A 44,265-nucleotide genomic window follows, 5' to 3' on the forward strand; every position below is an offset into this window, starting at 1 on the left:
TGGGACGTTTCCTTGGTCGGAGTCGTCCAGTTGAATCCATTCTGTCGCCCTCAGCCACCCCTGTGTCGTGTAGTGTGTTACGCTACGTCATGCGCGTGTCGTTTCGACGCATCGGCCGGCCGCAGGCAGCATCAAAGGAGCATATTAAGATGGCGTCCACCAGAATCTCGAACATCCTGCAATCCACGACCGTTCTCGTGGCCGCAACGCTGGCCACGGGGGCCTCGGCGCAGTCGACCGCAAACCTCATCTTCGCAGTGGACGAGTCGGGGTCGATGCCCAACGAGCAGACATACCTCGGCAATTTCGCATCGGAGATCGACACGGCCCTGACCGGCGCGGGCTTCGGCACCATAAATTTCGGGCTGACCGGGTTTGGCAACGGTATCGGCGGCAACCAGTCGCCCGACGATCTGGGCCGTGTGATCAATGTCGGTGGAGCCTTGTTTGGCAATGCCGCGGACTTTGCCACGGCAACCGACGATCTCGTGACGGACGGCGGGTTCGAGGACGGGTACTCGGCGATCGACTTCATCCTCAAAACCTATCCCATTACCGCGGGCACGAGCACGACGCTGGTCCTCGTGACGGATGAGGATCGCGACGACGGCAACAGCGCCCTGACGTTCAGCAGCATCTCCAGCGAGCTCAACGCGCGGGGCATCAACCTGATCTCTGTCGTCGAGGCCGACCTTGTCGATGACCAGGGCAACACGGCCATCGCGAGCGACGGGACCACGGCCTTCATTCAGGATGGCAACGGGTTCACCACGGCGCCCTTCGGCTCTGTCACCGGTGACGCCGGATCGACCGAGGAGGATTATATCCAGCTCGCCTTCTCGACGCCCAATGGCTGCACGGCCAGCCTGAACGAGCTGCGCAAGGGTGGACAGACCGCAACAGCCTTTTCGGCGGTTCTTCTGGAATGTCTCACGACAGCGGCCGTCGGCGGCGGCGGCGGGATGGCGGTCCCGCTGAACCAGTATCGCAGCAGCACCAAGGTCGTGATGGAACACCACCGCGCGCAAACCCGCCGGATCGCGTTCGGGCCCGGCGCCTCTTTCGATCCCGACGCGCCCGAGGTGACGCAGAACGCACAGGTCGCCGAAGACATGTTCACGATGGACGGGCTGCGCGGATACGCCATGGTCTCGGCCTATAGCGGCGATTTCGATGCCTATCGCAACAATGTCGGGCTGGATTACGACGGCTACGGCATCATCGTGGGCGCCGATCACACGCGCGAGGTCGGCACCGGCACGGCGCGTTTCGGGGCGTCGCTGGGATATGGCGAGATCGACGCGGATGAGGACAACTCGCTGTCGTCGCTTTCGACGGATTCGACGACCCTGCAGTTTTATGCGGCCTACAGCCGGCCCGACGGGCTTTACACGCAGGGCAATGTGCAACTGGCCTGGCACGACTTTACCAACCGTCGGGTCGCCGGGGGCACCACCTTCGTCGGCACGCCGGACGGCGAAACCTACGGGGCCGAGGTCGAGGTCGGATATCGCAATGAGCCGATGCCGTTGGGCAAGGACCCCGCCAGCACAGCGCTGTTTCACCTGACCCCGTTCGGCGCGCTCGGATACGAATATCATTCGGTGGACGGCTACACCGAAACCAACGGCGGCGTGACGGTCGCCAGTTTCGACGAGGACACGCTCTACGGTCGCCTCGGGGTGCGCGCGATGATCGAGCGGTTCCACGAAGGCAACCGCTTTTACAGCGCGATCGAGGTGGCCGGCACCGGTTTCTTCAGCGGCACCAACCAGGGGGTCCGGATCAATAACGGGGCCGCGATCGCGCCGATCTCGTCACGCGACGACGTGCGCCTCGACATCAGGCTGGAAGCCGGCGCAGAGCTGAACGAGACCAGCAAGATCTTCGTGCATGTCGATGGCGGATTCGCCGATCACTCGACCCAGTACGCGGCGACCGCGGGGCTGGAACTGAAGTTCTGAACCGCCAGTGACCTAAACGCCCCGGCCCTGACGCGCAGGGCCGGGGCCCGTATTTCACAGACCATCGCGGCCCCCACCGGCCGCACAAGGCCGGGATCCACTCCGCATTTCAGGACACGCGTCCTTGCAGCCTGCCAACCGAAAGGTCGGCAGGCCTTTGTTTTTCTGGTCCAATCTCTTTTGATATCTCCGCCATCTGGGACGGATTTGCGGGACATTCGAACTTCGCGCGACGAAGGAAAGGCGGTGTCCGCAAATCGTATCGGCAATACTTGCCACCGACGTTCCGGATGTCGGCGGGTTGCCCAATGCTGATTGGCTCTCGGGTCAACGCGCTGGTAAAAGGAAAAAGAAGTGTGCATGATCCGGACGGATATGGGCCGAAGGACGCGTGTATGGCAGACATCAAGGCACTGATCGGTTCGTGGCGTATGGACACGTGGACCCGCACATCTGTGGCAACCGGAGAGACCACTGACGCGTTGGGGCCCTCTCCGATAGGCTATATCGCATACCATCCCTGTGGGCGGATGATGGCATCCGTTTTCCGTCGCGATCGTTTCCCGCCGAAGGCGCGGGCATGGACGGTGGAGGAGAAAGCGACGCTGTTCGATGACATGCTCGCGTATGTCGCCTCTTACCGTCTCGAAGAAAATAGAGTCATTCACGAGGTTGATGGCTCTTGGAACCCGAATTGGCAGGGGGTGCTGGATCGCCCGTTCAACCTCGATGGAAATCGACTGTTCATCAATGGGGCTCCAGGGATCGACCCAGCGACTGGAGAGGAAGTGATCTACAGCATGGAGTTCACCAAGGACTGCGCTGAAGAAGCGCCATAGACGTCCATTCTGATGGAAACGATGCAATCCAACAGAGCTTGCGGACACCTTAAAAGAAAAACGGGCGACGTTGGCCTGCCGCCACGTGTCCTGAAACTCGGAATGTCTCCACAAGGCCGCGCGCCCTTTTCCGAGCAAAAGTCATGTTGCCTCTGTCGTGTCACGCGTTACTCTGCCCGATGGTACACGGACCGCCATCGACACGAGGACACCGCCCGAATGGTCAAATGGATCGACATGCCGCCCGTCTGGCTGGCCGGGTGCCTGATCCTTGCATGGATGCAGGCCGTGTATTTGCCGATGGGTCTGGTGTTCGGCGACACGTGGGCCGACCTGCTGGGCGGGCTGCTGGTGGGCGGCGGGCTGGTGCTGATCGCCATGGCCGCGATGGAATTTCGCCGTTACCGTACCACCATCGTGCCGCATGAGACGCCCGAGCGGCTGATACAGACGGGGATCTTCCGCCGCTCGCGCAACCCGATCTATCTGGGCGACGCGCTGATCCTTGCCGGGCTGATCCTGCGATGGGATGCCGTGCTGGCGCTGCCCTTGATTCCCGTCTTCATCTGGATCATCGAGACGCGCTTCATCATCCCCGAAGAGAACCGCATGCGCCGCACGTTCCGCATGGAATTTGCCCGGTATTGTGAAAAGACCCGGCGATGGATATGACGTCGCAACAATCTTGCTGGTGTCATACGGAAAATAGTGTGAAATAACGACGCCCAGACCATGAAAACCGGCCGTCGCACGACCGCGGCCCAGAGACCAATTGATCTGCCAGAGGGGGAGACCGCATTGAAGATCGGAACGCCAAAGGAAGTCCGCGAGGGCGAGAACCGGGTGGCCATGACGCCCGACTCGGCCCGGCAATTGCAGAAACTGGGCTATGACTGCGCCATAGAGGCCGGCGCCGGCAGCGCCGCCGGGTTCACCGATGCCGCCTACGAAGAGGCCGGAGTCGAGGTGATCAAGAGCGCGGCACAGCTTTACAAGGCCGCCGATATCGTCGCCAAGGTGCGCCCGCCCACCGATACCGAGGCCAAGCGCCTGCGCGAAGAGCAGATCCTGATCTCGTTCTTCTGGCCCGCGCAGAACGAAGACCAGATGAAGACCATCGCCGGCAAGGGCGCGACGGTCATCGCGATGGATATGGTGCCACGGATTTCACGGGCACAGAAGATGGACGCGCTGTCGTCGATGGCCAATATCGCGGGCTACCGCGCGGTGATCGAGGCGGGCAACAATTTCGGCCGTTTCTTCACCGGGCAGATCACCGCCGCCGGCAAGGTGCCGCCCGCCAAGGTTCTGGTCGTGGGCGCGGGCGTGGCCGGGCTGGCCGCGATCGGCACGTCCACCTCGCTCGGGGCGATCACCTACGCCTTCGACGTGCGCCCCGAAGTGGCCGAGCAGGTCGAGAGCATGGGCGCCGAATTCGTCTATCTCGATTTCGAGGAGCAACAGACCGACGGCGCCAAGACCGGCGGCTATGCCGCACCGTCCAGCCCCGAGTTCCGCGAGGCGCAACTGGCCAAGTTCCGCGAGTTGGCGCCGGACGTGGATATCGTCATTACCACCGCGCTGATCCCCAACCGCGAGGCACCGGAGCTCTGGACCGAGGACATGGTCAAGGCGATGAAGCCGGGCTCGGTCATCATCGACCTCGCCGCCGAGAAGGGCGGCAACTGCAAGTTGACCGTGATGGACGACAAGGTCGTCACCGATAACGGCGTGACGATCATCGGCTATACCGATTTCCCCAGCCGCATGGCGACACAGGCCTCGACCCTGTACGCCACGAACATCCGCCACCTGATGACCGATCTGACGCCCGAAAAGGACGGCGTCGTCAACCACAACATGGAAGACGACGTGATCCGCGGGGTCACCGTAACCCACAAGGGCGAGGTGACGTTCCCGCCGCCGGCCCCCAAGGTCAATGCGATCGCGGCGCAAAAGCCCAAGGAAAAGGTCAAGGAACTGACCGCGGAAGAAAAACGCGCGCAGGAAGTCGCCGCGTTCAAGGCGCAGACCAAGAACCAGGTCACCCTTCTCGGGATCGGGGGCGCCCTCGTGCTGGCGGTCGGCCTGGTGGCGCCGGCCAGCTTCATGCAGCATTTCATCGTCTTCCTGCTGGCGGTGTTTGTCGGCTTCCAGGTGATCTGGGGTGTCGCGCACAGCCTGCACACGCCTCTAATGGCGATCACGAACGCGATCTCGTCGATCATCATCCTCGGCGCGCTGATGCAGATCGGATCGGGATCCTCGCTGATCATGATCATGTCCGCGCTTGCGGTGTTCATGGCAGGGATCAACATTTTCGGCGGCTTCCTCGTCACCCGGCGCATGCTTGCCATGTTCCAGAAATCATAAGGAGATAGAGGATAATGGATTTCGGTTTCACGATTGCGGCCTATGCGGTCGCGGCGGTTCTTTTCATCCTCAGCCTTGGGGGTCTGAGCGGACAGGAAAGTGCCAAGCGCGCCATCTGGTACGGCATTGCGGGCATGACGATCGCCATCGTCGCGACGATGGTCGGACCGGGGGCCGGGCTCTGGCTGCTGTCGCTGGTCCTGATCGGGGCAGGCGGCCTCGTGGGCTGGCAACTGGCCACGCGGGTGCAGATGACGCAGATGCCCGAACTGGTCGCGGTGATGCACAGCCTTGTCGGTCTTGCCGCGGTGTTCGTGGGCATGAACGCCCATCTGGAGATGGTCCGCGTCGCGGAGATCTTCGCGCAGGCCGGGCTGCTGTTTCCGCAACCAGAGGTGACCTCGCCCGAGGCGGCGGTGCTGAAGGACGCGTTCTCGGGCTTTGCGGCCATCGTCGCCAAGAAGACCCCGGTCGAGATCACGATCCTCAAGGTCGAACTGATGCTCGGGATCTGGATCGGCGCCGTGACCTTCACCGGGTCGGTCATCGCCTATGGCAAACTTGCGGGCAAGGTCGATAGCGCGGCCAAGAAACTGCCTGGCGGGCATTACCTGAACGCCACGGCGGCGGGCCTGTCGGTGCTTCTTGCCGCGATGTATCTTGGGGGTGCGGGGATCTGGACACTGATCCTTCTGACCGTTCTGGCCCTGTTCATCGGCTATCACCTGATCATGGGGATCGGCGGCGCCGACATGCCGGTGGTTGTCTCGATGCTCAACAGCTATTCGGGCTGGGCGGCCGCCGCGATCGGCTTTTCGCTGAGCAACGATCTGCTGATTGTCGTGGGCGCGCTGGTCGGCGCGTCGGGTGCGATCCTGAGCTACATCATGTGCAAGGCGATGAACCGGCAGTTCGTCAGCGTCATCCTGGGCGGGTTCGGTGGCCCGCAGGGCCCCGCCGCCGAGATGGAGGGCGAACAGGTCGCCATCGATGTCGATGGCGTGGCCACTGCGCTCAACGAGGCCGACAGCGTGATCATCGTGCCGGGCTACGGCATGGCCGTGGCGCAGGCGCAGCAGGCCGTCAGCGAGTTGACGCAAAAGCTGCGCGCCAAGGGCAAGAACGTGCGCTTTGCCATCCACCCGGTCGCGGGGCGTCTGCCGGGGCACATGAACGTGCTTCTGGCCGAGGCCAAGGTGCCCTACGACATCGTTCTGGAAATGGACGAGATCAACGAGGATTTCCCCGACACGGATGTCGTCATCGTCATCGGCTCGAACGACATCGTCAATCCGGCCGCGCAGGACGATCCCAACAGCCCCATCGCCGGCATGCCGGTGCTGGAGGTCTGGAAGGCCAAGCAGGTGTTCGTGTCGAAACGCGGCCAGGGCACGGGATATTCGGGCATCGAGAACCCGCTGTTCTACAAGGACAACACGCGGATGTTCTACGGCGACGCCAAGTCGAGCATTTCCGGCCTGTTGCCCAAGATCGAGTGATCGCGGAGCACATGTCGGATGACGGGGGCGTGGCGGATCGGCACGCCCCCTTTTTCATGGCGCGATCTGCCTTGGCGTGTGACAGATTCGGGGTATTTCCGCCAAGAAGAAGCCCAAAGCCTGTGCAGTATACGGTCGTGTGCCTCTAAATCATTGGCAAGGATGGAAAAAACGGTTCCATCCGCAGTCGGCGCACAGTAGGCATCCACAGAGATCAGGAGACCCGAGCATGTCGCGGATCGAAGACCATCCCCTGCGCTACGAGTTGGCCAACGAGCTGCACGCGCGGCCCTTCCCGACGCTGGAGGCCCCGTGCACGGCGGTCTTCATGGCGATCAAGGCCCCGCATGACGCGGCCAAGCGGGACCGCGCGGCGGATCTGGCGCATCTGACGGCGCTGCTGGACCGCTACGGCGCGGCGCATCCGCAGCCCGGCGCGACGCATTACTCGGGCCAGATCGGCAAGCACATGCTGAAATGGGAAAGCCATACCGAGATGGTGACCTACACCATCTTCACCGAAGCGGTGAGCGCGCGCCCCTTCGATCCCGCGGATTTCGAGGTGTTTCCCGCCGACTGGCTGGCGCAGGCGCCGGGCCAGCGGATCACTTCGGCGCTGATCCGGGTGGTCCCGCGGGAAAGTTGCGAGAACACATGCGCCGATATCGAGCACTGGTTCGTCTCGGAAAGCGTGGCGGTGGCGCGCGTGCTCGACGATGCGGCAGTGATCGCCGGTGATTTCCGAATCGATCCGGCCGGGCATCTGCGGTTCTCGCTGCATGTCGCACCAACCACGGGACAGCGCCGCGTGGGCCGGGTGGTCCAGCGCCTGTGCGAGATCGAGACCTACAAGGCAATGTCGATGCTGGGCTTTGCCCGCGTGCGCGCCATGGCCCGCATGATGGGCGAGACCGATGGCCATCTCAGCCGCCTGATCGACGACATGACGGCCGGCACACAGCCCGCCGATGAAACCCTGCAAAGCCTGTTGCGCGTCTCGGCCGAGCTGGAATCTTTGGTCGCGCAATCGTCGTTCCGGTTCGGAGCAACCGCGGCCTATGAACAGATCGTGCATCAGCGCATCGACGTGCTGCGCGAGGAACGGTTCGAGGGCCGCCAGACCTTTACGGAATTCATGATGCGCCGCTATGATCCGGCCATGCGCACGGTGCGCGCCACCAAGGACCGGCTGGGAACGATGGCGGATCGGGCGATGCGGGCCGGCGAATTGTTGCGCACCCGCGTCGATGTCGAGCGCAGTGCACAGAACCAGACCCTGCTGGAAAGCATGAACAGACGCGCCGATCTGCAACTGCGCCTTCAGCGCACCGTCGAGGGGCTGTCGGTGGTGGCGATCAGCTATTACGCGGTGTCGCTGGCGGGATATCTGCTCTATCCGCTGACCGATGTTCTGGGCGTGAGCAAGGGAATGGTGACCGCCGCCGTGACAGTGCCGGTCGTCGCGCTGGTCTGGTGGATGGTCCAGAGGATCCGCAAGAAGATCCACTGAGCCGTCGCGTCTGGTGGCGCGATACTTGGGCACGCCCCTCTGGCCATTGCGGTATCCCTGCTATATCTGTGCCGAGCCGTAACACCCCGGAGGACGCAGACATGTCCGACACGATCCCGTACGAGACACCCGGCCCCGTCGAGGCCGACCTGAGCCACGCCATCGCCCCCACCGAAGAGATCATCGCAGAGGCGCGCGCGGGCCGGATGTTCGTTCTCGTGGATCACGAGGACCGCGAGAACGAGGGCGATCTGGTGATCGCCGCCGAGTTCGCCACGCCCCAGGCGGTGAATTTCATGGCGATGCACGGGCGCGGGCTGATCTGCCTGCCGATGACCGCCGAGCGTATCGACCGGCTGGGCCTGCCGATGATGGCGGTCAACAACGCGTCGCGGCAGGAAACCGCGTTCACCGTCTCGATCGAGGCGCGCGAAGGCGTGACGACCGGCATCTCGGCGTCGGACCGCGCACGCACCATTGCCGCCGCGATCAACGAACAGAACACCCAGGCCGCGATCGCAACGCCGGGCCATGTGTTTCCGCTGCGCGCGCGGCGCGGCGGCGTGCTGGTGCGCGCCGGTCATACCGAGGCCGCGGTCGATATCGCACGGCTTGCCGGGCTGAACCCCTCGGGCGTGATCTGCGAGATCATCAAGGACGATGGCGAGATGGCGCGCCTGCCCGACCTCATAGAGTTCGCCCGGACCCACGGGATGAAGATCGGCACGATCTCGGACCTGATCGCGTATCGCCACAAGCACGACAACCTGATCACCGAGACGAGGTCAGAGCGTGTGACCGCCAGCCGCGGCGGCGAGTGGGACATGCGTATCTTCGCCGACCAGATCACCGGAACCGAGCATGTGGTCCTGACCAAGGGCGACGTCACCGACGGCCGGCCGCTGCTGGTGCGCACCCACGCGCTCAACGCGCTGGAGGATGTGCTGGGGATCGGCGTCGCGCGGTCCGGAGACGGCCCGACCGGCAAATTGCCCCGCGCGATGGAGATCATCGCACGCGAGGGACGCGGAGCAGTGTTTCTGTACCGTCAGCCGCGCCCCACCTTGTCGAGCGAGATGGAAGAGGACGACACGCCCCGCACGGTCAAGCATACCGGCCTAGGCGCGCAGATCATGGCGACGATGGGCATTCATGACCTGATCCTGCTGACCGACAATCCCAACACCCGCTATCTCGGGCTGGATGCCTACGGCATTTCCATCACCGGCACCCGCCCCCTGACCGAGGACTGACATCATGGCCGAGCACGAGTACACCCTGCCCCGCCCGGATTTCGACACGCCCGTGAAGATCCTGATCGTGGTCGCCCCGTTCTACCGCGACATCGCCGACAACCTGATCGCAGGCGCGACCGCGGAAATCGAGGCGACCGGCGGCACGTTCGAGACAGTCGAGGTGCCCGGATCGCTGGAGATTCCCACGACCATCGGCATCGCCGAGCGGATGGCCGATTTCGACGGCTACGTGGCGCTTGGCTGCGTCATCCGCGGCGAGACCACGCATTACGAGACAGTTTGCAACGACAGCTCGCGCGGGCTGACCTTGCTGGGATTGCAGGGCTTGTGCATCGGCAACGGCATCCTGACGGTCGAGAACCGCGATCAGGCCGAGGCGCGCGCCGACACCGCGCGCATGAACAAGGGCGCCGGGGCCGCCGCGGCGGCCTTGCATCTTGTGGCACTGGCTCGTAAATGGGGCGGCCCGCGCAAGGGCGTGGGATTTCAGCCCACCGGCCAAGAGATCCGGCCTGCGGGCGGTGCGAAGGACACTTCAAAAGCATGACCACCGAGCAGGCCCTTTCGGGCAATCGCAGACGGCAGATGAAATCCGCCTCACGGCTCTATGCCGTGCAGGCGCTGTTCCAGATGGAGCACTCGCAACAATCCTCGGATGCGGTGCTGCGGGAATTCCTTGAACACCGGTTCGGCGCCGAGGTCGAGGACGGCATCGACATGGCCGAGGGCGACGCGGATCTCTTCCGCAAGCTGGTCGAGGATGCGCAGAACTGGCAGGCCAAGATCGACCAGACCACCGACCGCGCGCTGGTCGCGAAATGGCCGATCGCGCGGATCGATCCGACGTTGCGCGCGCTGTTCCGGGCCGCCGGTGCCGAGATGATGCAATCGGACACTCCTCCCCGTGTGGTCATCATGGAATTCGTCGAGGTCGCCAAGGCGTTCTACCCGGACGGCAAGGAATCGCGATTCGTGAACGCCGTCCTTGATCACATGGCGCGACAGGCCAGGCCCGAGGCGTTCTGAGCGGTCAGCGCAGGCGCAGAACCGGCGCGCGTCCCAGAGGGATCGGCCCGAGTCGCACACGCCCGTTCGAGAAGTTGAGCGAGATATCCAGCGTTTCCTGATCCCCGTTCATCCGGGCGATCATGGCAAGACCGTTCTCGACCGTCTGCACGAGGCTGTCGGGCAGCGCGCCGGCGGCCTGTGCCACCGCGATCATCTCGCGCCAGTTGCGCGCCTTGACGGTGATCTCGCCTTCGGGCAGTCCCTCGGGCGTGACATCCACTGCGCCCGCCGCCTGAAGGTGCAACCGCCCCCAAAGCCCGTCCACCAGATCGACCTTGATCCGGGTGGGTTGCGGGCGCGCCTCCTCGATCGCGGTGCGGTCCCAGATCTTGTCGAACGTGACGGTCAGATCGGCCTCGAGGTTGGAAATCTGCGCCGGAAGACGGTTTTCGGGGTCCAGGCGGTCACGCCAGGGCGGTGACAGGGTCAGACCTTCGGCCGCCAGCCCCAGACGGTAGGTGCGGTCCTGCCGGCGTTCGGCGGCCAGGGACAGCGAGGTCAGCGCTGTCGTGTCGTCGGCGCGCGTCTCTGGCGTGACCTGCAGGAAATCCGCCGTCAGACGCAACGTCTCGGGCGCGAACCGGGTATCGGGCGTCATGCGCAGGCTGGCGCGCATATCCTCGGCCGTGACGCGGAATTTTTCCTGCGGGGTCGCGATGCGCTGCGTCTCGGGCCAGATGGCGATCACGTGGTTCGGCCGGTAGCTGAGCGCGTTCACCTGGAAATACGGCGCCTCCCAGGCGAGGCCGGTGGCCGGATCGGCCAGCACCAGATCGCTGAAACCGGTATCGAAGCGGTTGGGAAAGCCACGCACGGTCAGGTCCGAGGTCTCGGCGACCCAGCCCTCGGCGCGGCGCGCGTCGAACCAGTCGATGAACCCCTGCCGAAGCCCGCGCTGCCCGATGGCCCAGTAGGCCGACCAGGCAAGCGCCGCGACCACGATGACGGCCAGCATTAGTCTCATGCCAGATGCCCTTTCATGCCTTGCCGCACCGGTCTATAGCGGTCCATGCGCGAGGAACAGGGGGAATACAGATGTGGGTGTTCGGCTATGGATCGCTGGTCTGGAATCCGGGATTCGAGGTGGCTGAACGCGTGATCGCCCGCCTGCCGGGATATCATCGCAGCTTTTGCATGCGCAGCGTCCACCACAGGGGCACGGACGAGACCCCCGGTCTGGTTCTGGCACTGGACGCCGCACCCGAGACGCAGTGTCACGGCGTCGCCCTGCGCGCACATGCGCACGAGGCCGACGCCGTGCTGGACTATCTGCGCGAGCGCGAACTGGTCTCCTCTGCCTATCTCGAAACCCGGCTGGGCATCCACCTTGAGGATGGCCGCGCCGTCGAGGCGCTGACCTATGTGGTCGACGCGGACCACGTGCAGTATTGCGGCGGGCTGGACCTTGAAGAGCAGGCGCGGATCATCGCGCGCGCCACCGGCGGGCGGGGGCCGAATACCGAATATCTCTACAACACCACCGCCCATCTCGAAGAGCTTGGCATCAGTGACACAGAGCTTGATTGGCTGGTCACCCGTGTGCGGCAGATTTGTGGATAAGTCCTTGGCTTGACAGGCCAAGACGCGTAGGTTGCCGCCTGTAAACACCGTGTCAGGAGCGTCCAGATGGACCAGCCGGACCGCGAGGTCGAGCCGCAGTTTTCATACCCCTACCGCCAGATCATGCTCATGATCACGTCTCTGGCGTTGACCGGGGCGGGTGCGTTTCTGGCCCTGCCGCGCGTGCTGCCGGTGTTCGAGGCCAATCCGTGGCTCAACGGTTTCATCTTCTGCGTGTTCGTCATCGGGGTGATCGCGACCTTCTGGCAGGTGTTCCAGTTGATCGGATCGGCGCGCTGGATCGAAGGCTTTGCCGCGCAGCGGCCGGGGCACGACCTGACGCGCGCGCCGTCGATGCTGGCGCCGCTGGCCACGATGCTGCGCGCGCGCGGTAAGCGGATGCAGATCAACTCGACCTCGGCGCGCTCTATCCTCGATTCGGTGGCACAACGCATCGACGAGGCGCGCGAGATCACCCGCTACATCGTCAGTCTGCTGATCTTTCTCGGCCTTCTGGGAACCTTCTACGGGCTGGCCACCACGGTGCCGGCGGTGGTCGACACCATCCGCAGCCTCGCGCCGCAACAGGGCGAGGAAGGCATCGCCGTCTTCAACCGCCTGATGACGGGCCTCGAGGCGCAACTGGGCGGTATGGGGGTTGCCTTCGCCTCGTCGCTTCTGGGGCTGGCGGGATCGCTGGTGGTCGGCCTGCTGGAACTGTTCGCAAGTCACGGACAAAACCGCTTCTACCGCGAGTTGGAAGAATGGGTGTCGACCATCACCCGCGTCGGTCTGGCCGAAGGCGAGGGCGAGGAAAGCGGCGCGGGGGCGGTGGCGCATGTCCTCGATCACATGTCGGAACAGATGGACGCGCTGCACCACATGCTGAGCCAGTCGGACGCAAGCCGCGCGATGGTCGACCAGAAACTGGGCGTGCTGGCCGACTCGGTCGAGCGCTTGACCCACCGGATGAGCGATCAGAACCCGGTTCAGGTCGCGCTGATGCGCTTGGCCGACGGTCAGGAACGCCTGATCGAAACACTGGAAAACCGCGAGGTTCCCGCCAGCGAGGGGATCGACGCCGAAAGCCGGATGCGCCTGCGGTCCATTGATGTCCAGATGTTGCGCATTCTCGAGGAAATCAGCGCCGGGCGCCAGGAAACCATGACCGAACTGCGCACCGATCTGGCCGCGCTGACGCATCTTCTGTCGCAGGTCCGCGAGGCCGCGCCGCGCCGCATGCGCCCGGCCGCAGCCGCCCCTGACACGGACCGCGACGGGGAGGGCTGAGCATGGCGCTCTCGCGGCGCGCGGGCAACCGGTTTCAGGGCGCGATCTGGCCCGGTTTCGTCGATGCGATGACCGGGCTGTTGCTGGTGCTGATGTTCGTGCTGACCATTTTCATGGTGGTGCAATTCGTGCTGCGCGAAGAGATCAGCGGTCAGGAAACCGAACTTGACGCGCTGTCGGACGAGGTGGCGGCGCTGTCGCTCGCCCTCGGGCTGGAGCAGGATCGCAGCGCCACGCTTCAGGAACGGGTCGGCGCGCTGACCACGACCCTTGGCGATGCCCGCGCCCGGCAAGAGGAACAGGCGGAACTGATCGAGACCCTGCGGTCGCGCAACGCCGCGCAGGCCGAAACCCTGCAGGCCGCGCGGGGCCGGATCGCCAGTTTCGAGGACCAGGTGACCAGCCTGCTGTCGGATCGCGAGGCCGCGCAAGACCGCATCGCGGAACTTGCGGACCGGCGGGACGCGCTCGAGCAAGAGCGCGCCGAACTGATGAGCGAAAAGGACCAACTGGATCTCGCCCTCGCCGGGCTGCGCGACGAGGTGGATGCCCAGGCCGAGGCCGCGCGCCTTGACGCCGCCCGCCGCGAGGCGCTCGATGCGCTCGTCGCCGATCTGCGTGCGCGCAACGCCGAGGCCACGCAGGCACAGGCCGCCCTGGCCGACGAGGTCGACACGCTTGAGACCCGGCTGGACGACCAGGAACAGGCCCGCCTTGCCGAGGCGGCCGCGGCCGAGGCGCTGCGCGACCGGCTGGAGACGTCGCAGGCGGAACTGAGCGCGATGTCGCTTGCACTCGAGCAACAGCGCCAGCGGGCCGAGGAAACGCTGACCCTTCTGGCGGCGGCGAAAGAGGCCCGCGACGATCTCGACAGTCAGTTGGCGCAGGCGCTTTTGGACGCAGAGACCGCGCGCGCCGCCCGGCAAGAAGATATCGCGCGGCTGCAGGACCAGCTGTCGCAGGCCAAGGACACCGCGCGCGACGCCGAAACGCTCCGCGCCGATCTGATCCGGGCGCTTGCCGCGCAGCGCGCCGCAGAGGCCGAGGCCAATCAACAGATGACCAAGGCCGAAGAGCGCGCCGCCCTGCTGGCCGAGGCCCGCGACCGTTTGAGCCAGGAACAGGCCCGCGCGAGCGCCGCGCAGAAGCAACAGGCGCTGCTTTATTCGCAAGTGGCGGCCTTGCGCAGAGAGGTGGCCCAGGTGCAGGCGCTTCTCGACGAGGCGCGCGACCGCGAAGCGGACGCGGAGGTTCGCCTTGAAGAGATCGGCAGCGAACTCAACACCGCGCTGGCACGTGTGGCCGAAGAGGAAAGACGCCGCCGCAAAGCCGAGCAAGAGCGCGCCCGTCTGCTGGAGGCGGAACGCGAACGGCTCGCGGCCGAAAACGAGGATCTCGAACGCTACCGGTCCGAATTTTTCGGACGGCTGCGCGAGATCCTTGGTGAGCAGGACGGCGTGCAGATCGTGGGCGACCGGTTCGTGTTCTCGTCCGAGGTGCTGTTCGCCCCCGGCGAGGCGGATCTGTCAAGCGCCGGGGAAGCCGAGATCGCAAACGTGGCCGATATTCTGCGCGGCGTGATCGACGAGATCCCCGAAGAGATCGACTGGGTCCTCCAGGTCGATGGCCACACCGATGACGTGCCGATCATCGAAGGGGCCAGGTTCGAGGATAACTGGGCGCTCAGCCAGGCCCGCGCGCTGTCGGTCGTGCGGTTTCTCGTGGACGAGGTGGGCTTTGCGCCAGAGCGTCTGTCGGCCAATGGGTACGGCGAATACCAGCCGGTCAACCCTGCCGACACGCCCGAGGCGCGCGCCCAGAACCGACGGATCGAGCTGAAGCTGACCGCGCGCTGACGGACCGCGATGGCGTGCCAACGTGGGGCTAAGTCTTGCAATGTCAGGTTTTCGGGCTTTATTCGCAAGGGGTGACGGGTGCAGCGCACCCCCAGACAAACAAGACCGGAGGATGCAGGCGTGACGCAGGAAAGCTATGACATCGTGGTCTCGGGCGGCGGAGTCGCCGGTCTGACGGCGGCGGCGGCCTTTGGCGGGGCGGGATTTTCCGTGCTTTGCGTCGACCCTGCTGCACCGGTGACGGATCGCGATGCACACGGCTCGGATCTGCGGACCACCGCGATGCTGCAACCCGCCCGCGACCTGCTCGATCGCATCGGCCTCTGGCCCCGCCTTGCGCCGCACGCCGCCGAATTGCAGATCATGCGGATCGTGGACGCGGGCGGCCCGGCACCAGAGCCGCGTGTCACCCGCGACTTCGACGCCGCCGACATCTCGAACCAGCCCTTCGGGTGGAACCTGCCCAACTGGCTGCTGCGCCGCGAAATGGTGGCCCATCTCGACAGCCTGCCGTCGGTCACCTTCCGGCCCGGCACCGGCACCACAACCTTGCTGACCCGCGAGGCCGAGGCCCGCGTCGGGTTGTCGGACGGAACCCGCGTGCGTGCGCGCCTGGTGATCGCCGCCGACGGCCGCAATTCGCCCATCCGCGCGGCGGCGGGCATCGACGTGACCACCACGCGATACGGTCAAAAGGCACTGGCTTTCGCGGTGACGCACGACGTCCCGCATGACAATGTCTCGACCGAGATCCATCGCTGGGGGGGACCGTTCACCCTCGTCCCGCTGCCCGATCACGACGGAAAACCGTCCTCGGCCATCGTCTGGATGGAGGACGGACCCGAGGCTACGCGGCTGGCGGAACTGCCCGTCGCGGCCTTCGAGAACGAGATGACCGCCCGGTCTTGCGGGCTGTTCGGCCCGCTCCGCCTCGCCACACGCCGCAGCCTCTGGCCGATCATCAGCCAGGTCGCGGATCGCATGGCCGGCGAGCGCGTCGCACTGATGGCCGAGGCCGCGCATGTGCTCCCCCCCATCGGGGCGCAAGGCCTCAACATGTCGCTTGGCGATCTGCGCGCGCTGCTGGATCTGGCCGAGGCCGCACCCGATCAGCTCGGCGGGCCCGGTATGCTCGACAGCTATCACCGCAAGCGACACCTCGAGATACGCACACGGGTGACCGGGATCGACCTGCTGAATCGGGCCTCGCAACTGCACGCGCAACCCTTGCGCGACGCGCGCGCCATGGGGCTGTCGGCGCTCTATTCGCTCGCCCCGGTGCGCCGCACGCTGATGCAACTGGGACTTGGGGCGCGTGGCTGACGCTCAGCCAATCGGGCCGGGACGGCGCTCCTCGGACAAAAGGACATTGGCCTCGACATCCCCCACCCCCGGCAGCGTCATGATGCGCCGGCGCAGCACGCGCTCGAAATCGGGGATGTCGCGCGCGACCACCCGCAGGCGGTAGTCGTAAAGCCCCAGGATATGCTCGACCGTCTGCACCTCGGGGATGGCGGTGACCGCACGCTCGAAATCCTCTAGGCTGACGCGACCCTTGGTCGCCAGCTTCACACCCAGAAACACGGTGACGCCAAAGCCCAGCTTCTCGTGGTCGAGATCGAGGCGCCGGCCCTTGATCACCCCGGCCTCGTGCAGCTTGCGGATGCGCCGCCATGCGGCGGGCTGCGACAGGCCAAGCCGCCGCCCGATCGCACTGGCCGATTGCGTGGCATCCTCGACCAGCGCACGCAGGATCAACCGGTCGGTGGTGTCGAGGTCGATCACAGCGGCAGCCCCTCGTCGGACTTGATCCGTGCGACATGCATCAGCGCTTCGATATCGGCGATATGCGGCAGGGTCAGGATGGCGCTGCGATAGATCTGCTGGTAATGCGCCATGTCGCGGGCGATGACCGACAGGCGCAGATCGACGCGCCCGAGGAAGGTCTGGATCTCCATGACTTCGGGGATCTCGCGTGCACGATCCAGAAACTCGTCAAAGGCAGTCCCTTGCGTCTTGTCGAGCGTGATACGCAAGGACACCTCCACCTCGTAGCCAAGCGCGCGCCAGTCGATCACAGCCCGGTTGCCGCGGATGACCCCCGCGGCGCGCAGCCGGTCCAGACGCCGTGCGCAGGTCGCCGGGGCAAGACCCGCGCGCTCGGCCAGGTCCGCAGGGCCAAGCTCGGGCGCGTGCTGATACTGCCGCAACAGACGCCGGTCGCTATCGTCAAGCATGAAAACCCCGTCCTTTATTCATCTTTCGAATAAATACTCAATAAAACTGCCAATGACACGCGAAATTACATGCATAATTTCCGGCCCGCACCTCTAGCCTTCGAGTATCCAATCACACCAACGGAGGCCATCATGCGCGTCTATTACGATCGCGACTGCGATATCAATCTCATCAAGGACAAGAAGGTCGCCATTCTAGGCTATGGCAGCCAGGGCCACGCCCATGCGCTCAACCTGCGCGACTCGGGCGCCAAGAATGTGGTCGTGGCGCTGCGCGAAGGCTCGGGATCGGCGAAGAAGGCCGAGGCCGAGGGGCTCAGCGTGATGGGCATTGCCGAGGCCGCCGCGTGGTGCGACCTGATGATGTTCACCATGCCCGACGAATTGCAGGGCGAAACCTACCGCAAATACGTGCATGACAACATCAAGCCCGGCTCGGCCATCGCCTTCGCCCACGGCCTCAACATCCATTTCGGGCTGATCGAACCGAAAGAGGGCGTCGATGTCATCATGATGGCGCCCAAGGGCCCGGGCCACACCGTGCGCGGCGAGTATGCCAAGGGCGGCGGCGTGCCCTGCCTTGTTGCAGTGGACAAGGACGCCTCGGGCAAGGCGCTCGAGCTGGGCCTGTCCTATTGCGCGGCCATCGGCGGCGGGCGCTCGGGCATCATCGAGACCAGCTTCCGCGAGGAATGCGAAACCGATCTCTTCGGCGAGCAGGCGGTGCTGTGCGGCGGTCTGGTGGAACTGATCCGCATGGGCTTCGAGACGCTGGTCGAGGCCGGTTACGAGCCGGAAATGGCCTATTTCGAATGCCTGCACGAGGTCAAGCTGATCGTGGATCTGATTTACGAGGGCGGCATCGCCAACATGAACTACTCGATCTCGAACACCGCAGAGTATGGCGAATACGTCTCCGGCCCCCGCGTGCTGCCCTACGAGCAGACCAAGAAAGAGATGAAGGCGATCCTGCACGACATCCAGAGCGGGGCCTTCGTGCGCGACTTCATGCAGGAAAACGCGGTCGGGCAACCATTCTTCAAGGGGACGCGACGCCTGAACGACGCACACCAGATCGAGGCTGTCGGTGAAAAGCTGCGCGGCATGATGCCGTGGATCAGCGCCGGCAAGATGGTGGACAAGGACAAGAACTGAGTCTGTCCGAAACTTCGGGCCCGGCCCTGCAGGGGGCCGGGTCACTCCCGCTCAGGGGGCTTTCTTGTGCGGATCGCCATTGTCGGCGAGGGCACTCTTGCGCACTTTTTCGTCGGCCAGCCGCTGTTCGGTGGCGCGCTTGCTGCGATAGGCCGTTGCCGCAACGATCACCAGCGTGATCAGGGCGAGACCGGGTAAAAGATATGCATCCATGTCGTCTCTCCTTTCGTTTGGCGTGAGACGCGGGACTTGGTTCGATCATCCGCTATGTCAAATCAGGTGGTCGCCGGCGGCGGCGCGCGTTGCAGAGTAGGTCAGTTCAAATGATGGACGTCGGGGCAATAAACTATCTTCGCATCGGCGCGCTCGGTCTCATCTGGGGCGCGTCGTTCATGTTCATCACCGTCGCCCTGCGGGATGTGGGACCGTTCATCATCGCCGCAAGCCGGATCACGCTGGGGGCGCTGTTCCTGCTGGGGCTGCTGCACGCCAGGGGCCGCACCCTGCCCGACCCGCGCCGGCCTGTCGGGCGCCGGATCTGGGGGTTTGCGCTTTTCATCGGGGTGTTCTCGAATATCATGCCGTTCCTGTTTCTGGGCTGGGCGCAGCAATCGGTGGCATCGGGGTTCGCCGGGGTCTGCATGGCGGCGGTGCCGCTGATCATCCTGCCGCTGGCGCATCTGCTGGTGCCGGGCGAACGGATGAGCCTGCGCAAGCTGGCGGGGTTCGTTCTGGGCACCGTCGGCGTCGTGATACTGATCGGCCCCGAGGCCTTTGCCACGACCGGCGAGGATCTCGAGGATCTCGCACGGCTGGCCTGTCTTGGTGTCGCGATCTGCTATGCCATGGGCACCATCGCCACACGGCTTTGCCCCGATGTGGACCGGCTGGCGCTGGCGGCGACGGTGATGTCGATCGCGGCGGTCATCATCACGCCCGTCGCCCTGATCATCGAGGGCGTGCCGACCGCCCTCAGCCTGCAGGGGGGGCTGGCGCTTCTTTATCTGGGGGTGCTGCCCACGGGCGTGGCGCAGATCCTGCTGGTGCAGGTCAATAGTGAGGCCGGGCCCAGCTTTTTCGGGCTGGTCAATTACATGGTCCCGGTCTGGTCGGTGGTGCTGGGCGGGCTTATCCTCGCCGAACCGGTGCCGCCCAGCCTGCTGGCGGGCATGACGCTGATCCTGGGCGGTGTCGCGCTCAGCCAATGGCGCGCGCTGCGCCGGGTGTTCCTGCGCGGCTGAGCGGGGTCAGTCGGCGCCGTGCACCGCCTGCCACAGGTCGAGCGCCGCGCGCGTCTCGGCCACGTCATGCACGCGCAGGATCTGCACCCCCTGCGCCACCGCCCCAAGCGCCACGGCCAATGATCCGGGCACGCGATCGCGGGCCTCGGGCGTGTTGCTGAGATCGCCGATGAAGCGCTTGCGCGACGCGCCCAGCAGGATCGGACAGCCCAGCCCGTGAAACAGCGACAGGTTCCGCAGCAGGCGCAGGTTGTGCGCTTGGGTCTTGCCAAAGCCGATACCGGGATCGACGATGATGGCCCCGTGCGGGATGCCAAGCGCCGTCAGCGTCGCGACCCGCGCCGCCAGCCAGTCATGGACGTCAAGCAGGACATCGTCGTAGCGCGGATCGGCCTGCATGGTCTCGGGCGTGCCCTGCGCGTGCATGACACAGACCGGCAGCGCGTGTTCCGAGGCAAACGGCGCGAGATCCGCGTCGAAGGTGAATCCCGACACGTCGTTGACCAGATCCGCCCCCGCGCGGGCCGCCGCGCGCGCCACCTGCGCCTTGCGCGTATCGATCGAGATGGGCGCGGCGATCTCGGCGCGGATGGCCGCGATCACGGGGTCCGTGCGGGCGATTTCCGTGTCGATGGTGACGGCCGCCGCGCCGGGACGTGTGGATTCGCCGCCCACATCGAGGATTGCCGCGCCCGCCCCGGTCATCGCACGGGCATGCCCAAGCGCCCGCGCCGGATCGACATGCTCTCCACCATCGGAAAAGCTGTCGGGCGTGACGTTCAGGATGCCCATGATCCGGGGCGCGCCCAGGTCGAGACCGGCCACCGCCGCGCGCGGCGCGGTCAGGCGCGCGGCAACATCGTCAGGCAGATCGCGCGCGGGCATCAGGCGGGACGGCTGGCCGCGATCCAGAACCTCGACCTTGTCGAACCAGCACCAGCCCCCGGCGAGGGTCAGGGCGTCCTCGGGGCGGGCGGCGTCGATGCAGGGGACGGGGCGATAATAGGGCATGGCGCGCGTCTCTCAAAGGCCCGAACGGGCGATATCCTGTACGATCACCGGCACATCGCAGGCGGCGGGCGGTCCCTCGCCGATCAGCAGCAGGTCCGACGCCTCGATCTGGCCGGCGAACCATGCCGCAAGGTCGACGGGCCGGTCGGGGCCCACGGTCGGCCCGTCCACCGCGTCGAGCACGATCTTGGACGGCGCCCAGACGCTGATCTGGCCGTGTTTCATGGCCCAGTCCAGTTCGGTCCGGGTGGATACCACCACACAGCGATCGTCGCGCCCGGCCAGCACCCACGCGTTCTGTTCGATCGCCAGCAGGTCCACGCGGCGTTGCGTCATGCGGTGGCCAGTGACCGGGGCCTCGGCCTCGGGGCGTCCCACACACAGGATCACCGGCTCTGCGCGGGCCTCGAGCTGGTCGAGCCAGCGACCCAGATTGCCCGAGCGCACCGCGGCGTTGGTCAGAAAGACCACATGCGGGTGCGGCGTGGTGTCCGGCTTGGCACTGGCGGGCTTGGTGCGCAGGTCATCGACGGAGCGGACGATCTCGACGCCAAGCGCGCCGGGACCGCGATCGAGCTTTTCGATCCGCACGAAGGTCCGCACTGCCTGGCGCTCCCACAGGATACGCTCGGCGATGCGTTCGGCCAGCGTTTCCAGAAGGTTGAGGCGTTCCTCGGCCAGTGCCGCCGAGATCGCCTCGGTCACGCGGTCATAGGACAGAATGCGGTCCACGTCGTCGTCAAGCGCGTTGGCCATCGGGCGCACCTCGACCACGATGTTGAAGCAGATGCGCTGCGTGGTGCCGCGTTCCGCCTGAAAGGCCCCGATCTCGACCGCGACGACATGATCGCGCACCGAGATCCGGTCCAACGGTCCATCGGGCGCCGTGGCATGGGCCCGCGCCGCAGGGTGCTCGAAGGCAAGACGGATTTCATGGCTCATCACGGGATCCCCTCACATGTTTGCGGGTGGTTAGCATGCAGGGGCCGGGCGTGAAACAAGGGAATACGACGCATGTGACGGTGTGTGCGGCAGCAACCGGCCATGCGCCGCATCGGATCTTGCAGCCCCCGTTCCGTCATGCCGGGCGCGTGCCGGCGTGGGCGGGCGTCATCCCCGCCCGGATACCATGGCTCCGGGCGAGGTTTGGCCGTGGCGGGGCATATCCTCAGAAGGACATGATCCGCGTGCGTTCGGCCAGCAGCCGTGCTGCCACCGCCGGCGGCTTGGCCGCGGTCACGCCGTCCAGAATCGCGTCGGCCCCGACGCCCTTGTTGGGCAGATAGATGGCGCAAAGCTCGACCGTCGCACCCTGTTCCATCACCTTCTGCATGAGGCCCTGCGGGCTCATCCCCTTGGGCTCTTGCGGGGCGGTGGCGGATTCGGGCGGTTCCTTGAGGGCCAGATCACCGGCCGGGCCGCAAAGCAGCACGTAGGCTTCGGCACCGGCCTGCATGGACTGCATGGTCAGGACCATGCTCATGAGTTGGGTCTGCGGCTGATCCGTGGCGAGGATGGTGACGATCTTGTTGGCCGTCTGGTCTTCCTGGGCCTGGCTGGCCGGGGCGGCAAGGGCGGCAAGGCCAAGTGTGGCGGCTGTCAGTAGTTTGCGCATGGAAACCTCCGGATGCGTTATGGTGAATGCAAAACCTATGTTTTGTCCTTCGGACCGTAAGGCGTGGTGCATTCGTGCGACGTTGACATGGATCAAACACATATGACTTTTCGAATATGTTTTGCAGCTCGCGCGCCATTCAATGACCGTACAGCGTCACCACGAAGACCCTCCGGACATGCGCGCGCCAGACCGTACGCCGGGCGCTGCATGGTCATGGACAAGATCGCCGGCCCCGATCACGGAACAGGCGCGACGTCGGGCCCCTGTCCTTGCGGTACGGGCATCATGGTCACCCGCCCAGCCGCTCCAGTATCGGCGCGGGATCAAGCGTGCCGATAGCCCCCGCGACCCGGCCGCGCGGATCGCTGAGCCGCGTCGCGACATAGGCCGAGGCCACGGCGTCCGGCGCATGGCGCAGCAGCACCGACGCGGTCAGCAGCGTGGCAAGGCTTTCGACATACCAGCGGGCCTGCGCCTCGTCCGGCAGCTTGGGAAAGGTCTGCATATGCGCCTTCAGCGCGCTGTCGAACCGCCGGTCCTGCCCCGAGACGCTGGCCAGTTCCGCGCTGAGTGCCTCGCCCGCCAGCGGTTCGCGGCGCAGGGTGCGCAGGATATCAAGGCAGATGACATTGCCCGCCCCCTCCCATATCGAATTGAGCGGCGCCTCGCGGTAGAGCATCGGCAGGGGCGTGTCCTCGACATAGCCCATGCCACCCATCACCTCCATCGCCTCGTAGACCAGACCGGGGCACAGCTTGTTGCCGAGAAACTTGGCCAGCGCCACGCCCAGCCGGGCAAAGGCGCGGTCCTGCGGCGTGTGGCCGTCGAACGCGCGCGCCACGTGCAGCCCAAGCGCCAGCGTCCCCTCCCAATCCAGCGCGAGATCGGCCAGAACGCCGCGCATCAGCGGCTGGTCGATCAGCGTCTTCTGGAAGGCCGTGCGATGCGTCGCCCAATGCGTGGCATGATCGAGCGCCGCGCGCATCAGTCCCGCCGGGGCCATCGCGGTATCGAGGCGCGTGTGATGCACCATCTCGATGATGGTCCGCACGCCCGCGCCTTCCTCGCCCAGCCGGTGGGCCAGCGCGCCGTGATACTCGATCTCGGCCGAGGCGTTGGCGCGGTTGCCCAGCTTGTCCTTCAGGCGCGTGATGTGGATGGCGTTGCGTCCGTCCTCCAGCCAGCGGGGCACCAGGAAACAGGTCAGCCCCGCCTCGGTCTGCGCCAGCGTCAGGAACCCGTCGGACATCGGCGCCGAGCAGAACCACTTGTGCCCCGTCAGCCGATAGAGATCGCCGTCCGGAATGGCCGTTGTCGCATTGCCGCGAATGTCCGAACCGCCCTGCTTTTCCGTCATCGCCATGCCGAGGGTTGCCGCGCTCTTGCGTGGCAGGGGTCGGATGGCGGGGTCATGCGCGCGCGCCGTCAGCTTGGGCACCCATTGCCGCAGCAGCGCCTTGTTCGCACGCATCGCGGGCACGGCGGCATAGGTCATGGTCATCGGGCAGCAGACGCCCGGCTCGATCTGGGTGGTCAGGTAGACCATCGCGGCATGCGTGGCATGGCCGCCGCGCGCGCCCTCCCACGGCAGGGCGGCGTAGCCCGCGCCCAGTCCGGCCTGCATCAGCAGATGATAGGCGGGATGAAAGCGCACCTCGTCCAGCCTGCGCCCGCCCGCGTCGAACGACACCAGTTCCGGCGGATTGCGGTGCGCCGCGCGGCCGGTTTCACGCATGTCCAGCGTTCCCATGCGTGCGCCATACGCCGCCAGATGGTCGGCATCCGCGCCATTCGCCCCGGCGTGGCACCGAAGCGCCGGATCACTGCCCCAAAGGTCGATATCACCCCGCATCGCGGGCTGGTTGGTCACGTCATGTGTGGCGAGCGTGTCTCGCGCCGGGCTGTCGGGCATCGCCTGTCTCCTTTGCCAAAAGGGTAAGACGGGACGGATCGAGGCGAAAGAGAATTCACAAGCGGCCCGACCTGTGTCATCCTTGCCGAACAAGCCGGGGGAACCGGCACCGAGAGGCAGAGCACGATATGACCGTCCAGAATCGCCCGTGGGGCGCGCTTGTATTCTACACGCTGGCCTTCCTCTTGGGGGCCTATTTCACATTCGCGGCAATCCAGGGCGATTACGGGCTGTTTCGCCGGGCCGAGATCGAGGCGCAGGAGCAGGCCTTGCGCGCGCAGCTTGACGCGATCAACGCGGATGTTGCCCGGATGGAGAACCTCACGCGGCGGCTGTCGGACAGCTACCTCGATCTCGATCTTCTCGACCAGCAGGCACGAGAGGTTCTGGGTCTGATGCGCAGCGACGAGATCGTCATTCGCTGAGACCGGCGGCGCCGACCCGCACCCCGCAGCGCGGCAAATCGTCCTCGCAACAGGGCCGGGATTGGTATATCCAATGATTTAACGGTCAACGACATGTCGCAGCAGGGAGGGGCTTATCATGGCGACCCGCAAGAGCACCAGCAAACCGAAGGCATCGGCGGACGAGCTGAAGCGATATTACCGCGACATGCTGCTGATCCGCCGGTTCGAGGAAAAGGCGGGCCAGCTTTACGGCATGGGCCTGATCGGCGGGTTCTGTCACCTCTATATCGGGCAGGAGGCGGTCGTCGTGGGGCTGGAAGCCGCCGCCGAAGAGGGTGACAAGCGCATCACCACTTACCGCGATCACGGCCACATGCTGGCCTGCGGCATGGACCCCAAGGGCGTGATGGCCGAGCTTACGGGCCGCGCCGACGGCTACTCCAAGGGCAAGGGCGGGTCGATGCACATGTTCTCGACCGACAAGCAGTTCTATGGCGGGCATGGCATCGTCGGCGCCAATGTGCCGCTTGGCGCGGGGCTGGCCTTTGCCGACAAGTACCTGGGCAACGACCGCGTCACCTTCACCTATTTCGGCGATGGCGCGGCCAACCAGGGACAGGTTTACGAGACGTTCAACATGGCCGCCCTGTGGGAGCTGCCGGCGATCTTCGTGATCGAGAACAACCAGTATGCCATGGGCACCTCGCAGCAACGCTCGACCTCCAGCCCCGACATCTACACCCGCGGCGGCGCCTTCGGCATCCCCGGCGAGGCAGTGGACGGGATGGACGTGCTGGCGGTGAAGGCCGCCGGTGACAAGGCGGTCAAGCACTGCCGCGCCGGCAAGGGGCCGTATATCCTCGAGATCAAGACCTACCGCTATCGCGGCCATTCGATGAGCGATCCGGCGAAATACCGCACCCGCGAAGAGGTTCAGAAGATGCGCGAGGAAAAGGACGCGATTGAGCATGTGCGCGAATTGCTGATCTCGGGCGATCATGCCTCGGAGGAGGATCTCAAGGCGATCGACAAGGAGATCAAGGAAATCGTGAACGGCGCCGCCGAGTTCGCCAAGGACAGCCCGGAGCCGGCGACGTCCGAGCTCTGGACCGACATCATCACCGACGCGGCACCGCAGAACGCCTGAGGAGGAGAGACGAGAATGGCCACCGAGATCCTTATGCCCGCGCTGTCGCCCACGATGGAGGAAGGCACCCTTGCGAAATGGTTGGTAAGCGAAGGCGACACCGTCAAGGCCGGTGACATCATGGCCGAGATCGAGACCGACAAGGCCACGATGGAATTCGAGGCCGTGGACGAGGGCACGATCGGCAAGATCTTGATCGCGGACGGAACGCAGGGCGTGAAGGTCAACACGCCGATCGCCATGCTGCTCGACGAAGGCGAAAGCGCCGAAGATCTCGACGACGCCGCCCCTGCCCCGCAAGCCGACGCGCCAGCGCAGAAACCCCGGCCCGCCCCAAGCCCGGCCAAGGCGGCGGCCCCCGCCACGCCCCGCGCCGATACCAGCCCCGACTGGCCCGACGGCACCGAGACGGAAAAGAAGACCGTGCGCGAGGCGCTCAACACCGCGATGGCCGAAGAGATGCGCCGCGACGATGCCGTGTTCGTCATGGGCGAAGAGGTCGCCGAATACGAAGGCGCCTACAAGATCACGCAGAACCTGCTGGACGAGTTCGGCGCGAAACGCGTGATCGACACGCCGATCACCGAACACGGGTTTGCGGGTATCGGCATCGGGGCCTCGTGGGGCGGGTTGCGCCCGGTGGTGGAATTCATGACGTGGAATTTCGCGATGCAGGCGATGGACCAGATCATCAACTCGGCGGCCAAGACGCTTTACATGTCGGGTGGGCAGATGGGCAGCCCGATCGTCTTTCGCGGCCCGAACGGGGCCGCGGCGCGGGTGGCGGCCCAGCACAGCCAGGATTACGCGGCGTGGTACGCGCATGTGCCCGGCCTGCGGGTGGTCCAACCCTATTCGGCGGCCTGCGCCAAGGGCCTGCTGAAAAGCGCGATCCGCGATCCCAACCCGGTGATCTTTCTCGAAAACGAGATCCTCTATGGCAAAAGCTTCGAGGTGCCCAAGCTCGACGATTTCACCATCCCCTTCGGCAAGGCGAAGATCTGGCGCACGGGGACCGACGTGACGATCGTCAGCTTCGGCATCGGCATGACCTACGCGCTGGACGCGGCGGAAAAACTGGCCGAGGACGGGATCGAGGCCGAGGTGGTGGACCTGCGCACGCTGCGCCCGATGGACACCGCCACCGTGATCGAAAGCGTCAAGAAGACCAACCGCTGCGTGACTGTCGAAGAGGGCTGGCCGGTGGGCGCCATCGGCAATCATATCTCGTCGGTGCTGATGCAGCATGCTTTCGATCATCTCGATGCGCCGGTGATCAACTGCACCGGCAAGGACGTGCCCATGCCCTACGCGGCCAATCTCGAAAAGCTGGCGCTGACCTCCGTCGACGAGGTGACCCGCGCCGTGCGCCAAGTGACCTATCGCTGAGGGAGAGACGCCATGCCGACCGAGATACTGATGCCAGCCCTCTCACCCACCATGGAAGAGGGCACGCTGGCCAAATGGCTGGTCAAGGAGGGGGACACCGTCAACGCGGGCGACCTTCTGGCCGAAATCGAGACGGACAAGGCCACGATGGAATTCGAGGCCGTGGACGAGGGCACCATCGGCAAGATCCTGATTGCGGAAGGCACAGAAGGGGTGAAGGTCAACACCCCGATCGCGGTGCTGCTGGAGGACGGCGAGAGCGCGTCCGACATGGATACCGCATCGACCCCCGCGCCGGAGGCCGCGACGCGGTCCGACGCGGCCGACGAGGCGGCCCCCACAGGGGGCTCCGAGACGGCCGCACCCGCGTCTGCGGTCCCCGACACGCGCGCGCCAGCAGCCCCGCAGACAGCCGACGGCACCCGCATCTTCGCCTCGCCCCTCGCCCGCCGGATCGCCGCCGAGAAGGGACTGGATCTCACGCAAATCAAGGGGTCCGGCCCGCATGGGCGCATCGTGCGCGCCGATGTAGAGGACGCCAAGCCCGCAGCCGCCACCGCCAAGGAGGCCGCCAAACCGGCGGACAAGACCCCTGCCCCGGCTGCACCGGCCGCGCCATCCGGCCCCTCCGCAGATGCGGTCGCCGCCATGTATGACGGGCGCGACTACGAGGTGGTGACGCTCGACGGGATGCGTCGCACCGTCGCCGCGCGTCTCACCGAGGCAAAGCAGACCGTGCCGCATTTCTACCTGCGCCGCGAGATCCGCATGGACGCGCTGATGACGTTCCGCGCCGAGTTGAACGCGCAGCTCGAACCGCGCGGGGTGAAGCTGTCGGTCAACGACTTCATCATCAAGGCCTGCGCGCTGGCGCTTCAGGACGTGCCGGACGCCAACGCGGTCTGGGCCGGCGACAGGATTCTGAAACTGAAACCTTCGGACGTGGCGGTGGCCGTGGCCATCGAGGGCGGTCTTTTCACCCCCGTTCTGCGCGATGCCGAGATGAAATCGCTGTCGGCGCTGTCGGCAGAGATGAAGGATCTGGCCAAACGCGCGCGCGACCGGAAGCTGGCCCCGCAGGAGTATCAGGGCGGAACCTTCGCGATTTCCAATCTCGGCATGTACGGAATCGAGAATTTCGACGCGGTCATCAACCCGCCGCATGGTGGTATTCTGGCTGTCGGCGCGGGGCTGAGGAAACCGGTGGTGGGCGCAGATGGCGAACTGACCGTGGCGACCGTCATGTCGGTGACGCTGTCGGTGGACCACCGCGTGATCGACGGGGCGCTCGGTGCGCAGCTTCTGGCCCGGATTGTCGAGAACTTGGAAAACCCGATGGTGATGCTGGCATGAGGATCGCGAGTTTCAACATCAACGGGATCAAGGCGCGGCTGCCCGCGCTGACCGACTGGCTGGACGCGGCGGAACCGGATGTCGTGCTGCTGCAAGAACTGAAATCCGTCGATGAGAACGTCCCGCGCGAGCCGTTCGAGGATCGCGGATACAACGTCGAGACACATGGCCAGAAGGGCTTCAACGGCGTGGCGATCCTGTCGAAATTCCCGCTCGAGGATGTCACCCGCGGCCTGCCCGGCGACGACGCGGACGAACAGGCCCGATGGATCGAGGCCACGGTGATGGGCGCGCGGCGCGCGGTGCGGCTGTGCGGGCTTTACCTGCCCAACGGCAACCCCGCGCCGGGGCCGAAATACGACTACAAGCTGGGCTGGATGGACCGGCTGCGCGCCCGGGCCACGGACCTTCTGGACAGCGAGGAACCGGTCCTGATGGGCGGCGATTACAACGTCATCCCCCAGGACGAGGACGCGGCCAAGCCGGACGCGTGGCGCGACGATGCGCTTGCCCTGCCCGACAGCCGCGCGGCGTTCCGGCGGATCGTGCATCTCGGCTTCACCGAGGCCTTCCGCGCGCAGGTGCAGGGGCCGGGGCACTACACGTTCTGGGATTACCAGGCCGGGGCGTGGAACCGCAACGACGGCATCCGCATCGACCATTTCCTGCTCAGCCCGCAAGCGGCGGATCTGATGACAGACTGCCACATCGAGAAAGAGGTGCGGGGCCGGGAAAAGCCGTCGGATCACGTCCCCATCTGGGTCGAGATCGACGCCTGAGCGGCGCGGCAAGAAAATTCGAAATTTTCTTGACCGGAATTTTCGAAAATTCCGTGGCGCGGGCGTTAAACCGCGCGCGTCACGTCATGCCCATACAGCCAGTCGAACTGCCGCATCATGCGGGCCGGCGCAAACCGCCCGCCCGCGCGCAGCGCGGTATGCGCAGCCCATCGCAGCGGCGGAAAAGCCAGGTGGTACTTCCAAGCGTTGCGGCTGGCCGCCGTGACGACCCGTGCGGTGCGGTGTTCGCGCCGGGCCTGATACCGGGCAAGCGCCGCATCGACCGTCGCCTCGGCCGACAGCGCATCGGCCAGCACCCACGCATCCTCTAGCGCCATGGATGCCCCCTGGGCCAGAAACGGCAGCGTGGGATGCGCCGCGTCCCCAAGGATCGACAGCCCGCCCGCATGCCAGATCGGCGCCACAGGATGCCGGAACAGACCCCATAGGTTCACCTCTTCGACCGTGTCGAGCATGGCACGGGCATCCTCTCCGAAATCGCCAAACGCGGCGCGCAGCGCCATGGGATCGTCTCTTTGGCTCCAGCTTTCGGCGGTCCAGGCGGCGCGCTCCTGCACCGCGACAAGGTTGAGCATCTCGCCCCCTCGCAGCGGGTAGCTGACCAGATGACGCATCGGTCCCATATGCACCCGCACCTCGGGGCCGCGGCCCCAGCGGTTGGGCACCGTCGCGCGCCACGCCACCTGCCGCGTGAAAACCGGCGCGCTGGTGCCGTTGAGCGCGCGCCGCACCACCGAATGCAGCCCGTCGGCTCCGATCACGAGATCGGCGTCGAACCGCGCGCCGCTGGCAAGGTGTACAGAAGGCTGCGCCCCGCCCTCGGCCCGCACCACCTTCTGCAAGAGACGGATACGTGCGCCGGCCGCTCGGGCCCCCTCGGCCAGTATGTCGATCAGATCGGCCCGGTGGATGAAATGGTACTCGCTATCCGCAAGCGCGCCCAGGTTCAGACGCAACACCTCGCCACCCTTGTAGTCGCGCAGGCTGACGGCCTGGGCCTGCACGGCCTGTCCGCGCAGCGCGTCGTCCAACCCGAGCCCGCGCAGCACGGCAAATCCGTTGGGGCTGACCTGCAGGCCCGCGCCGATCTCTGCGATCTCGGGGGCCTGCTCAAGAACACTGACCCGCGCGCCACGCTGTGCAAGCACGCGCGCCACAGCCAGTCCGCCGATGCCGGCACCGATCACGCAGACCCTGAGCGCGTCCAGTTTCATGATGGCCTTCCGGAAAACAAAAACACCGGGAGCCTGACCCCCGGCGCCGCTCTATATTTCGACCCAGGCGCGTTGGCGCCGGTATGGCCTAGTCGTCCCTGTGCACCTTCTCACGCCGCTCGTGGCGTTCCTGCGCCTCCAGCGTCATGGTGGCGATCGGTCGCGCGTCCAGCCGCTTGAGGCTGATCGGCTCTCCGGTCATCTCGCAATAGCCGAATTCGCCGTCGTCGATACGGCGCAGCGCGGCATCGATCTTGGACACAAGCTTGCGTTGGCGGTCACGGGTGCGCAATTCAAGGGCCCGGTCGGTTTCCTCGCTGGCCCGGTCGGCGACATCCGGAATGGCCCGCGTGCCGTCCTGCAATCCTTCGATCGTTTCCCGGCTTCCATCCAGAAGATCCTGGCGCCACGCGACCAGCTTGCGGCGGAAGTATTCGAGCTGCTGCGCGTTCATGAATGGTTCATCTTCCGCCGGTCGGTAATCCTCGGGCAGAAACACTTCAGATTTCATGTCCATCCCTTCTTCAAGCCAAGTGTCCGGCATTGTAACCTCCTGCGACAGTCGGGCTTTGCTACTTCGGCTCGTCTATACCGGACGTGCCAGTTTGTCACTAGTCAAACACATGGCATTGATGTGAATTGTGGTTCGACATAGTGTGTCGCGGCAGTGCCGCAAATCGTGCTTCGAAAGGATTGAAACGCCTATGAATTTTCAAGGGACCGACACCTATGTCACGACCGACGACCTGACCGTCGCGGTCAACGCCTCGGTCACGCTGGAGCGTCCTCTTCTGGTCAAGGGAGAGCCCGGAACCGGCAAGACCGAACTGGCCCGGCAGGTGGCGCAGGCGCTCGGATTGCGACTGATCGAGTGGAGCATCAAGTCGACCACCCGCGCGCAGCAGGGCCTTTACGAATACGACGCCGTCAGCCGCCTGCGCGACAGCCAGCTTGGAGACGAGCGCGTGCATGACGTGCGCAACTACATCCGCCGCGGCAAGCTGTGGGAGGCGTTCGCGGCCGACGAGAAGGTGGTGCTGCTGATCGACGAGATCGACAAGGCAGATATCGAGTTTCCCAATGACCTGCTGCAGGAACTCGACCGCATGGAATTCCACGTCTACGAAACCGGCGAGACGGTCCGCGCCGCGCATCGCCCGGTGATCATCATCACCTCCAACAACGAGAAGGAACTGCCCGACGCCTTCCTGCGGCGCTGTTTCTTCCACTACATCCGCTTTCCCGAGGCCGAGACCCTGAAACGCATCGTCGAGGTGCATCACCCCGGCATCAAGGAGGCGTTGCTGACCACCGCGCTGACGCAGTTCTACGAGATCCGCGACCAGCCGGGGCTGAAGAAGAAACCGTCCACCTCGGAGGTGCTCGACTGGCTGAAGCTGATCCTCGCCGAGGATCTGGATCCAGCGGACCTGCGCCGCGACGGGGCCGACGCGCTGCCCAAGCTGCATGGCGCGCTTCTGAAGAACGAGCAGGACGTACATCTTTTCGAACGCCTCGCCTTCATGGCGCGTCGTCAGCGGTAGGCATGTGGACGCGCGACCATGGCACGCCGGGGGCGCGTGCCGGTGCATATCGCCGCCCGGGCCGGGCGCGACGTGCCTGGCTGCCGGTTTGCCTGTTGCTCGCCGCATGTGCCCCGGCCGGCGACGAGGCGCGCGGCCCGGCGTCGCGCGCCGCCCTGCCGGACCGCGGCGCGTTGCCCCCGATGCAGACTTTCGCGGCACCGCGCCCGATGGCACCGCAGCGCGCGAACCGCGACATCATGCGCGATTTCCTCGATCTGAGCTTCCAGATGGAATCGGGCCGTACCCTGCCCCGTTTTTCGCGGTTCGAAGGCCCGGTGACCGTGCGTCTGACCGGCGCACCCCCCGCGCGCCTGGCTACCGATCTCGATCGCCTGATCGACCGCCTGCGCACAGAGGCCGATCTGGACATACGGCGCGTGACCGGCGGCGGCGCGAACATCACCATAGAGGCCATACCCCGCGCGCTCATCCGACGGTATGTCCCGACGGCCGCCTGTTTCGTCGTGCCGAACATCTCGCGGATCACCGAATATCGACAGGCACGCCGCCTTCAGCGCACTGACTGGACCCGGATCACGCGGCGCGACAGGATCGCGATCTTCGTACCCAACGATTCCAGCCCGCAAGAGGCCCGTGATTGCCTGCACGAGGAACTGGCCCAATCGCTGGGGCCGCTCAACGATCTTTACAGGCTAAGCGACAGCGTGTTCAACGACGACAACATGCATGCCGTGCTTACCGGCTTCGACATGCTGATCCTGCGGACCTATTACGCGCCCGAACTGACATCCGGCATGACGCGGCAAGAGGTCGCGGCCCGATTGCCCGCGATCCTGAGCCGCCTCAATCCGCAGGGCGACCGGATCGCGTCACTGGATCGCACGCCCACCCCGCGCGCCTGGATCAACGCGATGCAGGCGGCGCTCGCGCCCGGGACCCGCCCCGCGGCGAGACGGACGGCCGCGGCCAAGGCGCTGCGCATCGCGCAGGCATCCGGATTGGCCGATCATCGCCGCGGCTTCAGCCATTTCGCCTTGGGCAAGCTGTTGCAAGGCAGCGATCCCGGCCGCGCACGGGACCAGTTCCTTGCCGCCGATCAGTTCTTCCGGCGCAGCCCCGGAACCGACATTCACCGCGCCCATGTCGGCGTGCACCTGGCCAGCCAGGACCTGGAAGCCGGGCGCGGCGACGATGCGCTGAAACGGCTTGCCCCGCATGTAGAGACCGCGAAACGTCATGAAAACGCGGCACTTCTCGCGACGCTGCTGATGTTGCGCGCCGATGCGCTCGACCTCACGGGCGACGCCGCCGAGGCGCGCCGCGTCAGGCTGGACAGTCTGGGTTGGGCGCGTTACGGCTACGGTCTGGATTGGTCGATCGCTGTCACGGACAGGCGGGCCCGGCGCGAAGAACCGAAAGGATAGGGCGATGATCATCATTATCGGGGCGGTTCTGGGCGGCATCGTCGGGGCCGTGATCGCGCGGCGACGCAAGGGCGAACTTGCCGATGTGCTGCAATACGCCTTCGTCTATGCCCTGCTCTTCGGAATTGCCGGCCTGTTCGCCACGCTGATCATCCACCGCAGCATGATCTAGGCCGCGATGTTCCTGCCGTTCTTCGAAAACCTGCGCAAGACCGGCCTGCCGGTGTCTCTGCGCGAGTATCTCACCTTTCTCGAGGCGATGCGCGCCAATCTGGTGATCTACGACATCGACGGCTTCTACTACCTCGCCCGCAGCGCGATGGTGAAGGACGAGCGCCTGATCGACCGCTTCGACCGCGCCTTCGCCGCCACCTTCTCGGGGCTCGAGGCGATTGACCCGCAACAGGTGCTCGAGGCGGTGGACCTGCCCGCCGACTGGCTGGAAAAGATGTCAGAGGCGCATCTCAGCGAGGAAGAAAAAGCCGAGATCGAGGCGCTTGGCGGGTTCGAGGCGCTGATGGAGACGCTGAAAGAACGGCTCAAGGAGCAGGACAGCCGCCACCAGGGCGGCTCGAAATGGATCGGCACCGCCGGCACCTCGCCCTTCGGCGCGCATGGCTACAACCCCGAAGGCGTGCGCATCGGCCAGGACAAAAGCCGCCACCAACGCGCAGTCAAGGTCTGGGACAAGCGCGAGTTCCGCAATCTCGACGACAGTGTCGAGTTGGGAACGCGCAACATCAAGGTCGCCCTGAAACGCCTGCGCCAATGGGCGCGCGACGGCGCGACCGAGGAACTGGACCTCGACGGCACGATCCGCGCCACGGCCGAGCATGGCTATCTCGACGTGCAGACCCGTCCCGAACGGCGCAACGCGGTCAAGGTGCTGCTGTTTCTGGATGTGGGCGGATCGATGGACCCGCATATCACGGTCGCCGAAGAGCTGTTCTCGGCCGCGCGCGCCGAATTCAAGCATCTGGAGCATTACTATTTCCACAACTGCCTTTACGAAGGCGTGTGGCGCGACAATGCCCGGCGCTGGAACGCGCAGACCCCGACATCCGAGGTGCTCAACACCTACGGATCGGATTACAAGTGCATCTTCGTCGGCGATGCCAGCATGTCGCCCTACGAGATCGCCTATCCCGGCGGCGCCAACGAGCACTGGAACGCCGAGGCAGGCCAGGTCTGGCTGGAGCGCGCCCGCGCGCAATGGCCCGATCACCTGTGGATCAATCCCGTGCCGCGCCGTCTGTGGGACTACACCCATTCCATCGGCATGATCCGCGAGATCTTCGATGACCGCATGGTGCCGATGACCCTCGAAGGGCTCGATCAGGGCATGCGGCAGCTTGTCAGGTAATCGTTTTCTTCTTGGCAAAAATACCCAAAAGCCACCGTCTCCGCCTGCACCACGCTCAAGGCTGTGACAACGCCTTGGCCAGACGCGGCAACCGTGCTTTTTTCAACAGCGCGCGCATTTCCCAATCGCCCTCGGACAGCCGCCGCGCCTTGGTCAGAACGTCCTCGGCCACCTCTGCAACCAGATCCGGCTGCGCCTGCCAGATGCCGTGCAGGAAGGCGTCGGGATCGGCGCGCCACAGCCCCTCCTCGGCCAGAACGCCCCTCGGAAAATCACGGGCGTTAAGCGTCACGATACCGTCGGCCGAGCCCGCGATCGCCGCCGCCAGAACGTGCCGGTCCGCCGGGTCCGGCAGCCACAGGCGCGCCTCAAGCGATGACGCATACCCCACGCACGCGCCGGGCCAGCGCGCCGCCATCAGCGCCGCCTCGCCGGTCGCCTGGGCTTGCGCATCGGGCCCGATCTTCGCGGTGGCGCGCACCCATTCGGCCAGCACCCTTTCGGACCAGAGGGGAATGAACGCCCCCTTCCCCGCAACACCCAAGATCAGCTCGCGCATTACCGTCGGATAGATGACACAAGTATCGAGAAGCACCTTCATAGCCGGTAGAACAGTGCCTTGAGATAGCCGCTCTCGGCGAGGTTGGGATGCAGGGGATGATCGGGACCGGCAAAGCCGGTATGGATCAACTGCCCGCTGCGCCCGGCGCGCCCGATACCGCGCGTGCAGGCGGTGCGGAAGCGGCCCAGATCCACCGCGTGCGAGCATGAGCAAAGCCCCAGATAGCCGCCGGGGGCCACGAGCCCGGCGGCCAGCCGCGCCGCACGCTCATACGCACGCAGACCCTTTTCCAGCGCCTGTCTGGACGGGGCAAAGGCAGGGGGATCGCAGATCACCAGATCGAAATGCGCGCCCTCGGCGGCGAGCGCCTCCATCACCTCGAAGGCGTCCCCGCGCCGCGTGTCGAACCGCTCGGCCACGCCCGTCCGCGCGGCCCCGTCACGTGCAAGATCGAGCGCCGGCGCGGACCCGTCCACCGCCAGCGCGTGACGTGCCCCCGCCCCAAGGGTCGCCAGCGAGAATCCCCCGACATGGGCGAAGACATCCAGCACCCGTGCCTCTGCCGCCAGCCGCGCGGCAAAGGCGTGATTGGGCCGTTGATCGTAGAACAGCCCCGTCTTCTGGCCGCCGGTCAGATCGGCGAGATACGTGGCGCCGTTCATTGGCACGGGCACCGGCGCCGCGGGGGGCGTGCCGGCGAGCACCGCGTTTTCGCCGTCCAGCCCTTCGAGGCCGCGCGCGCGGCCGCCGGCATTCTTGAGCACCGTGGTCACACCCGTCACCTGACGCAGGGCCTCTGTCAGGTCTGGCAACAGCGCCTCGGCCCATGCGGCGTTCGGCTGGACCACCGCGATGTCGTCGAACCGGTCGATCACCACACCAGGCAGGCCGTCGGCCTCGGCATGGGCAAGGCGGTAGAACGGCGCATCGTACAGCCGGTCGCGCATCTGGTGCGCGCGGGTCAGGCGCGCGGCCAGCCACGCGACGTCGATCCGGGCCGCGACATCACGATCCAGCATGCGCGCCATGATTTTCGACGCAGGATTGACCGCGACAAGACCAAGGGGCGCGCGTTCCGCATCCTCGAGCACGGCAATCGTGCCGGGCCGCAGCGCCTTGGTGCGCCGGTCGGTCACGATCTCGTTGTCGAAAACCCAAGGCGCGCCATGCCGGATGGCGCGGTCCTGCACCTTGGGACGCAGTCGGATCACGGGGTAAGGGAGGTCTGTCATGACGATCCCATTACGCCCTTTGCCGCACCCGCGAAAGCGCGAAGTTGCGTGCCGCTCAGGGCTCGCGCGGGCGCGAGCGCCACCCACCGCGGCGGCGCGGGCGCCCGGCGTCGGTCAGTCCCTCGCGCAAGACGGCGGTCATCGGGTGATCGGGATGCGCCGGAGCATAGCGTTCGACAAGCTGTGCGATACTCTGCGCGCCGGGCATCTCGTCGGATTGCGACAGCGCCCAGTCGAGAAATATCGAGCGACACTCGCCCGGGCCGATCCCGTCGATGCGGTAGGCCTCGCGGATCAGGCCCTTGGGGTCCAGCGGATCACGTTCCAAGGATCACCGCGCCGACATGCTGCGCGAAAGGCAGGCGTCGATCACCCGCGCCGCCGCCGCGCAGGTCTCGCCAAGCCGGGTTTCCAACATCTGCAGGCTCTCTTCCTTCGTTTCGCGCAGCAGGAACGCCGCGCCACCCTCACCGATCCGGTCTGGCGCAAGCGGTTTGTCACTGATCAGCCGCGCCACCATCTGCACCTTCCAGCAAAGCGCATGTGCCTGCATCAGCGCTGTGCCGTCGGCGTCACTCAGCCAGCCGATTGCGACACCTGCCTCAAGACCCGAGGCCACGTCGCGCGCGGGCCGCCCCGCCATCAGGTGCCCGGCCTGCGCGATCAGCTCGATCTCTAGCATCCGTCCGGGGCCCAGCTTGGGATCCCACGGCCCGTCGGGGGGCTTGGCATCGGCCAGCCGGGCGCGCATGTCCGCCACCGCCGACACGACCTGACCGGGCGCGGATGTCTCGGAAATCAGCGTGGCGCGGAAGGTCTCGACATCCTCGGCAAGGCTCTCGTCCCCGGCGATCGCGCGCGCGCGGGTCAACGCCAGGTGCTCCCATGTCCAGGCCTCGTCCTGCTGGTAGTTGCGGAAGGCCGGCCAGTTCGTGGCAACCGGCCCCTGATTGCCCGAGGGGCGCAGCCGCATGTCCACCTCGTAAAGCCGTCCCTCGGCCATCGGCGCGCTGAGCGCGGTGATCATCGCCTGCGTCAGCCGGGCGTAATAGGGGCGCGCGGCCAGCGGACGCCGCCCGTCCGATCCGTCGGCATCGCCCGCATCGTAGATCACGATCAGGTCGAGATCGGACCGCGCGTTGAGCCGCCCGGCCCCGAGCGACCCCATGCCGATGACCGCCGCACCGCGTCCCGGCGGTGCCCCGTGTTTTTCGCCGAATTGCGCGATGACCCGTGGCCAGACGGCCACGATCACCGCCTCGGCCAGATCGGCATATTGCCCCCCTGCCCTGTCCGCGTCGATCAGCCCGCGCAGGTGATGCACACCGACGCGGAAATGCCATTCCTTGTGCCAGCGGCGGGCCGCATCGAGCGCGCGTTCGTAATCGTCCTCTCGCGCCAGCCGGTCGGACACCTCGGCGACAAGCGCCGCGCATCCCGGCCAGTCGGCGAAGAAATCGCCGGCGATGACGGCATCGAACACGTCCGCGTTGCGCGCGAGGTACTGGGCCAGCACGGGGGCCGTGCCGACGATATCCACAAGCAGGTCGATCAGTTGCGGATTGGCCTCGAACAGCGAAAAGACCTGCACACCGGCGGGCAGCCGCGACAGAAAGCCGTCAAAGGCCAGCAGCGCCTCGTTCGGCTCGGCGGTGCGCGCCAGACGGGCCAGGATATCGGGCTTCAGTCGGTTGAAGATCTCGACCGCGCGGGTCGAACGCAACGCCGGGTAGCCGGGCCAGCGGGCGATCACGTCGGCGTCCAGCGCATCGGGGACCGCTTGCGCATCCGGCGCGTCCCCGGTCACGTCATCCTGTGCGAAAAACTCTTCGATCAGTTCGTGCACCTCGGTCAGGCGCGCGATGAGATCGGCGCGCAGCTCGTCGCGCTCGCGCCCCATGAAGGCGGCAAGGCGGTCGAACTCGTCGGCGGTGTCGGGCAGATCGTGGGTCTGCGTGTCCCGCAGCATCTGGACGCGGTGCTCGACCTCGCGGTGAAAGCGGTAGTGCCGCGTCAGCGTGTCGGCGGCGTCTTCGGGCACCCATCCCTTGCGGGCCAGCCGGTCCAGCCCCTCGACCGTGCCGCGCACCCGCAGATCGGCGTCGCGCCCGCCCGCGATCAACTGACGGGTCTGGGTGAAGAACTCTATCTCGCGGATGCCGCCGCGCCCCAGCTTCATGTCATGCCCGTCGATGCACAAGGGGCCGCCCAGTCCCTTGTGCGCGCGGATCGCCAGCCGCATGTTATGAGCGTCGTCGATGGCGGCAAAATCGAGATGCTTGCGCCACACGAAGGGCCGCAGCGTGGTCAGAAACCGCTTGCCCGCCTCGATATCGCCGGCGCAGGGCCGCGCCTTGATCCACGCGGCGCGCTCCCATGTGCGCCCGAGGCTTTCATAATAGGTCTCTGCCGCCGCCATGGCCATGCAGACCGGGGTGACGCCCGAATCCGGCCGCAGGCGCAGATCGGTGCGAAAGACATAGCCGTCGGCCGTGCGATCATTCAGCATCCCGGCCATCTTGCGGGTCGCGCGCACCAGGCTGGCGCGTGCCTCGTGGAAATCGTCGCGGGCGAACCGTGTCTCGTCGAACAGGCAGATGAGGTCGATGTCGGAACTGTAATTGAGTTCGTGTGCCCCCATCTTGCCCATGGCGAAAACGACCATGCCCGCGCCGGTGTCCAGATCGGCCTCGGTCATGCCCGGCAGCTTGCCGCGCCGGATTTCCGCGCCAAGCGCGGCCTTGAGCGCCAGGTCACAGGCCAGATCGGCAAAGGTCGTCAGGCGTCCTGTCACCTCTTCCAGCGACCAGACCCCGGCCAGATCCGCGAGGCCGAGCAGCACCGCGACCCGGCGCTTGGCCGTACGCAGCGCAGGCCCCAGACGGTCGGGCGCAACCTGTGCAAGATCGCCGAGAAGTGCGTCGAACGCCGTGTCGGGTTTGTCCAGCGCACCGGCGAGCCATGCAGCCTCTTGCTGGATCAGCGATTTCAGGAACGGGCTGCACCCGCCCGCACCGGCCAGAAGATCCGAAACCGGGCCGGCAAGATCCGGCAGCGCCGCGCGCGCCTCGTCCCCGTCCTTGGGGTCGTACGGGTTCGGCAGGCGGGTGATGCGATCAGCGAATTTCATGCAACAGAGTGATACAAGCGGGATCGGGCTGGTCAATGCCCTGCCGTGCAGGAATACTGCGAAAAACCGGAGGTAACCCATGAGCAAGAGTGTGCGCCGCGTGACCCGTGTCTTGCAGGAGGCCGGGCTTGACATCGTGCCGGTCGAGATCGGCGACGCGACAACCGCGAGACTGGCGGCAGATCTGGTCGGATGCGATGTGGCGCAGATCGCCAAATCCGTGATGCTGCGCGGTCAGGACACCGGCGCGGCGGTGTTGTTCGTGACCTCGGGGGCCGCCCGCGTCGATGACACGCGCGCAGCGACGGTCGCGCATGAGCCGCTCGGCAAGGCGGATGCCGCCCTCATCCGGGCGCAGACCGGGTTCGCGATCGGCGGCGTCGCCCCGGTTGGACACCTGACGCGCCCGCGGGCCTTCTTTGATCCGACGCTGCTGGAGTTCGCGCAGGTCTGGGCCGCGGCCGGCACGCCGCGCCACCTGTTCGCGATCGCGCCGCGTGACCTGTTATGGCTTTCGGGGGCGGACGTGGCAGAGTTCACCGGGTGATCCCTTGCAATCCGCCGCCCCGGTGGCAACCTTTAGCACACCCGACCCCGTCCAAGGATCCCACCGCATGAGCGATATCACATGGCACCTGCCTGACCCCGAAAGGCAACCGGAATTCTATGCCGATGTTCCCGCCAAGCGGCTGGTGGCGTTCGTCGTGGACACGCTCGTGATCCTTCTGATCAGCCTGCTGATCGTGCCGTTCACGGCATTCACTGGGCTGTTCTTCTTTCCGGTGCTGATGGCGGTGGTCGGCTTTGCCTACCGGGTGGTGACGATCGCGCGCGCATCGGCGACATGGGGGATGGGCCTGATGGCGATCGAGTTTCGCGCCGTGGATGGCGCGCGGTTCAGCCCAGGACTGGCCGTCGCGCATACGCTGGGGCTGACGATCTCTTTCGCGCTGCCGATCCTTCAGGTCATCTCCATCGTCCTGATGCTGACCGGGGCCCGCGGACAGGGGCTGTCGGACCTGGTACTGGGCACCGTCGCGGTCAATCGGCGTGCCGCGATGTGACGCGCGGATGACAAGCCTCTTGGCGACCGCACGCTTGGTTGCTACGTTCAGGGCAAAAGACAAGAACTCGGTCCCGGATCCAAGCATGCGACACACGCTTCCCATCGCGCCGCAATTCTACGTGACGGCCCCGCAACCCTGCCCGTATCTGCCGGGGCGGATGGAGCGCAAGCTGTTCACGGCCCTGCATGGCACGGATGCGCAACGTCTCAATGACGGGTTGTCGAAACAGGGATTTCGCCGTTCGCAGAACGTGTTGTACCGGCCGTCCTGCGCGGATTGCGCGGCGTGCCTGTCGGCCCGGATCAACGTCGCCGACTTCACACCGTCCAAAAGCCAGAAGCGCACGCAAAAGCGCAACGCGCATCTGCGCCGCCGCGCGACCTCGCCCTGGGCCACAGAGGACCAGTACAACCTGTTCCGCCGCTATCTCGAAAGCCGGCACGCGGCCGGCGGCATGGCCGACATGGACACGTTCGAATTCGCCGCGATGATCGAGGAAACCCCGATCCGCACGCGGGTCGTGGAATACGGCGACGCCGAAAGCGGCGATCTGGTCGCGGTCTGCCTCACCGACATTCTGGATGACGGGGTCAGCATGGTCTATTCCTTTTTCGAACCGGACCGGCCCAAGGCATCGCTGGGAACGCATGTCATTCTCGATCACATCGAGATCGCCCGCGAGAACGACCTGCCATATGTCTATCTTGGATACTGGGTGCCCGGCAGCCCCAAGATGGGGTACAAGGCCGCGTTTGCGGGGCTGGAGGTCTACGCCGACGGAAGCTGGCAGAAGATGCGGGACCCGAAGGATTTTCACGCACAGGCGCACCCTCTGGTCAATGATCCGATATCCGAGCAGGTCGCGAATATCGCCCTGCCCGACGGCACACCCCGACGCCGCACCCGCTAAGCCGCGTCAACCCGCCGGACAGCCCCGGATATCGACCGCGTCACCTGTGCTCAGCACCGTCAGACGCAGCCCCGAGCGGTCGATCATGAAACCGCGTCCCTCGACATGATGGATCTCGGTCACGGCACGCAGGCGATTGCCCTGACGCTCCGTTTCCGATTGGGCGACCCATAGATCGGGGGCATCCGTCTCGACCACGACAAGTTCGCGCGCTCCGCGCCGGTCCATGTCGATCTCGGCCACAAGCCGCAGCCCGCCGCCCTCGATCGGCGACAGGGTGCAGGCCACGCGGCCCACCCCGGCCTCGGCGGCGGTATAGGGGCGTGCGGCAAGGGCGGCGGCGATCTTGGGGTCACGGTCGTCACGTCCGGGGGGCAGGTCCCGGCCCACCGTCAGATCGACCGGCACGCAGACATCCTTGCAGATCCCAATCTCCAGCCGCGCCTCGAGCGCGATGGGATGACCGGCCCGCCGGGGCGTGAGGCGCAGCGGCAGCACCAGTTCGCGCGCATATCCGATCGTGCGCATGCCGCTGGTCACGGTCTGCTGCGGCGTCGGCCAGACGATGTCCACCGCGGCCAGATTGCCAGAGCCGCGCCAGTCCAGCCGCGGCGGAATGCCCGCGTCGCCGGGCGCGCGCCAATAGGTCTTCCAGCCCTCGGCAAGGCTGAACCGCAGCGCCGCGACATGCGTGCCGTCCGGCATCTGCCAGCCGGGCAGAACGCTGACCGTTACCATGTCCCCGGGCGACCGTGCGCCGAGGGGGGTGGCAAATGCCGTCATGGCGGCGAGGATCAAGAGGGCTACAGTCTGTATCATGACCCTGACATGGCGGATGACACGGCGAATGCCAACTCACATTCAAGCGAGAAATCCTGCCGGGACAGGAATACCCGCCTTGCGCCCGTGGTCCCGCACCCCCATGCTGTTTGCATGACAGAAAAGGCCCCGTGCATGACGCAAGAGACCGATCTCACCGGAAAAATCCTGATCGCGATGCCCGGCATGGGCGATGCCCGGTTTGCCAATGCCGTGGTGTTCATATGCGCGCATTCGGACGAGGGCGGGATGGGGTTGATCATCAACAAACCCGCCGACGACCTGAACATGCACGACCTGCTGGACCAGCTCTCGATCACGCCGGGCGAGGCATTTCGCGACCGGCCCGTGCATTTCGGCGGCCCGGTCGAGCATGGGCGCGGTTTCGTGCTGCATGACGCGGGCTATGTCTCGGCGATTTCCACGCTCGAGGTCAGCGACACCTTCGCGATGACCGCCACTCTCGACATCCTCGAGGACATGGCAGAGGGGCGCGGGCCCGCCAACGCCCTGATCGCCCTGGGGTATGCGGGCTGGGGGCCGGGGCAGCTCGAGGCGGAGCTGACGCAGAACGGCTGGCTGACCTGCGATGCGGATGCGGACCTTGTCTTTGCCACACCGAATTCCGGCAAATGGGCCGCGGCGCTGGACCGGCTTGGCGTCTCGGCGTTGATGCTGTCCTCGGACGGCGGCCGCGCCTGATCTGTCGGACCGGACCGCTGAACAGACCACTGAAAAGAAATGGCACCGTCCCATGCAGGGACGGTGCCGTCGCATTGGTTGCGTTGGATCGCGGCTGAATCGCTCAGGCGACCGGCGTGGACCGTCGCATGACAAACAGCCCGCCAAGCGCGGCAAGTAGCAACGGCAACGCTGCGGGCAGCGGTACGACGGAAATTTCAGATGCCGACACGTTGATGTTGTCCAGACCGGCATCGTCATTCGCAGAGAACGTGACCTTGGTGAGGTCCGTCCAATTCAACGTCAGGGTCGTCAGCGTCGACAACGGATCGCTCGTGAAACTCAGGGTGCCCCCGCCGGCCTGAGAGCCCGCAATGGTTAGCGTGATGTCTTGGGGTTCTGACAATGAAATTACACCAGCGTCCAGCCCCAAAAGGTTGAAGACGTTCCCCGGCCCGGATGAGACGGTCAAAACAAGCGAATTGGTCCCCGAGAACCCGAGAAAACTCGTGTCATTTCCGGGCATGGACACGGAACTGGTCGTATCGAAAACCGCTGAATCCGCGTTCGAGGGCGTGATCGTAAATCCGTTCTCCGCGTAGGGCTCTGCCGGTGAGACATTCAGGATCCCGTTATCTGGCGCAACGCCCTCGAACTCGAGTGTCGCGGCCGCGACATCCTGGCCCGATCCGAGTGCACACATCACGCCGAGGGCGCAAGACCACATCAAAGTCTTCATCTTGTTACTTCCTAACCGACATTCCCCAAGTGGCCTACCATCTGACGTCAAGATCCCATGACGAGGCCAGCGGATCAAGCGTATTTGACCGC

44 protein-coding genes are annotated in these 44,265 nt (G+C 65.8%); 28 read left to right on the plus strand and 16 right to left on the minus strand.

Annotation, left to right across the window (positions count from 1 at the left end):
* Positions 1–149 precede the first annotated feature (149 nt).
* The 9 genes from ACROSR_RS14755 (at position 150) to nusB (ending at position 10,467) form a co-directional block, all read left to right on the plus strand.
* The gene (locus tag ACROSR_RS14755) at positions 150–1,964 is read left to right on the plus strand and encodes an autotransporter outer membrane beta-barrel domain-containing protein (protein WP_432686349.1); all 1,815 of its coding nucleotides are present in this window, start codon (positions 150–152) and stop codon (positions 1,962–1,964) included.
* A 308-nt stretch (positions 1,965–2,272) separates the two neighbouring features.
* A complete protein-coding gene (locus ACROSR_RS14760) occupies positions 2,273–2,803 on the plus strand; it encodes a lipocalin-like domain-containing protein (RefSeq protein WP_432686351.1) in 531 nt (176 codons plus the stop codon).
* Positions 2,804–3,022: 219 nt separating this feature from the next.
* The gene (locus tag ACROSR_RS14765) at positions 3,023–3,475 is read left to right on the plus strand and encodes a methyltransferase family protein (protein ID WP_432686353.1); all 453 of its coding nucleotides are present in this window, start codon (positions 3,023–3,025) and stop codon (positions 3,473–3,475) included.
* A 126-nt stretch (positions 3,476–3,601) separates the two neighbouring features.
* Positions 3,602–5,176 carry a Re/Si-specific NAD(P)(+) transhydrogenase subunit alpha gene (locus ACROSR_RS14770; protein WP_432686355.1) on the plus strand — a complete coding sequence of 525 codons (1,575 nt, stop codon included), beginning with the start codon at positions 3,602–3,604 and terminating at the stop codon, positions 5,174–5,176.
* 14 nt (positions 5,177–5,190) lie between these two features.
* Positions 5,191–6,675, plus strand: a complete 1,485-nt coding sequence (locus ACROSR_RS14775; protein WP_432686357.1) for an NAD(P)(+) transhydrogenase (Re/Si-specific) subunit beta — start codon at positions 5,191–5,193, stop codon at positions 6,673–6,675.
* Positions 6,676–6,904: 229 nt separating this feature from the next.
* Positions 6,905–8,185 (plus strand): DUF3422 family protein, encoded by a 1,281-nt coding sequence (locus ACROSR_RS14780; RefSeq protein WP_432686359.1) that lies wholly within the window; start codon positions 6,905–6,907, stop codon positions 8,183–8,185.
* 101 nt (positions 8,186–8,286) lie between these two features.
* Positions 8,287–9,438: a 3,4-dihydroxy-2-butanone-4-phosphate synthase gene (gene ribB, locus ACROSR_RS14785; RefSeq protein ID WP_432686361.1), complete on the plus strand. Its 1,152-nt coding sequence runs from the start codon at positions 8,287–8,289 to the stop codon at positions 9,436–9,438.
* 4 nt (positions 9,439–9,442) lie between these two features.
* Complete coding sequence (locus ACROSR_RS14790; RefSeq protein ID WP_432686363.1) at positions 9,443–9,988, plus strand: 6,7-dimethyl-8-ribityllumazine synthase; 546 nt, start codon at positions 9,443–9,445, stop codon at positions 9,986–9,988.
* Positions 9,985–10,467, plus strand: coding sequence for a transcription antitermination factor NusB (gene nusB / locus ACROSR_RS14795; RefSeq protein ID WP_432686365.1), 483 nt, complete (start codon positions 9,985–9,987; stop codon positions 10,465–10,467). Before ACROSR_RS14790 ends, nusB begins: the two co-directional genes overlap by 4 nt.
* A 4-nt stretch (positions 10,468–10,471) precedes the next feature.
* Here the strand turns inward: nusB and ACROSR_RS14800 are convergent, their stop codons facing one another.
* Positions 10,472–11,473 (minus strand): DUF2125 domain-containing protein, encoded by a 1,002-nt coding sequence (locus tag ACROSR_RS14800; RefSeq protein WP_432686367.1) that lies wholly within the window; start codon positions 11,471–11,473, stop codon positions 10,472–10,474.
* Positions 11,474–11,544: 71 nt separating this feature from the next.
* Between ACROSR_RS14800 and ACROSR_RS14805 the strand changes: the two genes are divergently transcribed.
* The 4 genes from ACROSR_RS14805 (at position 11,545) to ACROSR_RS14820 (ending at position 16,538) form a co-directional block, all read left to right on the plus strand.
* On the plus strand, positions 11,545–12,069 hold the full coding sequence (locus tag ACROSR_RS14805) for a gamma-glutamylcyclotransferase (protein WP_432686369.1): 525 nt from the start codon (positions 11,545–11,547) through the stop codon (positions 12,067–12,069).
* Between the two features lie 66 nt (positions 12,070–12,135).
* Positions 12,136–13,359 carry a biopolymer transporter ExbB gene (locus tag ACROSR_RS14810; RefSeq protein ID WP_432686371.1) on the plus strand — a complete coding sequence of 408 codons (1,224 nt, stop codon included), beginning with the start codon at positions 12,136–12,138 and terminating at the stop codon, positions 13,357–13,359.
* A 2-nt stretch (positions 13,360–13,361) separates the two neighbouring features.
* Positions 13,362–15,215, plus strand: coding sequence for a peptidoglycan -binding protein (locus ACROSR_RS14815; RefSeq protein ID WP_432686373.1), 1,854 nt, complete (start codon positions 13,362–13,364; stop codon positions 15,213–15,215).
* Positions 15,216–15,335: 120 nt separating this feature from the next.
* Complete coding sequence (locus ACROSR_RS14820) at positions 15,336–16,538, plus strand: UbiH/UbiF family hydroxylase (RefSeq protein ID WP_432686375.1); 1,203 nt, start codon at positions 15,336–15,338, stop codon at positions 16,536–16,538.
* Between the two features lie 3 nt (positions 16,539–16,541).
* Here ACROSR_RS14820 and ACROSR_RS14825 read toward each other — a convergent pair whose 3' ends face one another.
* Together ACROSR_RS14825 and ACROSR_RS14830 are read right to left on the minus strand one after the other, a co-directional pair.
* The gene (locus ACROSR_RS14825) at positions 16,542–17,000 is read right to left on the minus strand and encodes an Lrp/AsnC family transcriptional regulator (protein ID WP_432686377.1); all 459 of its coding nucleotides are present in this window, start codon (positions 16,998–17,000) and stop codon (positions 16,542–16,544) included.
* Positions 16,997–17,452: an Lrp/AsnC family transcriptional regulator gene (locus ACROSR_RS14830; RefSeq protein WP_432686379.1), complete on the minus strand. Its 456-nt coding sequence runs from the start codon at positions 17,450–17,452 to the stop codon at positions 16,997–16,999. Before ACROSR_RS14830 ends, ACROSR_RS14825 begins: the two co-directional genes overlap by 4 nt.
* Before the next feature lie 132 nt (positions 17,453–17,584).
* Between ACROSR_RS14830 and ilvC the strand changes: the two genes are divergently transcribed.
* Positions 17,585–18,607 carry a ketol-acid reductoisomerase gene (gene ilvC / locus ACROSR_RS14835; protein ID WP_432686381.1) on the plus strand — a complete coding sequence of 341 codons (1,023 nt, stop codon included), beginning with the start codon at positions 17,585–17,587 and terminating at the stop codon, positions 18,605–18,607.
* A 51-nt stretch (positions 18,608–18,658) separates the two neighbouring features.
* Here the strand turns inward: ilvC and ACROSR_RS14840 are convergent, their stop codons facing one another.
* A complete protein-coding gene (locus ACROSR_RS14840; protein WP_432686383.1) occupies positions 18,659–18,820 on the minus strand; it encodes a hypothetical protein in 162 nt (53 codons plus the stop codon).
* A 113-nt stretch (positions 18,821–18,933) separates the two neighbouring features.
* Here ACROSR_RS14840 and ACROSR_RS14845 point away from each other — a divergent pair, with 113 nt between their 5' ends.
* Positions 18,934–19,848 (plus strand): DMT family transporter, encoded by a 915-nt coding sequence (locus ACROSR_RS14845; protein WP_432686435.1) that lies wholly within the window; start codon positions 18,934–18,936, stop codon positions 19,846–19,848.
* Positions 19,849–19,854: 6 nt separating this feature from the next.
* On the opposite strand, the gene folP is transcribed toward ACROSR_RS14845, so the two are convergent.
* The 4 genes from folP to ACROSR_RS14865 all read right to left on the minus strand — a co-directional run bounded on the left by folP (position 19,855) and on the right by ACROSR_RS14865 (position 24,389).
* The gene (folP, locus tag ACROSR_RS14850; RefSeq protein WP_432686385.1) at positions 19,855–20,859 is read right to left on the minus strand and encodes a dihydropteroate synthase; all 1,005 of its coding nucleotides are present in this window, start codon (positions 20,857–20,859) and stop codon (positions 19,855–19,857) included.
* A gap of 12 nt (positions 20,860–20,871) precedes the next feature.
* A complete protein-coding gene (locus ACROSR_RS14855; protein ID WP_432686387.1) occupies positions 20,872–21,801 on the minus strand; it encodes a dihydroneopterin aldolase in 930 nt (309 codons plus the stop codon).
* 226 nt (positions 21,802–22,027) lie between these two features.
* A complete protein-coding gene (locus tag ACROSR_RS14860) occupies positions 22,028–22,474 on the minus strand; it encodes a DsrE family protein (protein WP_432686389.1) in 447 nt (148 codons plus the stop codon).
* A gap of 292 nt (positions 22,475–22,766) precedes the next feature.
* Positions 22,767–24,389: an acyl-CoA dehydrogenase family protein gene (locus ACROSR_RS14865; protein WP_432686391.1), complete on the minus strand. Its 1,623-nt coding sequence runs from the start codon at positions 24,387–24,389 to the stop codon at positions 22,767–22,769.
* A gap of 128 nt (positions 24,390–24,517) precedes the next feature.
* Here ACROSR_RS14865 and ACROSR_RS14870 point away from each other — a divergent pair, with 128 nt between their 5' ends.
* The 5 genes from ACROSR_RS14870 (at position 24,518) to xth (ending at position 29,464) form a co-directional block, all read left to right on the plus strand.
* Positions 24,518–24,814: an FtsB family cell division protein gene (locus ACROSR_RS14870; protein ID WP_432686393.1), complete on the plus strand. Its 297-nt coding sequence runs from the start codon at positions 24,518–24,520 to the stop codon at positions 24,812–24,814.
* 118 nt (positions 24,815–24,932) lie between these two features.
* A complete protein-coding gene (gene pdhA / locus ACROSR_RS14875; RefSeq protein WP_432686395.1) occupies positions 24,933–25,943 on the plus strand; it encodes a pyruvate dehydrogenase (acetyl-transferring) E1 component subunit alpha in 1,011 nt (336 codons plus the stop codon).
* A gap of 15 nt (positions 25,944–25,958) precedes the next feature.
* Positions 25,959–27,332, plus strand: a complete 1,374-nt coding sequence (locus ACROSR_RS14880) for a pyruvate dehydrogenase complex E1 component subunit beta (RefSeq protein WP_432686397.1) — start codon at positions 25,959–25,961, stop codon at positions 27,330–27,332.
* 12 nt (positions 27,333–27,344) lie between these two features.
* The gene (locus ACROSR_RS14885) at positions 27,345–28,685 is read left to right on the plus strand and encodes a pyruvate dehydrogenase complex dihydrolipoamide acetyltransferase (RefSeq protein ID WP_432686399.1); all 1,341 of its coding nucleotides are present in this window, start codon (positions 27,345–27,347) and stop codon (positions 28,683–28,685) included.
* Positions 28,682–29,464 carry an exodeoxyribonuclease III gene (gene xth / locus ACROSR_RS14890; protein ID WP_432686401.1) on the plus strand — a complete coding sequence of 261 codons (783 nt, stop codon included), beginning with the start codon at positions 28,682–28,684 and terminating at the stop codon, positions 29,462–29,464. The genes ACROSR_RS14885 and xth overlap by 4 nt, the downstream gene beginning before the upstream one ends.
* A gap of 65 nt (positions 29,465–29,529) precedes the next feature.
* On the opposite strand, the gene ACROSR_RS14895 is transcribed toward xth, so the two are convergent.
* On the minus strand, positions 29,530–30,699 hold the full coding sequence (locus ACROSR_RS14895; RefSeq protein WP_432686403.1) for an FAD-dependent oxidoreductase: 1,170 nt from the start codon (positions 30,697–30,699) through the stop codon (positions 29,530–29,532).
* 88 nt (positions 30,700–30,787) lie between these two features.
* Entirely contained in the window at positions 30,788–31,210 is a 423-nt protein-coding gene (gene dksA / locus ACROSR_RS14900; protein ID WP_432686405.1) for an RNA polymerase-binding protein DksA, read from the minus strand.
* A 193-nt stretch (positions 31,211–31,403) separates the two neighbouring features.
* Here dksA and ACROSR_RS14905 point away from each other — a divergent pair, with 193 nt between their 5' ends.
* Genes ACROSR_RS14905 through ACROSR_RS14920 form a run of 4 tightly spaced genes read left to right on the plus strand, consistent with a single transcriptional unit; the run spans position 31,404 to position 35,033 of the window.
* Positions 31,404–32,243 (plus strand): AAA family ATPase, encoded by an 840-nt coding sequence (locus ACROSR_RS14905; protein ID WP_432686407.1) that lies wholly within the window; start codon positions 31,404–31,406, stop codon positions 32,241–32,243.
* A gap of 2 nt (positions 32,244–32,245) precedes the next feature.
* Positions 32,246–33,670 (plus strand): DUF2927 domain-containing protein, encoded by a 1,425-nt coding sequence (locus ACROSR_RS14910; RefSeq protein ID WP_432686409.1) that lies wholly within the window; start codon positions 32,246–32,248, stop codon positions 33,668–33,670.
* A gap of 4 nt (positions 33,671–33,674) precedes the next feature.
* Positions 33,675–33,842 carry a hypothetical protein gene (locus ACROSR_RS14915; protein WP_432686411.1) on the plus strand — a complete coding sequence of 56 codons (168 nt, stop codon included), beginning with the start codon at positions 33,675–33,677 and terminating at the stop codon, positions 33,840–33,842.
* 6 nt (positions 33,843–33,848) lie between these two features.
* Positions 33,849–35,033 carry a vWA domain-containing protein gene (locus ACROSR_RS14920; protein WP_432686413.1) on the plus strand — a complete coding sequence of 395 codons (1,185 nt, stop codon included), beginning with the start codon at positions 33,849–33,851 and terminating at the stop codon, positions 35,031–35,033.
* A gap of 55 nt (positions 35,034–35,088) precedes the next feature.
* Here the strand turns inward: ACROSR_RS14920 and ACROSR_RS14925 are convergent, their stop codons facing one another.
* The 4 genes from ACROSR_RS14925 to ACROSR_RS14940 are packed head-to-tail and all read right to left on the minus strand — an operon-like array spanning position 35,089 to position 39,957.
* Positions 35,089–35,634, minus strand: coding sequence for an RSP_2648 family PIN domain-containing protein (locus tag ACROSR_RS14925; RefSeq protein ID WP_432686415.1), 546 nt, complete (start codon positions 35,632–35,634; stop codon positions 35,089–35,091).
* Complete coding sequence (locus ACROSR_RS14930) at positions 35,631–36,827, minus strand: RSP_2647 family RNA methyltransferase (protein ID WP_432686417.1); 1,197 nt, start codon at positions 36,825–36,827, stop codon at positions 35,631–35,633. Before ACROSR_RS14930 ends, ACROSR_RS14925 begins: the two co-directional genes overlap by 4 nt.
* A 55-nt stretch (positions 36,828–36,882) precedes the next feature.
* A complete protein-coding gene (locus ACROSR_RS14935; RefSeq protein ID WP_432686419.1) occupies positions 36,883–37,155 on the minus strand; it encodes a hypothetical protein in 273 nt (90 codons plus the stop codon).
* A 3-nt stretch (positions 37,156–37,158) separates the two neighbouring features.
* Positions 37,159–39,957 carry a bifunctional [glutamine synthetase] adenylyltransferase/[glutamine synthetase]-adenylyl-L-tyrosine phosphorylase gene (locus ACROSR_RS14940; RefSeq protein WP_432686421.1) on the minus strand — a complete coding sequence of 933 codons (2,799 nt, stop codon included), beginning with the start codon at positions 39,955–39,957 and terminating at the stop codon, positions 37,159–37,161.
* A 79-nt stretch (positions 39,958–40,036) separates the two neighbouring features.
* Between ACROSR_RS14940 and ACROSR_RS14945 the strand changes: the two genes are divergently transcribed.
* The 3 genes from ACROSR_RS14945 to ACROSR_RS14955 all read left to right on the plus strand — a co-directional run bounded on the left by ACROSR_RS14945 (position 40,037) and on the right by ACROSR_RS14955 (position 41,934).
* Positions 40,037–40,504, plus strand: coding sequence for a YbaK/EbsC family protein (locus tag ACROSR_RS14945; RefSeq protein ID WP_432686423.1), 468 nt, complete (start codon positions 40,037–40,039; stop codon positions 40,502–40,504).
* Between the two features lie 67 nt (positions 40,505–40,571).
* Positions 40,572–41,021, plus strand: a complete 450-nt coding sequence (locus ACROSR_RS14950) for an RDD family protein (RefSeq protein WP_432686425.1) — start codon at positions 40,572–40,574, stop codon at positions 41,019–41,021.
* Positions 41,022–41,106: 85 nt separating this feature from the next.
* Positions 41,107–41,934 (plus strand): arginyltransferase, encoded by an 828-nt coding sequence (locus ACROSR_RS14955; protein ID WP_432686427.1) that lies wholly within the window; start codon positions 41,107–41,109, stop codon positions 41,932–41,934.
* Between the two features lie 6 nt (positions 41,935–41,940).
* Here ACROSR_RS14955 and ACROSR_RS14960 read toward each other — a convergent pair whose 3' ends face one another.
* Positions 41,941–42,753 (minus strand): protein-disulfide reductase DsbD domain-containing protein, encoded by an 813-nt coding sequence (locus ACROSR_RS14960; protein WP_432686429.1) that lies wholly within the window; start codon positions 42,751–42,753, stop codon positions 41,941–41,943.
* Positions 42,754–42,888: 135 nt separating this feature from the next.
* Between ACROSR_RS14960 and ACROSR_RS14965 the strand changes: the two genes are divergently transcribed.
* Entirely contained in the window at positions 42,889–43,455 is a 567-nt protein-coding gene (locus ACROSR_RS14965; protein WP_432686431.1) for a YqgE/AlgH family protein, read from the plus strand.
* A 103-nt stretch (positions 43,456–43,558) separates the two neighbouring features.
* Here ACROSR_RS14965 and ACROSR_RS14970 read toward each other — a convergent pair.
* Positions 43,559–44,265, minus strand: a 707-nt coding sequence (locus ACROSR_RS14970; RefSeq protein ID WP_432686433.1) for a VPLPA-CTERM sorting domain-containing protein, incomplete at its 5' end; no start/stop codon positions are given.

Origin of the sequence: Roseovarius tibetensis, from assembly GCF_050896375.1 — a bacterium.
In the GTDB taxonomy this organism is placed as follows: domain Bacteria; phylum Pseudomonadota; class Alphaproteobacteria; order Rhodobacterales; family Rhodobacteraceae; genus Roseovarius; species Roseovarius tibetensis.

Bases quoted from the DNA above. Each gene is read 5' to 3' on its own strand.
- ACROSR_RS14755 (WP_432686349.1), top strand. From the start codon at position 150: ATGGCGTCCACCAGAATCTCGAACATCCTGCAATCCACGACCGTTCTC.
- ACROSR_RS14760 (WP_432686351.1), top strand. From the start codon at position 2,273: ATGCTGATTGGCTCTCGGGTCAACGCGCTGGTAAAAGGAAAAAGAAGT.
- ACROSR_RS14765 (WP_432686353.1), top strand. From the start codon at position 3,023: ATGGTCAAATGGATCGACATGCCGCCCGTCTGGCTGGCCGGGTGCCTG.
- ACROSR_RS14775 (WP_432686357.1), top strand. From the start codon at position 5,191: ATGGATTTCGGTTTCACGATTGCGGCCTATGCGGTCGCGGCGGTTCTT.
- ACROSR_RS14780 (WP_432686359.1), top strand. From the start codon at position 6,905: ATGTCGCGGATCGAAGACCATCCCCTGCGCTACGAGTTGGCCAACGAG.
- ribB (WP_432686361.1), top strand. From the start codon at position 8,287: ATGTCCGACACGATCCCGTACGAGACACCCGGCCCCGTCGAGGCCGAC.
- ACROSR_RS14790 (WP_432686363.1), top strand. From the start codon at position 9,443: ATGGCCGAGCACGAGTACACCCTGCCCCGCCCGGATTTCGACACGCCC.
- nusB (WP_432686365.1), top strand. From the start codon at position 9,985: ATGACCACCGAGCAGGCCCTTTCGGGCAATCGCAGACGGCAGATGAAA.
- ACROSR_RS14800 (WP_432686367.1), bottom strand. From the start codon at position 11,473: ATGAGACTAATGCTGGCCGTCATCGTGGTCGCGGCGCTTGCCTGGTCG.
- ACROSR_RS14805 (WP_432686369.1), top strand. From the start codon at position 11,545: ATGTGGGTGTTCGGCTATGGATCGCTGGTCTGGAATCCGGGATTCGAG.
- ACROSR_RS14810 (WP_432686371.1), top strand. From the start codon at position 12,136: ATGGACCAGCCGGACCGCGAGGTCGAGCCGCAGTTTTCATACCCCTAC.
- ACROSR_RS14815 (WP_432686373.1), top strand. From the start codon at position 13,362: ATGGCGCTCTCGCGGCGCGCGGGCAACCGGTTTCAGGGCGCGATCTGG.
- ACROSR_RS14830 (WP_432686379.1), bottom strand. From the start codon at position 17,452: ATGCTTGACGATAGCGACCGGCGTCTGTTGCGGCAGTATCAGCACGCG.
- ilvC (WP_432686381.1), top strand. From the start codon at position 17,585: ATGCGCGTCTATTACGATCGCGACTGCGATATCAATCTCATCAAGGAC.
- ACROSR_RS14840 (WP_432686383.1), bottom strand. From the start codon at position 18,820: ATGGATGCATATCTTTTACCCGGTCTCGCCCTGATCACGCTGGTGATC.
- ACROSR_RS14845 (WP_432686435.1), top strand. From the start codon at position 18,934: ATGGACGTCGGGGCAATAAACTATCTTCGCATCGGCGCGCTCGGTCTC.
- folP (WP_432686385.1), bottom strand. From the start codon at position 20,859: ATGCCCTATTATCGCCCCGTCCCCTGCATCGACGCCGCCCGCCCCGAG.
- ACROSR_RS14855 (WP_432686387.1), bottom strand. From the start codon at position 21,801: ATGAGCCATGAAATCCGTCTTGCCTTCGAGCACCCTGCGGCGCGGGCC.
- ACROSR_RS14860 (WP_432686389.1), bottom strand. From the start codon at position 22,474: ATGCGCAAACTACTGACAGCCGCCACACTTGGCCTTGCCGCCCTTGCC.
- ACROSR_RS14865 (WP_432686391.1), bottom strand. From the start codon at position 24,389: ATGCCCGACAGCCCGGCGCGAGACACGCTCGCCACACATGACGTGACC.
- ACROSR_RS14870 (WP_432686393.1), top strand. From the start codon at position 24,518: ATGACCGTCCAGAATCGCCCGTGGGGCGCGCTTGTATTCTACACGCTG.
- pdhA (WP_432686395.1), top strand. From the start codon at position 24,933: ATGGCGACCCGCAAGAGCACCAGCAAACCGAAGGCATCGGCGGACGAG.
- ACROSR_RS14880 (WP_432686397.1), top strand. From the start codon at position 25,959: ATGGCCACCGAGATCCTTATGCCCGCGCTGTCGCCCACGATGGAGGAA.
- ACROSR_RS14885 (WP_432686399.1), top strand. From the start codon at position 27,345: ATGCCGACCGAGATACTGATGCCAGCCCTCTCACCCACCATGGAAGAG.
- xth (WP_432686401.1), top strand. From the start codon at position 28,682: ATGAGGATCGCGAGTTTCAACATCAACGGGATCAAGGCGCGGCTGCCC.
- ACROSR_RS14895 (WP_432686403.1), bottom strand. From the start codon at position 30,699: ATGAAACTGGACGCGCTCAGGGTCTGCGTGATCGGTGCCGGCATCGGC.
- dksA (WP_432686405.1), bottom strand. From the start codon at position 31,210: ATGAAATCTGAAGTGTTTCTGCCCGAGGATTACCGACCGGCGGAAGAT.
- ACROSR_RS14905 (WP_432686407.1), top strand. From the start codon at position 31,404: ATGAATTTTCAAGGGACCGACACCTATGTCACGACCGACGACCTGACC.
- ACROSR_RS14910 (WP_432686409.1), top strand. From the start codon at position 32,246: ATGTGGACGCGCGACCATGGCACGCCGGGGGCGCGTGCCGGTGCATAT.
- ACROSR_RS14915 (WP_432686411.1), top strand. From the start codon at position 33,675: ATGATCATCATTATCGGGGCGGTTCTGGGCGGCATCGTCGGGGCCGTG.
- ACROSR_RS14920 (WP_432686413.1), top strand. From the start codon at position 33,849: ATGTTCCTGCCGTTCTTCGAAAACCTGCGCAAGACCGGCCTGCCGGTG.
- ACROSR_RS14925 (WP_432686415.1), bottom strand. From the start codon at position 35,634: ATGAAGGTGCTTCTCGATACTTGTGTCATCTATCCGACGGTAATGCGC.
- ACROSR_RS14930 (WP_432686417.1), bottom strand. From the start codon at position 36,827: ATGACAGACCTCCCTTACCCCGTGATCCGACTGCGTCCCAAGGTGCAG.
- ACROSR_RS14940 (WP_432686421.1), bottom strand. From the start codon at position 39,957: ATGAAATTCGCTGATCGCATCACCCGCCTGCCGAACCCGTACGACCCC.
- ACROSR_RS14945 (WP_432686423.1), top strand. From the start codon at position 40,037: ATGAGCAAGAGTGTGCGCCGCGTGACCCGTGTCTTGCAGGAGGCCGGG.
- ACROSR_RS14950 (WP_432686425.1), top strand. From the start codon at position 40,572: ATGAGCGATATCACATGGCACCTGCCTGACCCCGAAAGGCAACCGGAA.
- ACROSR_RS14955 (WP_432686427.1), top strand. From the start codon at position 41,107: ATGCGACACACGCTTCCCATCGCGCCGCAATTCTACGTGACGGCCCCG.
- ACROSR_RS14960 (WP_432686429.1), bottom strand. From the start codon at position 42,753: ATGATACAGACTGTAGCCCTCTTGATCCTCGCCGCCATGACGGCATTT.
- ACROSR_RS14965 (WP_432686431.1), top strand. From the start codon at position 42,889: ATGACGCAAGAGACCGATCTCACCGGAAAAATCCTGATCGCGATGCCC.